The sequence below is a fragment of the Paenibacillus sp. SER-28 genome (genome assembly GCF_052906305.1).
Map to the genome: position 1 here is coordinate 287700 of NZ_JBRECM010000004.1, position 57671 is coordinate 345370.

The 57671-nt window shown below is 46.1% G+C and carries 59 protein-coding genes and 1 tRNA gene (2 of these 60 cut by a window edge); 8 read left to right on the plus strand and 52 right to left on the minus strand.

Features of this window, described 5'->3' with window-relative positions; genetic code table 11:
• A protein-coding gene (locus ACUYLD_RS13830) for an SMI1/KNR4 family protein (RefSeq protein WP_446675308.1) crosses the window boundary here: on the minus strand, nucleotides 1-1294 show its 5' portion. The gene continues 41 nt to the left of window position 1, outside the view; 1294 of the gene's 1335 nt are visible here — the first part of the coding sequence; its start codon is at nucleotides 1292-1294; the stop codon falls past the left edge of the window.
• Nucleotides 1295-1569: 275 nt separating this feature from the next.
• Here ACUYLD_RS13830 and ACUYLD_RS13835 point away from each other — a divergent pair, with 275 nt between their 5' ends.
• Entirely contained in the window at nucleotides 1570-1950 is a 381-nt protein-coding gene (locus ACUYLD_RS13835; protein WP_446675309.1) for a hypothetical protein, read from the plus strand.
• A gap of 67 nt (nucleotides 1951-2017) precedes the next feature.
• Here ACUYLD_RS13835 and ACUYLD_RS13840 read toward each other — a convergent pair whose 3' ends face one another.
• The 8 genes from ACUYLD_RS13840 to ACUYLD_RS13875 all read right to left on the minus strand — a co-directional run bounded on the left by ACUYLD_RS13840 (nucleotide 2018) and on the right by ACUYLD_RS13875 (nucleotide 11061).
• A complete protein-coding gene (locus ACUYLD_RS13840) occupies nucleotides 2018-2545 on the minus strand; it encodes a hypothetical protein (RefSeq protein ID WP_254349793.1) in 528 nt (175 codons plus the stop codon).
• A 141-nt stretch (nucleotides 2546-2686) separates the two neighbouring features.
• Nucleotides 2687-3247 (minus strand): DUF4303 domain-containing protein, encoded by a 561-nt coding sequence (locus ACUYLD_RS13845; protein WP_446675310.1) that lies wholly within the window; start codon nucleotides 3245-3247, stop codon nucleotides 2687-2689.
• A gap of 266 nt (nucleotides 3248-3513) precedes the next feature.
• Nucleotides 3514-5478 (minus strand): GTP-binding protein, encoded by a 1965-nt coding sequence (locus tag ACUYLD_RS13850; RefSeq protein WP_446675311.1) that lies wholly within the window; start codon nucleotides 5476-5478, stop codon nucleotides 3514-3516.
• Nucleotides 5479-6111: 633 nt separating this feature from the next.
• A complete protein-coding gene (locus ACUYLD_RS13855; protein WP_209940708.1) occupies nucleotides 6112-6795 on the minus strand; it encodes an MAE_28990/MAE_18760 family HEPN-like nuclease in 684 nt (227 codons plus the stop codon).
• Nucleotides 6788-7900: a GmrSD restriction endonuclease domain-containing protein gene (locus tag ACUYLD_RS13860; protein WP_209940709.1), complete on the minus strand. Its 1113-nt coding sequence runs from the start codon at nucleotides 7898-7900 to the stop codon at nucleotides 6788-6790. The genes ACUYLD_RS13855 and ACUYLD_RS13860 overlap by 8 nt, the downstream gene beginning before the upstream one ends.
• Before the next feature lie 18 nt (nucleotides 7901-7918).
• Nucleotides 7919-9475 carry an Eco57I restriction-modification methylase domain-containing protein gene (locus ACUYLD_RS13865; protein WP_446675312.1) on the minus strand — a complete coding sequence of 519 codons (1557 nt, stop codon included), beginning with the start codon at nucleotides 9473-9475 and terminating at the stop codon, nucleotides 7919-7921.
• Between the two features lie 95 nt (nucleotides 9476-9570).
• Nucleotides 9571-10050 carry a 23S rRNA (pseudouridine(1915)-N(3))-methyltransferase RlmH gene (gene rlmH, locus ACUYLD_RS13870; RefSeq protein WP_013312768.1) on the minus strand — a complete coding sequence of 160 codons (480 nt, stop codon included), beginning with the start codon at nucleotides 10048-10050 and terminating at the stop codon, nucleotides 9571-9573.
• 177 nt (nucleotides 10051-10227) lie between these two features.
• The gene (locus tag ACUYLD_RS13875; protein ID WP_446675313.1) at nucleotides 10228-11061 is read right to left on the minus strand and encodes a DNA-binding protein; all 834 of its coding nucleotides are present in this window, start codon (nucleotides 11059-11061) and stop codon (nucleotides 10228-10230) included.
• 165 nt (nucleotides 11062-11226) lie between these two features.
• Between ACUYLD_RS13875 and ACUYLD_RS13880 the strand changes: the two genes are divergently transcribed.
• Nucleotides 11227-11571, plus strand: coding sequence for a helix-turn-helix domain-containing protein (locus tag ACUYLD_RS13880; protein ID WP_446675314.1), 345 nt, complete (start codon nucleotides 11227-11229; stop codon nucleotides 11569-11571).
• A gap of 62 nt (nucleotides 11572-11633) precedes the next feature.
• Complete coding sequence (locus ACUYLD_RS13885; protein WP_446675315.1) at nucleotides 11634-11978, plus strand: helix-turn-helix domain-containing protein; 345 nt, start codon at nucleotides 11634-11636, stop codon at nucleotides 11976-11978.
• An 81-nt stretch (nucleotides 11979-12059) separates the two neighbouring features.
• On the opposite strand, the gene ACUYLD_RS13890 is transcribed toward ACUYLD_RS13885, so the two are convergent.
• From ACUYLD_RS13890 to ACUYLD_RS13905, 4 genes are all read right to left on the minus strand, one after another.
• Nucleotides 12060-12548 (minus strand): DinB family protein, encoded by a 489-nt coding sequence (locus tag ACUYLD_RS13890; RefSeq protein WP_446675316.1) that lies wholly within the window; start codon nucleotides 12546-12548, stop codon nucleotides 12060-12062.
• A 28-nt stretch (nucleotides 12549-12576) separates the two neighbouring features.
• A complete protein-coding gene (locus ACUYLD_RS13895) occupies nucleotides 12577-13509 on the minus strand; it encodes a DUF6597 domain-containing transcriptional factor (RefSeq protein ID WP_446675317.1) in 933 nt (310 codons plus the stop codon).
• Nucleotides 13510-13611: 102 nt separating this feature from the next.
• Nucleotides 13612-13779 carry a CxxH/CxxC protein gene (locus ACUYLD_RS13900; RefSeq protein ID WP_013373879.1) on the minus strand — a complete coding sequence of 56 codons (168 nt, stop codon included), beginning with the start codon at nucleotides 13777-13779 and terminating at the stop codon, nucleotides 13612-13614.
• A 105-nt stretch (nucleotides 13780-13884) separates the two neighbouring features.
• On the minus strand, nucleotides 13885-14649 hold the full coding sequence (locus ACUYLD_RS13905; protein ID WP_446675318.1) for a class I SAM-dependent methyltransferase: 765 nt from the start codon (nucleotides 14647-14649) through the stop codon (nucleotides 13885-13887).
• Nucleotides 14650-14864: 215 nt separating this feature from the next.
• Between ACUYLD_RS13905 and ACUYLD_RS13910 the strand changes: the two genes are divergently transcribed.
• Nucleotides 14865-16586, plus strand: coding sequence for a cellulase family glycosylhydrolase (locus tag ACUYLD_RS13910; RefSeq protein WP_446675319.1), 1722 nt, complete (start codon nucleotides 14865-14867; stop codon nucleotides 16584-16586).
• Nucleotides 16587-16673: 87 nt separating this feature from the next.
• Here the strand turns inward: ACUYLD_RS13910 and ACUYLD_RS13915 are convergent, their stop codons facing one another.
• A complete protein-coding gene (locus ACUYLD_RS13915) occupies nucleotides 16674-17909 on the minus strand; it encodes a S1C family serine protease (RefSeq protein ID WP_322159117.1) in 1236 nt (411 codons plus the stop codon).
• A gap of 506 nt (nucleotides 17910-18415) precedes the next feature.
• On the opposite strand from ACUYLD_RS13915, the gene ACUYLD_RS13920 reads away from it, so the two are divergent.
• Entirely contained in the window at nucleotides 18416-18622 is a 207-nt protein-coding gene (locus ACUYLD_RS13920; protein WP_025723164.1) for a hypothetical protein, read from the plus strand.
• Here ACUYLD_RS13920 and ACUYLD_RS13925 read toward each other — a convergent pair.
• The 32 genes from ACUYLD_RS13925 to rpsF all read right to left on the minus strand — a co-directional run bounded on the left by ACUYLD_RS13925 (nucleotide 18591) and on the right by rpsF (nucleotide 51941).
• The gene (locus ACUYLD_RS13925) at nucleotides 18591-19397 is read right to left on the minus strand and encodes an MBL fold metallo-hydrolase (RefSeq protein WP_023991120.1); all 807 of its coding nucleotides are present in this window, start codon (nucleotides 19395-19397) and stop codon (nucleotides 18591-18593) included. The two genes, ACUYLD_RS13920 and ACUYLD_RS13925, sit on opposite strands and share 32 nt — an antisense overlap.
• 6 nt (nucleotides 19398-19403) lie before the next feature.
• Nucleotides 19404-20168, minus strand: a complete 765-nt coding sequence (gene yycI, locus ACUYLD_RS13930) for a two-component system regulatory protein YycI (RefSeq protein WP_028540969.1) — start codon at nucleotides 20166-20168, stop codon at nucleotides 19404-19406.
• 18 nt (nucleotides 20169-20186) lie between these two features.
• The gene (locus tag ACUYLD_RS13935; RefSeq protein ID WP_322159118.1) at nucleotides 20187-21527 is read right to left on the minus strand and encodes a YycH family regulatory protein; all 1341 of its coding nucleotides are present in this window, start codon (nucleotides 21525-21527) and stop codon (nucleotides 20187-20189) included.
• A complete protein-coding gene (gene walK, locus ACUYLD_RS13940) occupies nucleotides 21524-23353 on the minus strand; it encodes a cell wall metabolism sensor histidine kinase WalK (RefSeq protein WP_446675320.1) in 1830 nt (609 codons plus the stop codon). Before walK ends, ACUYLD_RS13935 begins: the two co-directional genes overlap by 4 nt.
• A complete protein-coding gene (yycF, locus tag ACUYLD_RS13945; RefSeq protein ID WP_039272089.1) occupies nucleotides 23350-24081 on the minus strand; it encodes a response regulator YycF in 732 nt (243 codons plus the stop codon). Before yycF ends, walK begins: the two co-directional genes overlap by 4 nt.
• Nucleotides 24082-24314: 233 nt before the next feature.
• Complete coding sequence (locus ACUYLD_RS13950) at nucleotides 24315-25835, minus strand: peptidoglycan DD-metalloendopeptidase family protein (RefSeq protein ID WP_446675321.1); 1521 nt, start codon at nucleotides 25833-25835, stop codon at nucleotides 24315-24317.
• 326 nt (nucleotides 25836-26161) lie between these two features.
• Nucleotides 26162-26821: a hypothetical protein gene (locus tag ACUYLD_RS13955; protein WP_061830429.1), complete on the minus strand. Its 660-nt coding sequence runs from the start codon at nucleotides 26819-26821 to the stop codon at nucleotides 26162-26164.
• A gap of 147 nt (nucleotides 26822-26968) precedes the next feature.
• Nucleotides 26969-27685 carry a GntR family transcriptional regulator gene (locus tag ACUYLD_RS13960; RefSeq protein WP_446675322.1) on the minus strand — a complete coding sequence of 239 codons (717 nt, stop codon included), beginning with the start codon at nucleotides 27683-27685 and terminating at the stop codon, nucleotides 26969-26971.
• A gap of 27 nt (nucleotides 27686-27712) precedes the next feature.
• Nucleotides 27713-28720 (minus strand): CehA/McbA family metallohydrolase, encoded by a 1008-nt coding sequence (locus ACUYLD_RS13965; protein WP_446675323.1) that lies wholly within the window; start codon nucleotides 28718-28720, stop codon nucleotides 27713-27715.
• Nucleotides 28713-29180, minus strand: coding sequence for a hypothetical protein (locus ACUYLD_RS13970; protein WP_446675324.1), 468 nt, complete (start codon nucleotides 29178-29180; stop codon nucleotides 28713-28715). Before ACUYLD_RS13970 ends, ACUYLD_RS13965 begins: the two co-directional genes overlap by 8 nt.
• Nucleotides 29177-30691, minus strand: a complete 1515-nt coding sequence (locus tag ACUYLD_RS13975; protein ID WP_446675325.1) for a hypothetical protein — start codon at nucleotides 30689-30691, stop codon at nucleotides 29177-29179. The genes ACUYLD_RS13970 and ACUYLD_RS13975 overlap by 4 nt, the downstream gene beginning before the upstream one ends.
• A 30-nt stretch (nucleotides 30692-30721) precedes the next feature.
• Complete coding sequence (locus ACUYLD_RS13980) at nucleotides 30722-31564, minus strand: ABC transporter permease (RefSeq protein WP_165178318.1); 843 nt, start codon at nucleotides 31562-31564, stop codon at nucleotides 30722-30724.
• A gap of 2 nt (nucleotides 31565-31566) precedes the next feature.
• On the minus strand, nucleotides 31567-32736 hold the full coding sequence (locus tag ACUYLD_RS13985; protein ID WP_322159124.1) for an extracellular solute-binding protein: 1170 nt from the start codon (nucleotides 32734-32736) through the stop codon (nucleotides 31567-31569).
• A gap of 98 nt (nucleotides 32737-32834) precedes the next feature.
• Entirely contained in the window at nucleotides 32835-33866 is a 1032-nt protein-coding gene (locus ACUYLD_RS13990) for an ABC transporter ATP-binding protein (RefSeq protein WP_254349770.1), read from the minus strand.
• Nucleotides 33867-33919: 53 nt separating this feature from the next.
• A complete protein-coding gene (locus tag ACUYLD_RS13995; protein ID WP_025723149.1) occupies nucleotides 33920-34744 on the minus strand; it encodes an ABC transporter permease in 825 nt (274 codons plus the stop codon).
• Nucleotides 34745-34947: 203 nt separating this feature from the next.
• A complete protein-coding gene (locus ACUYLD_RS14000) occupies nucleotides 34948-36234 on the minus strand; it encodes an adenylosuccinate synthase (protein ID WP_029518946.1) in 1287 nt (428 codons plus the stop codon).
• Nucleotides 36235-36611: 377 nt separating this feature from the next.
• Nucleotides 36612-37970, minus strand: a complete 1359-nt coding sequence (gene dnaB, locus ACUYLD_RS14005) for a replicative DNA helicase (RefSeq protein ID WP_013373892.1) — start codon at nucleotides 37968-37970, stop codon at nucleotides 36612-36614.
• Between the two features lie 2 nt (nucleotides 37971-37972).
• Nucleotides 37973-38416, minus strand: a complete 444-nt coding sequence (gene rplI, locus ACUYLD_RS14010; RefSeq protein ID WP_013312788.1) for a 50S ribosomal protein L9 — start codon at nucleotides 38414-38416, stop codon at nucleotides 37973-37975.
• The gene (locus ACUYLD_RS14015) at nucleotides 38413-40401 is read right to left on the minus strand and encodes a DHH family phosphoesterase (RefSeq protein ID WP_039272108.1); all 1989 of its coding nucleotides are present in this window, start codon (nucleotides 40399-40401) and stop codon (nucleotides 38413-38415) included. The genes rplI and ACUYLD_RS14015 overlap by 4 nt, the downstream gene beginning before the upstream one ends.
• A gap of 11 nt (nucleotides 40402-40412) precedes the next feature.
• Nucleotides 40413-41330: a DUF2232 domain-containing protein gene (locus ACUYLD_RS14020; protein WP_446675326.1), complete on the minus strand. Its 918-nt coding sequence runs from the start codon at nucleotides 41328-41330 to the stop codon at nucleotides 40413-40415.
• Nucleotides 41331-41335: 5 nt separating this feature from the next.
• Complete coding sequence (locus tag ACUYLD_RS14025; protein WP_013312791.1) at nucleotides 41336-41638, minus strand: MazG-like family protein; 303 nt, start codon at nucleotides 41636-41638, stop codon at nucleotides 41336-41338.
• Nucleotides 41639-41759: 121 nt separating this feature from the next.
• Nucleotides 41760-42188 (minus strand): CBS domain-containing protein, encoded by a 429-nt coding sequence (locus ACUYLD_RS14030; RefSeq protein ID WP_013312792.1) that lies wholly within the window; start codon nucleotides 42186-42188, stop codon nucleotides 41760-41762.
• 45 nt (nucleotides 42189-42233) lie between these two features.
• A complete protein-coding gene (locus ACUYLD_RS14035) occupies nucleotides 42234-43292 on the minus strand; it encodes an LCP family protein (protein WP_039272111.1) in 1059 nt (352 codons plus the stop codon).
• Nucleotides 43293-43528: 236 nt separating this feature from the next.
• The gene (locus tag ACUYLD_RS14040; protein WP_061830438.1) at nucleotides 43529-44470 is read right to left on the minus strand and encodes a D-alanyl-D-alanine carboxypeptidase family protein; all 942 of its coding nucleotides are present in this window, start codon (nucleotides 44468-44470) and stop codon (nucleotides 43529-43531) included.
• Between the two features lie 160 nt (nucleotides 44471-44630).
• Entirely contained in the window at nucleotides 44631-45596 is a 966-nt protein-coding gene (locus ACUYLD_RS14045) for an ABC transporter ATP-binding protein (RefSeq protein ID WP_254328001.1), read from the minus strand.
• Nucleotides 45593-46576, minus strand: coding sequence for an ABC transporter ATP-binding protein (locus ACUYLD_RS14050; RefSeq protein ID WP_149034876.1), 984 nt, complete (start codon nucleotides 46574-46576; stop codon nucleotides 45593-45595). The genes ACUYLD_RS14045 and ACUYLD_RS14050 overlap by 4 nt, the downstream gene beginning before the upstream one ends.
• 13 nt (nucleotides 46577-46589) lie before the next feature.
• Nucleotides 46590-47513 (minus strand): oligopeptide ABC transporter permease, encoded by a 924-nt coding sequence (opp4C, locus tag ACUYLD_RS14055; RefSeq protein ID WP_061830439.1) that lies wholly within the window; start codon nucleotides 47511-47513, stop codon nucleotides 46590-46592.
• 11 nt (nucleotides 47514-47524) lie between these two features.
• The gene (locus tag ACUYLD_RS14060; protein WP_061830440.1) at nucleotides 47525-48487 is read right to left on the minus strand and encodes an ABC transporter permease; all 963 of its coding nucleotides are present in this window, start codon (nucleotides 48485-48487) and stop codon (nucleotides 47525-47527) included.
• A gap of 68 nt (nucleotides 48488-48555) precedes the next feature.
• Nucleotides 48556-50295 (minus strand): ABC transporter substrate-binding protein, encoded by a 1740-nt coding sequence (locus ACUYLD_RS14065; protein WP_165178321.1) that lies wholly within the window; start codon nucleotides 50293-50295, stop codon nucleotides 48556-48558.
• Nucleotides 50296-50821: 526 nt separating this feature from the next.
• A complete protein-coding gene (gene rpsR / locus ACUYLD_RS14070) occupies nucleotides 50822-51094 on the minus strand; it encodes a 30S ribosomal protein S18 (RefSeq protein WP_013312800.1) in 273 nt (90 codons plus the stop codon).
• Between the two features lie 21 nt (nucleotides 51095-51115).
• On the minus strand, nucleotides 51116-51607 hold the full coding sequence (gene ssb, locus ACUYLD_RS14075) for a single-stranded DNA-binding protein (RefSeq protein WP_013312801.1): 492 nt from the start codon (nucleotides 51605-51607) through the stop codon (nucleotides 51116-51118).
• A 49-nt stretch (nucleotides 51608-51656) separates the two neighbouring features.
• Nucleotides 51657-51941, minus strand: a complete 285-nt coding sequence (gene rpsF, locus ACUYLD_RS14080; RefSeq protein WP_013312802.1) for a 30S ribosomal protein S6 — start codon at nucleotides 51939-51941, stop codon at nucleotides 51657-51659.
• 318 nt (nucleotides 51942-52259) lie between these two features.
• Here rpsF and ACUYLD_RS14085 point away from each other — a divergent pair, with 318 nt between their 5' ends.
• Nucleotides 52260-52454, plus strand: coding sequence for a YjzC family protein (locus ACUYLD_RS14085; protein WP_013312803.1), 195 nt, complete (start codon nucleotides 52260-52262; stop codon nucleotides 52452-52454).
• Between the two features lie 366 nt (nucleotides 52455-52820).
• The gene (locus tag ACUYLD_RS14090; RefSeq protein ID WP_013312804.1) at nucleotides 52821-53138 is read left to right on the plus strand and encodes a hypothetical protein; all 318 of its coding nucleotides are present in this window, start codon (nucleotides 52821-52823) and stop codon (nucleotides 53136-53138) included.
• A 224-nt stretch (nucleotides 53139-53362) separates the two neighbouring features.
• On the opposite strand, the gene ACUYLD_RS14095 is transcribed toward ACUYLD_RS14090, so the two are convergent.
• From ACUYLD_RS14095 to ACUYLD_RS14105, 3 genes are all read right to left on the minus strand, one after another.
• Nucleotides 53363-53453: transfer RNA gene (locus tag ACUYLD_RS14095), tRNA-Ser, on the minus strand.
• Between the two features lie 77 nt (nucleotides 53454-53530).
• On the minus strand, nucleotides 53531-53755 hold the full coding sequence (locus ACUYLD_RS14100; RefSeq protein ID WP_025723137.1) for a DUF951 domain-containing protein: 225 nt from the start codon (nucleotides 53753-53755) through the stop codon (nucleotides 53531-53533).
• The gene (locus tag ACUYLD_RS14105; protein ID WP_446675327.1) at nucleotides 53745-54695 is read right to left on the minus strand and encodes a mechanosensitive ion channel family protein; all 951 of its coding nucleotides are present in this window, start codon (nucleotides 54693-54695) and stop codon (nucleotides 53745-53747) included. The genes ACUYLD_RS14100 and ACUYLD_RS14105 overlap by 11 nt, the downstream gene beginning before the upstream one ends.
• Nucleotides 54696-54945: 250 nt before the next feature.
• Between ACUYLD_RS14105 and yyaC the strand changes: the two genes are divergently transcribed.
• Nucleotides 54946-55551: a spore protease YyaC gene (gene yyaC, locus ACUYLD_RS14110; protein WP_254327999.1), complete on the plus strand. Its 606-nt coding sequence runs from the start codon at nucleotides 54946-54948 to the stop codon at nucleotides 55549-55551.
• Here yyaC and ACUYLD_RS14115 read toward each other — a convergent pair.
• The 3 genes from ACUYLD_RS14115 to ACUYLD_RS14125 all read right to left on the minus strand — a co-directional run.
• On the minus strand, nucleotides 55505-56026 hold the full coding sequence (locus ACUYLD_RS14115) for a DUF4446 family protein (protein ID WP_061830444.1): 522 nt from the start codon (nucleotides 56024-56026) through the stop codon (nucleotides 55505-55507). The genes yyaC and ACUYLD_RS14115 overlap by 47 nt on opposite strands.
• A gap of 198 nt (nucleotides 56027-56224) precedes the next feature.
• Nucleotides 56225-57067 (minus strand): ParB/RepB/Spo0J family partition protein, encoded by an 843-nt coding sequence (locus ACUYLD_RS14120; RefSeq protein WP_039272130.1) that lies wholly within the window; start codon nucleotides 57065-57067, stop codon nucleotides 56225-56227.
• Nucleotides 57060-57671 carry the 3' portion of a ParA family protein gene (locus tag ACUYLD_RS14125; RefSeq protein ID WP_013312810.1) on the minus strand. It continues 150 nt past the right edge of the window, so only the last 612 of its 762 coding nucleotides appear in the window; the start codon falls outside the window, past its right edge — the gene reads right to left on this strand; its stop codon occupies nucleotides 57060-57062. The genes ACUYLD_RS14120 and ACUYLD_RS14125 overlap by 8 nt, the downstream gene beginning before the upstream one ends.

A 57671-nucleotide genomic window follows, 5' to 3' on the forward strand; every position in this document is an offset into this window, starting at 1 on the left:
GTTCTCGCAAACAACCGATAAATTTTCCTTTGAAATTCGGATTGCTTTTATATTGCGGCCATACCGCCTTATAGTAAGGCAGCAACTTTTCATGTGGAATAATGCCCCAGTATAAAATCGAGTTATTCAGAACCTCTGGGCCGCCCCCCATCAACATCTGTTCAATGATCTCCCAGCTTCCCAGCTTGTTTTCGCAACTGCGCGCGGCATAGATGGCAGTGGTTTGCATTTTCGGGTCAGCGTGACACAAGAAAGACGCAAAGTTCTGGAGAGTAATCGCACCATAATCCTCCAAGATGTATCCTGCATAACGCAACGTTTCCGGGTCGTGAATCCTGTCAAGCCTTTGCAAGATCGCTGGAATAAACTCCGTTAAATCCTCAGTTTTACTGGAAGCGTGCAGAATCTGTAAAGCTTGCAGAAAAACCTCATGCCCATCCGATTGCAACAGCTCCAGAAGATATTTTCTACCCGCGTCAAAAGAAGTTTTGCAGATGAGCCAAATGGCTATGGTCCGATTCTTTGGGCTTTGCTCCGCAATATTCTTCAAAAAACCAAGGGTTGGCTGAGAGACTTTCTTAAACTTGAACATTCCATTAAGCGCTTTGGCTTGGATTTCTTCATTTGGAGCGCTCTGATAAATCTGGATCAGCGCATTCTCATCACCCGGCATTCGACTACCAAACCACCCGATATCATAATCCAGAATAATTTCATCCAGCCAGCGCTCGTACCAGTCCAGAAAGCTGTCTTCATAGACAAAGAAAAAGGGATGATCGGGATGAAAATCGGAGGTGTACACAATTCTCCCCCTGTATTTCCCTTCAAGTACGAGATACATATCGTATTCGCAGCCTTGGGTGCCTATGCACAACATGCCGCCCAGCACCTTATTACAGGTGGCGTCGTATTCCTCATCGGGAATGTCCTCGTCCTTGGTCAGGGGCTCAATCAGATGGTTCCATTCCTCTTTGGTCATCCCGGGATGCAGAACGGATTTTGCAAGGAGTGCCTGGCGCTCGGTGTAGGAAGTTGCCTTTCCAATTGAATAGATTCCATAATAGGGTCCGGCGCCTCCGTTGCCGACTTTCGTTAAAAACAGCGCGTAAGGCTCAGGAAGTGTAACCTGATTGTGGGCTTGCCAGTCCGCCAGCTCTTTTGCTGTAAGCTTCTCTTTAACCCTATATTGATGTGAGGATGCTCCAAACACTGAGAAATCCGCGTCTTTGTGCATAGCTTGACTCAGTTTGTTTTTTATTCGATCCAGTTGCGTTTCTTTCTTCCTAAACCACATATTTGAACCCTCCTGTTGACCATAGCCAGGTTTCCTTTGTTTGCTTATCCAGCAATTTTATTATTCTTTCTATGGGTCGTATCTCTTTAAAATGATATGTATCTAGAGCACCACAGGAAAAATCCATATGATTGGAACCTATATGTGGATTAGACTATAATCACCTTGTTATTCATGTAGTCACTCCTCATTTCATGGAAATTAACGACATAATTATTTAATTAAACTCATTAAATGCAGTTCATTTTAAACAACATATAGTGAGGGAGAAAGTAATGAAAAGCCAATTAAGAAATATTACGGTCGACGGTTATGCCTTCGTTTATTGGTACTCAGGCGGGTCTCGCTTCATCCTAAACCTATCTCCCAAAGAGAATAAAAACATCAAAATCACGCTCATCTTTCAGGCCAATCCTCCTGAAGAAGAACCTCATACTTTTTGGTCCTTTTATGACATTTCAGCCCAAAGTAATGAAATAGAAACTGTCATCCATCTGGGTAAACCCAAGCATATTGCTGAAATCATCTCTTACTTGATGGCAAAACGACAAGAACTTTGGGTCCAGGGGAAGCCTCACGTTCTGGATAATGCCTGGGATTTACTAAAGGAAATGGGCTATTCCGAGTTAAAACCGATTTGGATTAGACAGTGGTAGTGATAATGGTTTGTAGACTAGCCCCCTTTGACCACTCAAAGGGAGCTTAAAGTTCACAAATATACGATTATTCGTTATCCGGCGTGGCCGGACTGGCCGGGGGCATCAAGCCTTTAACGGCGCCGAGAAACGGGCGAATGGACTTGATCATGCCGTAGCCCATCTTCACGACCGGGACAAATTTCTGGATCATGCCGAACAGCCGCAAGCCGCCGCCGAGCATACCGCCAAGCCCTCCTGCGCCTGCAGTAGAGCCGCCAAGGCCGCCTAACAGCGAGCCCATCATCGGCAGGAATGCCGACACCTTGGCGTCCGGCTTGCGGGAGCGCGAACGGCCAGACGGTTTACGTGCGCAGCTTTTCCGGTTGCCGAGACGGACGCCCGGGGCATGCGAACTGGCTCTGCGTTTGAGAGATCGGGAATTTTGCCTCCCGGAAGAAGCGCGTGGAGGAGCTCCAGCACTGGCAAGTATCAACCCGCCGCGATTAACGTCGGTGATGTAGCCGACGTAGGTCTCTCCGCTGTGCAGGGTGACACAGACCGGACGGCCTTGAAATTTCTTAGCCCGTGCACGCATCTCCTTCGATTGTGCCATGGAAGTTCACCTCGCTCACTGATTATAATTCAGTTTACGCCAGGGGCGGGCTGCCTGCTTGTGCGAATAGGACATACGCACGCCAAAAATCGCTTGATGATTAGGCATTTTACAACTCTCCCTCAAGAAACGCGAATGCCCTTACTCCGCTGCTTCCACCAGCCATGCTTGCATAGCCGGAGACTCCGCCCGATTCAAACGTAAAGCGATTTCGGTATTGATCTCATCCGGCGGCATGACCTCGACAAGGACGCATACAGCCTCTCGCGGTTGATTCAAGGCAAACACGCCTTCACCATCGAGCATTTTCATCGCCAGCTCCATGGCCTTCAGCCTCGAATCAAATTCACGATTCCATTCGTCAGCTTCAAGCTCCGCAATAGAAGGACGCCTCATAAACAATTGTTTAACATCATCGAAGTCCTCATCCCTGAAACAACAATAGGGTGAATCGGCATAGGACCATTTGATGAGTTCCGCAATCGTTGACCCCGGCATGTCACCTTCTTCTCCTTGCCTGGCCGCTTCCCTCTCCAAGGCCTCCCATGACCAGGCGGAGATGCTTGGCGCATGTCCCTCTCCAGTAGTAAATAGCGTGCAGTAATAGTAACGTTCGCCATTTTCAAAAAGAGTGCGAAAGGACGTCCTAGCCACATCGGCAATCTCTGCCGCCAGCGCCTCTATTCCTTGCGTCGGTTTCATGACATTCGCCCCTTAGCCCTATAAAATATATATCTTATTTCCATTATAAAAATTGTTTGTCCTAAATCTATCTACTTTTCACCTGAATCCTGGAAATATGCGCGATTCACTCTCTCATGATAAAAGAGGATGTCTCTCCGTTATTTTTCGGCTTTGAGACACCCTCTTTTGAACTATTTTGCATTCACTACAACATTTTTACCGTCACTTGAGGTATGGGTCTTGCTCTCCTACCTGGAGTATCATCCCCATTAGAGCAAGCTCATTCAAGGTTCTAATTCAAGGTGCATCTTGGCCTCCGCCTCATCCCATGGCACCGAGTAACCCGCCCCCTTGGCGCAAAAGATAGAGGAGGAGGTATACAGTGGGTCCGCCCCTTTGCGGTAGCCCATCCGCTCTATGACCTCCTCCGTATTATGGCAGCGATCGTAGCCGCTGAACACGCAGCGGATACTGCCTCGTCCATGCGTAAAGGATGCAAATTCGGCACTGTAGTTCATGAAAGTCGACACGGGCACCCGGCCCGTGACTACCGCTTGCGTTCCGGTTGTTTGCGGCGGATTAAAAATACCTGAAGCACGTTGAATATCAGACAGTACCCTGCCCATTTCATCAATAGCGACCTTGATTTTGAAATCGTAATAGGGCTCCAGCAGCACGTTGTCCGCCTTCTCCAGGCCCTGTCGTAGTGCTCGAAAGGCAGCCTCACGAAAATCGCCACCATGGGTATGTTCTTTATGCGCGCGACCCCTCAGTAGCGTAATGTTCACGTCGGTGACCGGCATGCCGGTCAGCAGTCCGTGATGCTCCCGTTCATAGAGATGATTCCGAATCAGATTCTGATAGCTGACATTCAGATCATCGGCATGACACCTGCTATCGAACAGGATGCCATTGCCCCTTTCTCCCGGTTCAATCAGCAAATGCACTTCCGCATAATGCCTTAGCGGTTCGAAGTGGCCGTACCCTTTCACAGCCGATTGAATCGTTTCCTTATACAAGATTTCCGGCTGTCCAAAAGAGATAGCAAAGCCAAACCGCTCTTTAACAAGCTGCTCCAGCACTTCCAGTTGAATCAATCCCATGACGCGGATAGAAATCTCCTGCAATTTCTCATCCCAAACGACGTTCAGTGACGGCTCCTCCGCCTCCAGCATGCGAAAAGCACCGAGCACCTTCTGTACATGTATCGAATTGTCGAATACTACCTTCGATTGTAACGTCGGTTCCGACTCGTAAGCTAACTTGTCCGATATCGACCCCAGGCCTTGTCCAGCCCCGGCGGCGGACAATCCAGCAACCGCAAATAAATCGCCGGCTTCCACTTGTTCCACCGACTGCGATTTAAGGCCGTTAAACATGAAGAGCCGCGTAACTTTTTCGTCATATTGAACCCCGCCGCTCTCGTAACTAAGCTGTTCTCTCACCTTCAGCCGACCATCCAGCGCCTTAATGAACGTGAGTCTCGCTCCGCCTGCATCGTGCCGAATTTTATAAACCCGCCCCTGGAACGAAGCATTCTCGTCATAAGTGGTTGTCGTCAACAGATGCAGCTGATCCAGAAATTCAATGACGCCTGTATCCTGAAGCGCAGAGCCGCAAGCACAGGGGAAGAGAAGACCCGCCGCTATCATCCTCTGCAAAGCCTCCAGCCAGAAGCCCGAATCCTCTCTCCCCTCCAGGAATGCTTCCAGCAAGGCTTCGTCCCGCTCCGCCATGGCCTCCCGCAGTGGCTCGCCGACTATGCCGTCAGCGAAGCTCTGTGTAATGCAGCATACTTCCCCCGTCAACTGCTGACGGATATCCGCCTCGGTTCTGCCTACATCCGCGCCGATCCGATCCGTCTTGTTGATAAAGAAGAACGTCGGAATCCGATGCTTGCGCAGCAGCTGCCAGACCGTCTCAGTATGGCCCTGAACACCTTCAACTGCGCTTACAATAAGGATGGCATAATCAATGACCTGAATCGCCCGCTCCATCTCCGGGGAGAAATCGACGTGTCCGGGCGTGTCTATTAAATAATAGCTGTCTCCTTTATATTCTATTACCGCCTGATCTGCGAACACCGTAATACCCCTTGCCCGCTCGATGTCGTGGCTGTCCAGAAACGCATCCTGATGATCCACCCGCCCCCGCGACCGGATACTGTGCGTATGGTACAGCAGCTGTTCCGCAAAAGTTGTCTTACCTGCATCCACATGGGCGAACAGGCCAATCGTTAGTCGCTTCATAGAATCCCACTTTCAACGCTTCTTGTTAATACTGCTCATTTTATTAAAGCATAGAAATCGGGAGAGTAGGTAGGAGTTGGTTTGAGCTCACAACTTGCTGGTAAGCCAATATAACTTCAACTTGGTAGTGGCATGCATCATATTAGAGATAGCAAACATAAGGATATCGGAAAGTAAAATAACTTTTCGATTAATATATAAAGCAATTATTGTAATAAATGGGTCTGAAATCCGAATTGGGGTGTTTCTCGGGTACCGCATAGAAACAAATTTCCTTCCCGATCCTCCCGGGCTCCGGGGTTATCCAGAATCATCATAAGCGTGGCCTTCGGATTTCCTTCAACACAGATGACACGATTCCGCTGCTTGGATAGTTCGCAAATTTCACAATGCTCTATACCATTAGGCGCTTGTTCTTCAGGTAAGATTACATAGGGATGATCTATTCCCTTGTCGTGTCGTGCAGCTCCTTCCCTTCACACACAATGAATCTATTATGCCAACCCAAAACAAAAACTTGCCGTCACTTATGATACGGTTCACCGTAACATCTATAGAGAGAAAATAAAGGTCATCCTACTGGGTGACCTTTATTTTAAAAATCTGTATTATTTTTATGATTTAAGTTTGGAACTATTTTAGATATTGTTTCTTAAAAGCTGCATCAAATACTAATTCTTTAAATTTCTCCATAAGTTTTAGAATCTCATGATATAGATTTTCAAATTCTTCTTTTGCCCGTTTTTCTTCATCGGTTTTATCTTTTTTTGGGTCTACGATTAACACATATTCACCATGGGCAATTTTGTTTCGTTCTAATACTAAATTTTCTTTTACAAAATTATCCTTCATCTCAAAATATTCACAATCCAAGCCCAAACTGAATAATATATCTTCTAAAATTTCATAAGTTAAGTTTGAATTAGTATCTACAATAAGTTTATCCATTTCATCAACATTAAATATTTTATCGGACTCATACAGTAACTCACTTATTATTTCTGAATGCGATAAGGATTTATTAGATTGCCTCGAATTTACTATCGTTTTCTTCATTGATAGAGTAATGAAATTATCTTTCATATCAGTACATTTTATATTTTGACAGTTTAAATATTTTAAATATTCTCGAGCAGCTGTTTTAATAAATCCTTCCCAATGACCATACAATAGTGTTATTCCTGCTCTTATTGAAGTTACCAATAAATTTTCCTCTGATCCATCAACATTATTTTTTAGTATAGTGAGCTCACGTTTTCTCCAAGAAATATTTTTATCAAGCTTTGTTTGGAACTTCTCGAGCGAGTACTCAGCCATTCATAAATACTCCCTTGCTTAATGTAGCTAGATCTTTCAATCTTGTGATAGGGCGAGCCCCCCCTCTAGTTGTAACACTTAAATATTGAGGAGATTTATATATGTTCTTAATTGTCTGAATTGTTTCCTCTGGGGGCTTGGTAGTAATTTCATTTATATTCTCACTTACACCTGCAATAATTACTTCAAATGCTGGCATTGAAAATGCACCTTTAAATTTCATCTTTTCATCATCAAACTTTCGAAAAGCATCATCAGAAAGAATTCTATCAAGGTAATCAAAGGTTTTGTGGAATATTGTTGTTTCTTTTTGTAGATCTATTGATTTATTTTCAGCTATACCGATAATTTCCTCCGATATAAACTCTCCAATGTCTTCATTACCTTTAATCTTATTTAAATCTGCATGTCGAATAACTAAATAACGCATCAAAATTTCCATATTGAACTGTTCTAATTGTTGTTTTTCTGAAAGAGGAATACAGTTAATAAATGATTGATGCTTCACTAGTTCTGCTGCCCATAAATAAAAGCTCCTATTCACCATTATTAATAGACAATTTCTAATTTCTTGGTCTGATAATTTTGAACCACCTGTATTAATTCTTTGAAAAAGCTCGTACTTTGCATCTTTATCACTAGTTTTTTTTATTATTTTAATATCAAATTTGGATCTTTTAAAATCAATTCTTAATTCTTGGGTAAAAGAATTTTCTAAATCATCAGGGTTATCCCACATTTTATTTTCTAATGATGGTAAAAACTTTGTACCTAATAATTTACTAGCTGGCTTTAACGTATCCTCTGGAGATTTCAATAAACCCATAAATTCAAATATTGTCGATAATCTCTGTAGACCATCAATAACATCCCATATTCCCTTTTCACCATGTGATACAAATATTGGTGGTATTGGTATTCCCAAAAGTATTGATTCAATTAATTTAGTTTTTTGGGAGTCTGACCATCTAAAAAACCTTTGAAATTCAGGGTTAACTTGTAATTCTCCATCCCTATACATATTTGCCAGTTCTCCAATTGACATTGGATAACCGTCAGCTTGAATTTCTTTTGCCTTATTATCTATCTCTTCTTGTAATGACATGAGCTATTCCTCCAATTATTAATAATTACATTCACCATTTTCGAATAATTCATTTATCATTAAATCAATTTTATATTGTTCAGGCAATTGGCTACCTACTCTTTTACCTAATTCCTCTAATTGTTCTATTCGAGGATATTTAAGATTTCTTAAATCAGTTGCATTTACTTGAGTATGACCATTGAATTGACGAAAATATGAGTCAATTAATGAGGAATTCAAAAATACAGTTAGTCCCTTAGCTATACTCTCAGTTAATCCTTCTCCCTCAATGTGATAGAAATTCACATGATTTTCAAATCCAACTTTTGATAACATCACTTTTTCAGGGTCATAGATAGCTGCAACAACTCTTTTAGGTTCTTCTTTTGAGGAAAAGCGCTTTACTACAACATAAAATCCAGAGGGTAATAAAAGTTTTTCTGTGATATCATTCTGAAGAATAAAATCTGCTTTCTTACTATTGAGTTTAGGCCATTTTACAAATCCATCCTCAAAATGAAAAGGGTAAATTAACGGCACTGTTCCATGTAATGGCTGGTTATACAGGTACTCCTTAAATCTAAAGTCAACTACTCTACCCGTAGATACTGAAATCCCTAGATCTTGTATGGAATTCCCCAACCTATCTATTTTATCTGAGATTTTATATCCTGAATCATTTTTTAATATTCTTATAAACAATTCTTTGTCATTAGGATGTACAAATTGATCATAGCGTATAGTGTATTTAACGATCTCATCTGTATTTGCGAAACTAGACGAAATAATTACATTATAATTATTTTTTAATTTTTCCTTTATTAATTTAAAAATTACGTTTTCCTGTTGTACACCATCGTCACTGAATATGCTCCTTCGCGATTCAAAAGTATGAATTTGGAAAAATGTTGTTTCATTTAACATTTCTTTTCGAAAAGATTTAAAATACGGTCCATTGCAAAAACTTCTAGGTGTAATTGCTACCAACTCACCATTGCTCTTTAAAAGGCGTATTGCTAAGATGACAAAGGCAGAATATAAATTAGAAGTTTCAATTGAGATTCTTCTTAAAAATTTCCGTTCCAAAGAACTACTATGGATCTTACGATAGGGTGGGTTCAAAATTGCGCAATCAAATCGTTCAAATTCCCTCCCTTCCAATTTTTCTTTTTCCAAGAGAGTTATGCTTTCATTAATGAAATCGTGGTTCAATATTTCCCAATTTAATTTTATCCCTAATTGCTTGCAGGTATTATTGCAAATATCTCTGGTTTTAAATAAATACGGTAACAGCACTGGGTCTTTTTCATATGCAACAATTGAAATCTCTTTAGGTCTATCTCCTCTACAACACATTTCTGCGATGAATGCTGCGCTTAAGGAACCCACTCCAGCTCCTGCATCAAGTAATCTAATTTCACTTCTACCATCGTTAAACATAGATGCCATAAGAGATGCGATTTTAGTGTTAGTAAAGTACTGTCCTAGTTCAATTTGTTTACTATTCTCTATTGAAACACTCGACTCTCTACGAATTTTATCAACCAACTCAAGAAATTCATTTTTATCAAAAGTGTTATTTTCCAAATGCATAATTTACAATCTCCTTATAGACAAAACAACCAATTTTATTATACATTAAAAATTTTGAGAATTGTAAATTCAACTTGACAAAATGAAATTCCCTCCTACTTGTGGTACGGTTCCCCTCGATTAATCTTCACCGCCCGATAAATCTGTTCCACCAGCACCAATCGCATCAACTGATGTGGCAAGGTCATCCGTCCGAAGCTCAGCTTCTGCTGGGCGCGGCGGAGGACTTCGTCAGAGAGACCATGACTGCCGCCAATGACGAAGACAACATGGCTTGTACCGTAGGTGCCAAGCTTGTCTAATTCCTCTGCGAGTTCTTCCGAGCTCCACAGTTTGCCGTCGATGGCGAGCACAATAACATGTGCTTCACTTTTCACATGGGCAAGAATACGCTCGCCCTCTCGCTCCTTGACCTGTCGAACCTCCGCCTCGCTCAGTGTATCGGGAGCCTTTTCATCGGCTACTTCGATCATTTGAAACTTGATGTATGGCCCCAGCCGTTTAGCGTATTCCTGAATGCCCATGACCAAATACTTCTCTTTTAACTTGCCAACACCTATAAGCTGAATAAACAAATTTCATACCCCTATCTATGTCGAATGATAATGTAAAATCGCATTTACGAGCCCATACATGAAAGATACTTTTAACATAGTTATTTTAGCACCTGAAACGTTTCTTACCTATCTATTTCCTCTCCACTACGAGCCTATTCCCTGTTCAGATCATAGCGGATCATTCATTTACGCTCTTCACAATGAAATGCTATCCGTTTCGTATTCATCAAGACACTGCATTAGCAGCTGCCGATATTGGCTGATTTGTTCCGCTGTCGCTGACTCCCGCAATGATTCGAACAATGCTGTACATTTCTTGAAATTACGATCGTTACCCGACTGATCAGCTAGTTGCATCGCCTGTAAAGTAAGCCTCACTGCATCCTGTAATTTATTGTACAACCGATAGTACAAAGCCAAATGATAGCAGTAGCTATAATAGTAAGATATGTTCTCTGCGTCTTCATAACTCTCAAATTCATCAATCTGCTCTGCAAACGTATGTAAAGTATCCCCTACATCCAAATGATACATAAGCGCTGCCTGTAATATGGTATTCAGCCCCGGTAATATTTCCTCTAGATTATCCTGCAAAAAGGCTACGTATTCCTCAACAAGCTCTATATTCCCGGACAAAATATCTACTGCATATAAATTAGTTTTGGCTAAAAACCTGAATTCCTCCACAACCTGATTGTCTTCTTCCTTTAAATCCTCCATCCACCCCAGCTCAGCATACTTATAGATGCACTCCCTTGCCTGCTCATATGCACCCTGGTTCTGGTGAGCCATTCCACACATCAGGTGACTGAATCCAAAATAATATACCAACGGACGTTCTAAATTGACATGCGGGATGGATAATTTCATTGCTTTATGATACTGCCGTTCTTCATAGATACGCTGTACACATTGGTACAAAATATCCGCCGTCTCCATCACCTTTTTCCAATTTTCAAAAGCCACAGCCATCTCTAACATTTCAACAATGATGTCCGGTTTGAGTGATTCCAGGATAGAAGTTCTCAAGAGTAGCCCCTCCTTATATTTCCATTTACAACCAATTGTATAGAAAGTAAAAAAGGAGGTCAATATAAAAAGCACTTAAAAGTACAGTTTTATATGTATTTATTTTGTATAAAATGGTCTGTAACGATATTCTCTCCTCTTCTAACCTTAAGTGGAGGTGATTACATGAGTTTACCAGAAAGTGTCGGAAACCGAATACGAGAACTAAGAAAAGCTAAAGGATGGACACAGGAACAACTAGCAGAAGCAGCAGGACTTCATTACAGTTATATTGGTGGAGTAGAACGTGGAGATCGAAATATTTCATTGGAGACGTTGGAAAAAATAATTCTAGCATTAAAAGTTCCACCCTTTGAACTTTTTCAATTCGACGAAAATACGGATCGAAAACAGATCATAAATGAACTTATGGTGCTTATAAATTCAAGAGAAACAACAGAGCTCGAAATTCTTACTACTATAACTAAAAATATTGTTAGTCTAGTTGAGTTACAACAAAAAAATAATTGAACAGTTCTCTTCTACCTGACTTTTACACTTCATCTTCCATAAGCTTGTTATGAGGTGGTTATATGACAAAATTACGGAATTCGGTTGGAGAAAGAATTAGAACGATTCGGAAGGTTAAGGGATTAACACAGCAACAACTTGCGGAACTTTCAGGATTAGATGATGCATATATCGGATCGGTAGAGCGTGGCGAAAGAAACTTTTCGATTGATACCTTGGAGAAAGTGTTAACTGCCTTAAACGTGTCTATCAGTGAGTTAATGTTTTCCAAAGAACATATGACTACAGACGAAACGATTCGGCAAGAGGCGATAGATGAGTTTGTTGCGTTGACCAGCAGATTGAATGAGGAGCAAATCGGCATTCTCAGACGCGTTAGTAAAGAAGTTTCACGTGCGTTCAAGTAAGTCATGCCATCCTATAAAGGCCTTAAATAAAACCAAAAAAGAGCACCGCACAGGTGCCCTCCAAACCTTTTATAAAAATACTCAAGCGTACAACATAAAAAAGCTCACTTCATGTCCCAGTTGCTTCAGATAATTATAAATCTGCGAACGATGATGGAATACGTGGGTCATGGTCTCAATCTGCCATTGAACCTGCAAATGTCCATGCTCCATATAAAAGGCCTTCGTCGAACGATTCAGATAATCTTCCTCGCTAAGCGAAAGAATGTAAGCCTTATAAGCCTCAAAATTCTGTCTGAAAGTCGCAGCCAAGCGCTCGGGATCTTCCACCCCGGACAGGCTGTTTTCAATGCTTCCCACTTCACCCTCAGACTTCTCCTGCATTATCGCAAGATCCGAAGCAGGAATAAGCACAAAGTGATGTACTAACTCCAGCAACGAGCGGAAATTGTCCTGCGGGCGAAAACCCCAATCCTCTGGACGTATTTTACGAATCAAGGCTTCCCCCGTCCGTACTCCGGTCTCCAGCTCATTCAGCAAATGATCGCGAACTTGCAGCGTTCCACTCATATTCACATCTCTCCTTTGCCATTCTTCTTTATATTTTGAGTATAGCCGAAGCCTCTGGGCGTGTATTGTAAAAATCGGACAACTTCCGTAAATCCTTAGCCGCGGTAAGCGGGGAATCTCCATAAAACCTGCGAAAATCACGGATTAGATGCGCTTGATCGAAAAAGCTATGCTTCAATGCCATCTCCGTCCAATCCAGACCCCCGCCTTTTATACTGTGCAGAACGCTCTGGAAGCGGACGACTTCACTGAACTTTTTGGGGCTGATTCCGATCCATTGTCCAAACTTACGATTGATCTGTCTCTCACTGATCGCTTCGTGCTCTGCAAGCTCCTTGACCCCCACACTTCCGCCGCTCACAAAAATGCGATGCAGCAGATTTTTCATCAGGTCACAATCGTTCGTACGTTGGCGCAGCAGAAGCTGGTTAAGATACTCATCCATGATGCGAACCCGCTCATTGAAATCCTGCGCCTCCAAAATACGCTCACCTATGATCGCGACGCTCTCCGGCCAGATATCTTCCAGGCGGAAGTTCCCATCTGTAAACAAATGAATCGGTATGCCGTGAAAAAAATGTGCTCCGCCCGGAAAAAATCGCACAGCAAAGATGCGTGCCTCGGAGCCTGCTTGTCTAGCAGACACGAACGGATGCGTAAATGTCCCGCAGTACGAGATATCCTGACGCTTACTCACCGGGTCGTATTCTAATAGAATATCCGTACAGCCGTCAGGTAATACCCGATCCACTGCTCCTTCCTCTGGCAAGCTTAATGAAGCTGCGTCTTCACGCGAAACTACGAAATCTCCTACTCTCTCTCTAGTAACCGGGCCGGACTCCCAATAACATGCCACGTAAGCTCTTAGCGCAGCAGACGGCTTTTTTTCGATATAATATGTGGAGGAGTCTCTTCCATTAACTTGAATCGGACGAAACAGTGAATGCAGCAAGGGGTCCATTCATCGTTCACTCCTGTCTCAGCGTGCATCTTCTTCTAGATATAGTCACAGTTATATGTATACAAAAAGGACGTTTCTCCCCGAAACGCCCGTGCTTGTTTTTTAGACGACCAAAAACTCTGCTTTCTTCTCACATTCCTTGCACTTCACTGGAGGGTCCCAATCCGAAAATTTCGTTTCCTTGAGATCGACGACATCCGGTGCATCCTCGTATTCATCGACGAACATATCAATTGCCAGTTCCACATGCTCTTTACATACCACGTACATTCCAGTTGCATCCCTTTCCGTTTGAAGCTCTTCCTGTTGTAGGTGTGCCAAAATCGCCTTCTTTTGTTCTACCACACTTGACGCGGAAAGAAAAGGGCTTGCTTTTTACCCCGATCGTCTGGTTGTAAAAATAAGAAAATTACTGACATTCAGGTCCTCGTGAAAATAGGGATATTTCTCCAACATTTCGGCAGACGGCTTGGGTTCGATCATCCCTTCCAACAGTAAACCTGCCTCAATAATGGTCTGTACATAGCTGCCCAGCGTACGGTGAAAGTACAAAAACTTTTCTTCCTGATCATAAGGCATATCTTGCTCCAATGGGCCTTCGTTGAAATATTGATCCACTTTCCAATACAGCTTTTTTCCTGTCTCATCCTTCACCCAACCACTCTGCGGTGTCTGAAAGCATGGATGCAGAATAGAAAAAATAAAGCGGCCCCCTGGAACTAATAACCGCTGCATTTCGGCAATCGCCTGCTCATAAAGGGCCAAGTCCTGGATGACCATATTGGACACGATCAGATCAAAGCTCTGATCTTCGAACATCTCCAGCTCCTCCAGATTGCCGTGATGGTATGTAATTCCCAACGCTGACGGCGTTCGCTCTCTTGCAAGCTTCAGCATCTCTGTCGAGTAATCGACGGCTTCCACCGATGCACCCGCCTTGACCATTTTCCGGCTCAGATAACCTTCGCCACAGCCGGCATCCAGCACTTTTTTGCCCTCTAGGGGTTCCATACAAGCTTGCAATGCCGGATTCAGCAGGACTTCGCGAGACCGATCCCCTTCCTCCGTGTACTTGGCGGTAAAGTTTTCTGCATGCATATCCCAGCGTCGAATGGCCTCTTCCGTGTCCCACTTATTCATATTCATCTCCTTCTTTCTTTTGTAATTGAGGAATTGGTAGGGCCATAGATTCTACACTCATTTCTATATTTTTTCAATAATAACGCTTACAAATTTAAAACATCTAATAAATACATGATTTTTACATGAATTATACAGGTATTCCATATTCAAATAGTATGGTAGTGTTTATTAGAAAGCGCTTTCATAAAAATAACTTTGTAAAGGGGCCTGTTATGTTAAAACGAAGACCCGTTTCATTGCTGTCGTTGACGCTTGCCATCACCCTATTGTTATCTACGTTCGCATCTGTTGCCGCTGCTGCCGAATCTGACGGACAAGCACCGCAAGCTGCGGCTGCGAGCAGCATGCAATCGTATGTGGAAGCCATGCAGCCCGGATGGAATTTAGGAAACTCGCTGGATGCTGTCGGAGCGGATGAGACAGCCTGGGGCAATCCGCGCATTACCCAGGCGTTGATCCAGCAAATTGCTGCCCAAGGTTACAAAAGTATTCGTATTCCCGTCACCTGGAATAAGCACATTGGAGCAGCACCCAACTATACCGTTGAGTCTGCCTACATGAACCGTGTGGAAGAGGTTGTTCGCTGGGCACTGGATGCCAATCTGTACGTCATGATCAATGTGCATCATGATTCATGGACGTGGGTAAGCAGTATGGAGCCCAAACATGATGAAGTGCTGGCTCGCTATAACGCATTATGGACACAAATTGCCCAGCGCTTTAAAGATCAACCTAACAAGCTGATGTTTGAAAGTATTAACGAGCCCCGTTTCTCTGAAGGGGGGACAACGGATGAAGCGAAAATGAATCAGATGCTCCAAGAACTGAATGTATCCTTCCACAAAATCGTCCGCGCCTCTGGCGGTAAAAATGCCACTCGCCCCCTTGTTCTGCCTGGCTTGGATACATCACCTGCTCAGGCTAAAATCAACGAGCTGTACAATACGATAACCCAGCTGAACGATCCCAAGCTGATTGCCACCGTCCACTATTATGGTTATTGGCCTTTCAGTGTAAATATTGCGGGTCATACTACTTTTGATAAAGATACTAAAAACGATATCATCCAAACCTTTGATAACGTCTATAACACCTTTGTAGCCAAGGGGATCCCGGTCATTGTCGGTGAATACGGCCTACTCGGCTTCGATAAAAATACAGGCGTTATTGAACAGGGTGAAAAGCTAAAATTCTTCGAGTTCCTGACCTATTATATGAAGGAGAAGAAAATAACAGGTATGCTCTGGGATAACGGCCAGCACTTGAACCGGACAACGTACAAATGGTCTGATCCTGAACTCTTCAATGTCATTAAGTCCAGCCTAAAAGGACGTTCCTCCAATGCAGCTAGTGACCTCATTCACTTGAAGAAGGGCACTCCTGCTCAGGATGCCAAGGTCATTTTAAACCTGAACGGCAATCAGCTGAAAACACTCAGTGCGGGCAGCAAGCAACTGACACAGGGCACCGATTATGCGCTTAGCGGAGACACATTAACCTTCAAAGCCAGCTTGCTCACTAGCCTGACCACTTCCGGTAAATATGGGGAGAATGCCGTCATTACCGCTAAGTTTAACAAGGGGGCAGACTGGAATTTCAAAGTAGTCGTGTATGATACACCCAAATTAAGTGCTGTCGAAGGGACTACACAAACCTTTACCATTCCAACGGAATTCCGCGGTAGCCAGCTTGCCACGATGGAAGCCGTGTATACGAATGGTGGCAATGCCGGTCCACAGGATTGGACACCTTATAAGGAATTTGGCAATACCTTTGCCCCTGCCTATGATGCCAATGGCATCAAGCTGCTGCCTGAATTTTTTAATAGTGTAAAAGATGGTGACGTCACGCTGAAGTTCCATTTCTGGAGCGGCGATGTGGTGACATACAAGATCACCAAGAGCGGAACCCGTGTGACGGGAACGACATCTTAATCTAAGGCGCAGCAAAAAATCGAAAAAGGCGTTCCCGGGAATGAGTCGGAGAACGCCTTTTTTATAGTTAAGCCTATAAGTTAAACCTTAGCCTTCCGGCTTATCTGTTAATTTTAGCGTCATCGATTCTTCCTTGCCTGCCCGGTAAAAAGTAACTTTCAGCTCATCGCCAATCTTCTTGTTATCGTACAAGTAGCGACGCAAATCAAGCGTAGAGTTAATCGGTTCGCTATCAAACGCAGTAATAACATCGTTCAACTTCAAGCCACCCTCCTTGGCAGGACCATGGGCCTCCAGAACGACTGCCCCATTTTTCACGCTGTCCGGCAACTTAAGCTCCTTGCGCTGAGTTTCATCCAGCGGTGCATATTCATTATTGAGGTCGACCGTGTATACCCCCAGATAAGGGCGAGTGATCTTGCCGTCCTCAACCAGTTCATTCACCGTCTTCATCACCTCATTGGCGGGAATGGCGAAGCCAAGTCCCTCAACACCTGTATCAGCGATTTTCATCGTATTGATGCCAATCACACGTCCGTCCAGATCGACTAGGGCGCCGCCGCTGTTTCCCTCATTAATCGCCGCATCGGTCTGGATAACATGCTGCTCCCAGTCATACACGCCATCCTGGTTAATGGAAATCGGAATGATGCGATTCGTATAACTCACAATACCGGAGGTAAGCGTGTCTCCCAGGCCGAGCGGATTGCCAATAGCAATGACCGTCTCACCCAGACGAAGTTTACTGGAGTCGCCAATATCCGCTACCGTGCTAATGCCTTTATCGTCCACTGCCAGTACAGCGATATCACTAATGCGATCCTTGCCGATCAGCTTTGCCTCTTTTCTGACACCGTCTACCGTTACAATATCCAGATCATCTGATCCTTCGACCACATGGTTATTCGTCATAATGAAGGCTTTGCCCGAACTCACTCGGAAAATGACACCCGATCCAAGCGCGGATTGTTCCGTGCTTTTACCATCTTCCTCTTTTAGATTCACAATGCTGACGACGGCTGGGCGCACCTTGGCTGCCGCCTGCACAATCCGGTCATACGGATCACCCGCTGCTTGCCGCAAGGGATAGTGACTGGCCCCGGTTACCGCTGTAGTGGAGGGCAGACCTGTAATAAAGCTGAACAACAGCACGGCAATCACTGCACTGACTGCACCGCTAATGACAGCAGCTTGCACCGGACTTACTCCACGCTTCCTGTGTGGCCAACGTCCCCGTCCTCCACGGCGCGCCTTAAATGCCATTTTTTTAGCCGCACGTGTGGATACCTTCGTTGAATAAAAATCGTCCTCAAACAAGCCCATGCTAATCCTCTCCCCTTCGTTGTCATGCACCGACACTCACTAAAAAATTAGGGCTATTCGGGCTTGCGCCAACCTATGCTACAGAGAACCTGCTCCGTTGAACATCTCAAATGGATTGAATATCCCTTATCATCGGAATCCAGCAACCAATCGTTCCGGCCTACTTATTAATCACCACAAATGGTGCCTTCCTAAGCAACCGAATCTCATAAATTAGCATACACGCCGAATCTGACTCCGAATAGAGGAAAAAAGAGGAATGATTTCCAAACCAATGGACTACAATAGTAACAAGTCTTCTATTCTATTACAAAATGATCGTCTCATAGAGACGTTCTGGCCTGTTCCCGTCCGCTTAAAGCTGCCTATACTTTCGATGAGAGCCTTCCTTCAGAAAGCTTTCCGTTGTTAGCTTTATTGTATCACAGCACCCAGCAAAACCACAGGCAGAACCAAGCTCATTGCACGCCATTTCTAAAATATTTTTACAGGAGGAATATATGATGATGAATTCACATCGTTCGGCTATGGATGAAGTTCGCATGGCTGCCAAGCTTGCGGATTTGAAAGACGAGCACTACCGCAATACACTGGCGCTAAGTACATTGATTGAACTACTGGTGGACAAAGGCGTAGTGACCCGTGAAGAGGTAGAACGCAAAGCCGCCGAGCTGGACAGCTTTATGGCTCACTTACCTTATCCCAAGGTGTAGGACGATCATAGTACGTATCGCACAACCGAAACTCACTGTCCTTGTAAAAACAGCCGCGGTCTTCCATCGCCCCACGTACAGTCAGCTTCGCAAGTTCCATCATATTGTGGTCGCGGCTCAAATGTGCCAAATACGTTCGCTTCGTACGACCTGTCAGCAGCTCGCTAAGAATCGCACCCGCCATCTCATTGGATAAATGACCGATATCGCTGAGAATACGACGCTTGATGTTCCACGGATAACGACCCATACGCAGCATTTCCACATCATGATTAGACTCCAGCACCAATACATCCGCGTCTGATATCGCCTGTTTCACTTTGTCGCTGACATAGCCGAGATCGGTCGCTACACTGAGCTTCTCTGCCCCATCATAAAAGCTATACCCTACAGGCTCAGCCGCATCATGGGATATGCCAAAAGACTCCACGCGTAATGACTCAAATTCCCGCGTTGCGCCTGTCTCCAATATTCTGCGGTTATCGTCTGCGATTTGCCCAACAGCATTGCTGATGGCAAACCATGTCTTCTCGTTAGCATATATAGGTAAATTATATTTACGCGCCATGGCGCCTAGTCCTTTAACATGATCAGAATGCTCATGCGTGACCAAAATACCATCCAACTCTTCTCCGCTCAGATCGCGTTCTTTCAGCAATTCGTCAATACGCTTCGCGCTGAGACCTGCGTCGATGAGCAATGTCGTGTCTTCGTTCCGCACAACGGTAGCGTTGCCGGTCGAACCGCTCGACAGCACGGTAAATGAAATCCCCATATCTGTTCAAGACCCTTCTGTATGTTCTGTCTTTGGACTAATGACATCTCCGTTCATCTGCACATAATACACACCTTTCCCGTTGTCCAGCATAAACCGCCACACGGGGGCAGCCACCTGGCTATCGGAGTTAAAGGTCTGTCCGTAATAACCGAGCCGGATATCCTTCACAATCGTATCACGCGGCAAATAGCCGTCGATCAGCCTTGCCAGTGCTTTGGACGCAGGCAGCATTTTCTTTGCCTCATCCGAAGGCTGGAGATCGACCTTAATTTTGCGATACCCTGTAATCTTTTGATTGCTGTAAAACAGAGCCAACTTCACATTAAATAGCGGCCATTTGCCCTGAACCAGCGGATGAAGTACAAAAGCATCTGCTTGTCCGGATGCCAATTCCTCCTGAACATCCAGCGGATCATACTGAAAATTATCGATATCCTTGATTTGTGGCTCCAATGCCTCAACGAGCGCGTCATGGGTAAATACCAGTTTGCTGTCCACCGGCTTCACCAGCTGCACACGATCATCCTTTTCTCCACTATGAACATATGTGTAAGAAAGTTTAGGCAGCTGCGGGGTATCGCCGGGAATCGGAGCCAGCACCTGAATGCTTTTCTCTTCCATTAAACGCTGCGTATTTTCATCCAATGAAGTAAAATCCAGATTCGGCCCTGCCGTTTCCTGCGCATCATGCCACAATTGGTAACCCAATACCACATTGAGCAGCAAAAATGTACAAATCAATACGTTCTTGGCGCGGCTCCAATCCATTCCCGTTCCCCCTTCCTGTCACCTCTTTGTCTCCCGGTCTGGCTTCGTTTGTGTTGTGTTGGATGCTGTCGTTACAGGAACAGCATGAATTTCTGCAACAGAACCGTCACTGAGCGTAACGCGCCACTCAGGAGCAAGCTTCAATCCATCATTGGTCAGCTCCGGCTGATATACAGGAGTCAGATCACGAATCGTCTTCCCTTTTGCTACACTCTCCAGTTGCTTCTTCAAGGGCTCGCCACCCAGCAGCATAACCTTCTTCGAGGATTGCTCTCCTCCCTTGAGATACAGTAGCGAACGTTCATAGACAGAAGCCGTTTCCTGCTGGATTTGCAGCGAAATCGTACCAAAGCGGAATGATGGTGTGTCCAGCACCGGATAAGCACCATAATACTGCTGAAACATCACAGTCGTACGATTTTCATCGCTGCTTCTTAATTTCATTTGGTACGAAGCATCCCAACCGCCATGCTGATTCACAAAATCAACTGCGGCCAGTACATCCCTAATTGGACTGCTTCCACTTGCCCCTGGCGCACTGGGATCGGTATAGCTCATCCATCGTTGCTCCTGCTTGATTTGCAGACTACGCTTGCTATCCGTGTAAATTTGTGAGCCGTCCTTCTCCTGAATATTGCGCGTAATCCCCGGATCGAAGAACAAGTTCCGCTGCATTTGCTCCGTCGTAAACAACCCGGCATACACCACAGGCTGCACAGTTTCCAGGTCATTCACGGGAATGTAGTACTGATTATCCACCAGCTCGTACAACGGGGCATTTTCACCGAAATTCACATGCTGCCGAATGTCCTCTACCGTCATATCGAACTGGTTCGCCTCATACACCACATCGCCTCTGGCACTGAAAAAAAGCGCATGCGGCTTGGCATTCTTTTCGTCTATATAGATCCAAATGCGGTTAATCGTCTCTCCCTGAAACACCGAATCCGGCGTCAGACGCATGACCCGCTCCAATAATGAAACCGGGACTCCGCCTGAAAAGGATAATTCGATGCCTTCATTTTCGCTGCGAATCTGCGCCCAGTCCGCCGATTGGATACTTCGACGTTGGAAGTTGTTAAAGCTCCGGCTTTCCAGCCGTGTATAAATTAAATCGTAAAAAGTAACACCCGGATAAAAAACGGTATGCTTCTTCTCACCTTGGTGAATGAGCATTTTATCAGGAAACACAAGGTTCTCAATCTTTTTCTCCTGCCCCATGCTTTCGGTTTTGACATAGTTCGTTTCTGAAGTGAGTACAGAATCACTGCCTGGAAGGCGGTAAATCAAAAAATAAGTCTGTACCAGGCTGGAAGCAACCAGCAAAATAAGCGTCCAGGACTTCAAACGTTCCTTCACTGTGCTTCCCTCCCTTCACTCGACATGGGTAGCGTAAAGGTCGTACAGGTTCCCTGACCGTATTCCGATTCCAGAAAAATCTGGCCCCCATGCGCCTTTACAATTTCCCGGGCAATCGACAGTCCCAGTCCCGTACCACCCATATTGCGCGATCTCGCCTTGTCTACACGATAAAACCGTTCAAAAATCCGGTCGAGATCTTTTTTGGGAATACCAATTCCGGTGTCTTGTACCGAAATGGACAGCATTCCCTCACTGTTGCGGCGAGCTTCAATCCGAATACTCCCGCCATCTGGCGTATATTTCAACGCATTGGACATCAGGTTATCCAGCACCTGCTCAATTTGGTCACGGTCGATCACGACCTTACCGATTCCCTGCTCTACGAACATCCCTGAGCGAATGTGCTTTTGCTTCATTTGAAAAGAAAACCGATCTGCGACCTCGTCCAGCATCTCCATCACATCTGCAGGCTGCATCCGCAAAGGTGCCTCATTGGAATCGAGCCGTGACAGATGCAGCAAATCCGTAACCAACCGGATCATACGCTCTGTCTCGTTGCGGATCACGCCTACAAAACGCTCCGCGAGCTGCGGTTCAGCCATCGCGCCGTCATCCAGCGCCTCAGCATAGCTGCGGATGGTCGTCAACGGAGTACGCAGCTCATGTGATACATTCGCTACGAATTCCCGACGTGTCGTCTCCATCTCCTCCTGCTCCGTCACGTCCTGGAGCACGGCAATCGTTCCCGTAATGCCAATTTCCCGCCGATGAATCGGCGTGAATGTCACACGGATGACGATGGGTTCATCCTGACCGGCTGGCTCCAGCTGCAAGAGCGTGGAGGCCGAAGATTCGCTATACAGGGCCTCGGTTTCCTCCGGGTCGATCCCCAGCAGTACCGCGATATGCCTGCCGGTCATTTCGTTTTCGTTCACGCCCAGCATGGCGCTGGCCCGACGGTTGACCAGAATGACCCGGCCGTTGTCATCAGTAGCGACCACACCGTCGCTCATATTGGTCAAGATGGAGGAGAGCTTCTCCTTCTCCTCTTCATTTTGAGACAGTGCCTCACGCAGACGGCCTGTCATATAGTTAAAGGCCACACTGAGCCTGCCGATCTCATCATCCCCAAACACAGGCATCTGCTGGTCAAATTTCCCTTCGGCAACCTCTGTTGCATGACGTGTCATCACCTTAATCGGGTGCGTAATCGTGTGGGCCAATACCACGCCCAGCACAGCCGTTAGCGCCAGCGCAATGAGCATACCTGAGAGAAACACATTGTTAATGCGTTTCATCGTATCGTAGAGCTCGGTCATCGAAGCGGCGATGTACACCGCGCCGACAATCTTGCCTTGGCTGATGACGGGCTTGGCGACGACCTTCTTGCGGACATTATCCTCGTCCACCATGTATTCCTCGTTATCACGGATACCTTGGAGTGCGCGGCTGACCACTGTCTGCGTATTTTTGCGTCCAACATAATCGGCGTGTGAACCTTGGGAAGTAATTAACACTTTGCCGCTGGCATCCAGCACCTGAATTTCCGCGCCGCTGAAATCAAACAAATTATTTACGCGTGCACGCAGGCTTTCCACGCTGTCTTCTTCCATTTTGCCGTCACTGCCACTCAGATCCTGCTCCGCCAGCACGGACAGCATCTCCGCCCGTGCTTGCAAATCCTGCGTAAAATTACTCGTGAGAGAGTTCTTCATCGAGCTGACAAAATAGACCCCAATCAGCTGCATAGCCACCAAGATAAGCAACACATAGATAATAATCAGCTTTGCATGAATGGTACGAAAGAAAGACAGCCATCTCATGCCCGCAGGCCACCTTTGCCCCCGCTCACGATATATCCAAGACCACGGCGCGTCAGGATGGTCTCCGGCTTGCTCGGGTTCTCCTCAATCTTCTCGCGCAACCTCCGAATGGTCACATCTACTGTCCGCACATCCCCGTAGTATTCGAAGCCCCATACCGCCTGAAGCAAATGCTCCCGCGTCATGACTTTTCCGGCATTCTTCGCCATATAGTGTAATAGCTCATATTCGCGGTGCGTCAGGTCAAGCGGTGTTCCGTTTTTGTAAGCTGTATACATATCTGTATCAAAAAAGAGGTCGCCCACGCGCAGCCCCTGCTTATCCTCCTGCGGTCGGCTTTCCGACTGGCCTGCCCCGCCACGTTGCTGTCTGCGCATCTGTGCCTTCACCCGTGCCAGCAATTCCCGTGTGCTGAACGGCTTTGTTACATAATCGTCCGCGCCCAGCTCCAGCCCCAGCACTTTGTCGATTTCGCCGTCCTTGGCGGTCAGCATAATAATCGGCGTCTGGAGCTGATGCCCGCGCACCTCGCGGCATACATCCATGCCGTCCATGCCCGGCAGCATCAGATCTAGCAGAATCAGGTCAGGCTGTTGCTTGACCGCGATATCCACCGCGCTGATTCCATCGAAGGCGCAAATCACCTGGTAACCCTCTTTTTCTAAATTAAATTTCAAAATATCAGCGATTGGCTGTTCATCATCCACTACCAGAATCGTTCCCTGCATATAGCGTTCACCTCTCTTCACGGATCATAATCTATAATTAACTTTCGTTTGTCAGTACCTATTAAGATGTTTATTCTATTCTATCATACCCGTGCGCCATTCCATTACTTCTCCAGACCCTTTTCTTTACGCAGAAAAAAACCATGCCTGCACCTACTGTTAAGCATGCAGAAAAACATGGCCTTTCCCCTTGATCCACATAGATCATGTAACTCTCGATATAAACATCTAGCCTATCTTAAATACGTCATTGGATTGCGTGGCGTATTATCTTTACGAATTTCAAAATGCAGATGCGTTCCAGTCGAGCGTCCCGTGTTCCCCATGACCCCGATCGATTCGCCCTGCTGAACCACCTGTCCTACATGAACGCCAATGCTGCTCAAATGCCCGTACACGGTTTGGTAGCCGTTGCCATGATCGATCATAATGACATTGCCGTATCCATTCTGCTGACCTGCAAATGATACCACGCCTTCATCTGATGCGTGAATGTCTGCACTACCGACCAAGTCGACACCCTCATGCATACGTCCCCAACGTGCGCCAAAGCTACTCGACATCGATGCGCCGGACACTGGCCAAGCGAACTGCCCTGAGCCTTCTCCCACAACCTTCGTTCCTCTAAGAACCACCTCAGTAATAGACGGCTGCAGCACCTTTTGACCAAGCCATTCCTCTTGCACGACCTCACCGTTCTCCTTGGTCAAACGATAGTCCATCTCTTTAAGACCTGCTTGTCCCGGTCTGACCACTTTGGTGACTCCTGCCTTCAGCTCATCGCTCTGGCGAATCTCAACCTCAGGCTCGATGGCAATCTGTTCGACGACCTTCTCTACTGTTCGCACGGTAACCGGAGCCTTCGGAGCAGTAAGCTTCAATTCGTCTCCAATTTGCAAATATAGCTCACGCGAGCCGGGATTGTTCTGCTTAATCTCCCAAGCGGTCATATTAAATTTAGTTGCAATCGACGACAAAGAATCGCCTTCTTGCACTGTATACGTGATAGGAGCCTCACGCCCCTCAGTCAACATTTTGACTGCTTCTGCCTCTGTCAGCACCTTGTTCGGGTCTGCCTTCACAGGCTCATACGCGATTTTCTCACGGATACTGGCAGACTCCAGCCATGCCTTAGGGGTTTTAGTACTAGCACCCACATGGCTGCTGCCTACGGATGTTTTGCGAACCAGCCCCTTGATGCCTGTAGATGTTCCCTCACCCACAGGTGTGTACTTCTTCTGTACTTGCTTTAAAGCCGCCTGTGCAGTCGCTTTATCCTTTACAATGCCAACCGTCTGACCGTTGACCTTCACTTCTACCCCTTTGGCATACGCTGTCAACATACCATCCAGCTTCTTCAGCGTGGCTGCGCTGTCGATATCCGCTTTATATGCCTTCTCAATATCTGTCGTTACCGCGCTCGTATTGAGCACCATATCGACGCCGGGATACTTATCCTTATACTGTTTGCTCTTCGTTGCGTACAGCTGTTTAAGTTGTTGCTCATTCAAGATATTTCCGACCTCGACGCCTTTTACATACACTTTATAATAAGGAACTGTGTTAGCTCCGACATACTGATTACTCGCAAAAATAAGACTGCCTGCAATCACCACACCGCCTGCTGTCCAGCTCAACCATTTTCTCCGACCGCTCAACCACTTTGCTATTTTCCCCGCTTTCACAGCAGACTTATCTGCAACGTCGGAAGCTGCATTCCTGCTGTCTGGTGAATCCTGCTCCTTCAAATCCAAAATGACTCTCTCCTTTTCAGCATATCTTATCTCTATATAAATGCGTTCGTTATTGGTCTTTCACACTATGGATCTAGCCTGTATTCACAAGCATCTATGATATTAGTCGCTATCTACCATTGCATAGTTGCGTAAAAGGTTTCAAAAATTTAACCTTTTCACAACACTGTTTACTTTAACATAGCCTTTACAAAGAATTCAACTACACTCCAATTCCTTCCTGGAACGCAAAAAAATCCGCGCATGGCGCGGATTCAACAGTCCTATTTTGAGCATACACATTGCCCCTGAATTCATCGTTATTTATTCAGGATTTTGCAAAATACTCATTTAAGCAAATCCATCAGCTTGTTATATTCCTCTTTGGTCAAATACTTCGCTAGCACCTGTTGAATATCCTGAAGCTCCTGCTCGGTGAGACCGCCTTCCATCGCAGCTGATATCTTCTGCATCTCCTCCGGCGGCAGCTTATTCATCAGAATCGCAAAAATCTCCTGCTTCTGTGCCGCCGGTAAATTGTTCTTCTTTTCCGTCAAATGGTCGGGCGTAATAACCAAATCATGGCCTTCAATACTTGTTTCAGGTGTAGCTGTTGTACCTTCTGCCTGCTTCCGAGACTCATTGCCTGATGTTCCCGCCGACGTGGCACCCTCCTGAGATGCCTTGCCATTGGCTGCGCCACCAGCCTCACTTCCGCTTTCTTCTAAGCCCTGTCCCATGACAGGCAACGCATCATCAGGCGGTGTTACACTTCCCGAGTTGCTCCCTGTCGTCTTGTTCTTCCCCGTGTCTGTGCTTTGGTCCGTACCCGCATTGCCCTTTAGCCAACCCAATCCCCATATGGGCTGATGATCAAGCTGAATGTTAAACTGCCGCAGCAGCGATTGAACATAAGCATTAACGACTACACCTGTCACTGCCAGCGTCAGTGCGCTAACCAACACGACTGTCATTCCTTTTTTGAGCAGCCATCCAAGCCACCTCATATCCCGTTACCTCCTTATACGCATCCTGCCATGTGTGTATCATCATGAAGTGCATATAGATCAGTATTGACGAGATATGACGATTTTTAACCCATGGAATATGTAAAACTAGCACAATTCAATAGGAGATGCCACCTTCTGATCGAATCAGCGCGTACGACGCACCCAGAAACGGAAAATGTCACTGCGGACGTAATCCAGAGAATACAGCACCTGCCTGTTCATTTCATCATAGTGAAGCTGCTTCAATAGTAATACCGTAGCCTGCGGATGCTTCAGCAGACGTGTCATATGTGCGTCGTCATAGTTGGGAACGGTGAGCTCAGAATACGCTCCGACAATTCGTACCCCCGCCTTGAACTCAATACTCTGAAAAAGCGAGCCTGAAAAAGAGTCACCTTCCAGAATGGGTCCGGCTAATTTCTCTGGCATCCAGTTGATAGAGTGGGCTACAGCCTCTCCGTTGGCAGTGCGTGTACGCTCTAGAGCAATCATGGGCTCATTCTCGGAAAATCTCATCTGTTCGGCAATATCAGGAGGACAAACCGAGATTCTCTGAATGGATTCTAGCTGCTCGTCTTCCCGTAACCCTGCCGAACGAATCATGTCCCCGATGCTGTACAGGCGGTCCAGCGAGCTTGGAATACTCGGCAGCGGGCAAGTCGCAAACGTGCCACTCCCGTGTTTTACAAGCAGCTTACCTTCCGATTCCAGTTGGCGAATAGCTCCCCGTAGCGTCGTACGCGAGACACGAAACGATTGGGAAAGTGCAGTTTCCGACGGCAGCCGATCCCCCGGACCCATTTCATTAACCTTCATATATTCTTCTATACGCTGCTTTATGTTCTCTTGTTTTGTTGACACCGTCCGAAGCCCAGCCTTTCTATTGTGTTAAGCCATATAAATCGGATTCGTAAAAGCAATCATCATCACGCAGTCTTCCATGCAGCCGTAAAGCTCAGCTCGTATCCAGCCCTTACCTAGCGGATCTTGCAATGATAGCGTATATTCTCCTGTGTGAGCAGGGATCTGAATCTCGGAGCATATTCCGTGACTACTTGTCAGCAGAAGACGAAGATTCTGAGGCTTGAGGTTGTAATGGGCTGCTCTTGCTTCCACATCCAATTGAACCGTCACCGATAGTGAATCTTCTACAGTCAGCTCTATGCATTCGCCGATGTGATAACGATGTTCTCTGCCCTTAATCTGTGCCCACATCGTCAGTAACGGTCCCATCGTAACTGACACTGAACCGTGGCGAATCGCCTCAACTGCCCGGTCTGCTAAGCCTTCTCGCTCTTCTGCTTCATCATGGACCCCCAGATACGTAACAGCCGGAAGCGCATCATCCGGTTTAGATACATGCCAGTCCCGACCGCTTACCGCAGTGATGCGATACCCCTGATTCAACAAATCGGTCCACATGGCAAACGCCCGCTGGCTATCCCGCTTAATAGATGGCATAAGCGTTGACCAGACTTCTATATAATCCACCTCATGCCAATCCTGAATCGTGTATTCCCAAAAACACCCCGTACAGATCGGACTTCCGATCCTGAACGGATGGGCAATCCCTGCAATGCCTCCCTGCTCATGCACCTGCCGAATCCCCTCATGGATGTCATCTGGTCCCAGCACACGCCAGTCGATAAAGCGGTCAACCCCAAGCGTCAGCATATGCCCGTAAAAGGTCGTCCACTCCATCCCTGAAATGATCGGGAGACCAAACTGCCGCTGAACCTGTTCCTGATCCGCGAGTGCCGATTGCGTGTTGTGATCCGTCATAGCGATGCATTCAAGTTCCAGATCCACTGCGCTTTGAACAAGCTCCTCCAGCGTCTGCTTTCCGTCGCTGTGAAGCGTATGGGTGTGAAGCTCAGCTGGAATCCATTTAAGCATATCCTGCCTCCTCCCCCAATACATGAATTTGGTAGGCAAGCGTCTCGGTTACAACGGCATGCAGACTGACCGTAATCCGCCACATGCCCGCCGGATTATCTCCTTCGAGGAATCCCGGCGAAGCCGCAGACGAACCGAGCCAATGCTCCTGCTGCATCTCGGGACGGTGCGCATTTCCACGGTGACGGAGAGAATCATCGACAGAGAGCGTTAATAAATTTTGCAGCGGGATATACTTCTTCCACAGATCGGATGAATGCCCCGGCTCATCGTATCCATATTTGCTCATGCTTTCCTCAATGATTCCTCGTGCTTGCTCTTGATCCTCCAATAACTTGGGCGTGTAAGAGAAGTGAATACGAATCGTTTCAGTCGGCTGTGGAATATGGAAGGAGTACGTAATATGGCTCTGGGTGCAGGTTCTGTCGACCGTTCCTTCCACATACAGCAGTCTGCTCATGACTTCCCATCCTGGCTAGACAGTTCATCCACAACATGCTTTACCATACCATTCACAGGATGTTCTTCATCACCCGACACGTCTTTGTCGGCTGTCCATAAAACACCCACGGGTTGAAGCCGCGTCAGCTCAATTACCCGGTCTGTACGAATACCTGGAAACTGCGGGAGATTATCCTCGTTTAACGTAAAGGCACACAGTCCGGCTACTTCCATGCTGTCAGCACCGCCTTCCAGCAATACGGCTCTGATTTCAGCTATATCCTCAAGCACAGCCTCTCCAGACAGCTTGATCGTGGTGGAAAAATGTGACTCTGCCCCCTCATAAGCGGCTCTAAAATCCCCCAGTCTCAGATCATGATGGCAGGATGAATACCACTGCTCTGAGCCGTGAAGGCGAAGCTGAACATCGACACAGGCATCTTCCTCACACCGATTGAAGCCAGGCTTGAACCCTGGAGACAATTCTCTGTCCGAATCCCGCAAGGGACGTTTTGAAGTCTGGATAAACACATAGCTACGCTGGTGTGCAAGTGTAATGGAAGACGCTTGTGACGGCATTTCCAGCTCCTGCTGACGTTCCATCTCCCACCCAGTGACCTGATAGGCAAAAGGAAAACGGCTCATGACCGCCTCACGTGGCTCTTCCTCTGGTTTCCAATGGAAAGCAGGCGGCAGCATAAAACGATAGCCCGATGTGATGTCATCCTTAAAGTTTCCATTAGTTGTTGCGGATTGGAGAACAGGATGCCCACCCAGATCATAATTGCCATTAAACGCGGTCGTAATATGATGTGCCCCCTGGAAAACAGCTTCCAGAACGTTGCCTTCCGCATCCAGCTCGACGCGGTACATCCATTCGATATCGGTCGTTCTTCCCCATTTGCTCATAAGCAGCGGCGCGGGCGTTCCCTCATCTTCATGGCTGAACATCATCTGATATTCGATGACTGTCTTCTCCTCATTCCCTTCCACGGAATAGAACAAAACAAGCGGTGTATCCGTAAAGCGATTCTCATAGGGATGTGAGAGATTGCGGCCATATAAAAGCGGGGTATGGCGATAAATCAGCGATCTTGGAGAGGAATCAGCCACGCAGCGCAGTTCAACCCCATCGATCCATGCTCGAGATACAAGCGGAGCCGATTCCAGTTCGCGAAATTCGGCATAGACTTCATAATCGCCTTCTTTTAGATGTCCCAACAAACGGGTATACACTCCCTGACTGCTGCCATAGTACAAAATGACATCTTGATTATAGGCTTCATTCAGATAGAGGCGTACGAAGGCAGATTCTCGATCTTTCGCAGCCCAGTCACTGTCTGATCTGGCGAACAGATCAAGCTCCGCGTATCCGTCTTCTGGCATGGAGAACCTAAACCGGAACCCGTTTCCCGGGCTGAGCTCAACCTCCGCCTTGTGTAAGGCAATCCGATAACCGCAATCCAGCAGATCCTTTTCCCACACTCGCCCACTAAACCCGGTAATTTGCACCTCTGCTTGGCTGTTCATCCCTGTAACCTCCTTAGTTATAACGGCGGTCTAGCTAGCATCCGCATCCTTCACCATTGTCCGAATATAAAAGTAGCCCATAAAAGAACACAGTAAAAACATAAACACTGCCATTGCGCTGGCCGTATGCGTCTCCTGATAGCTGGAAAACACCTGCTGCATCGCAACACCCAGCACCTGCGGCGAGTTGGCACCAATCAGGAAGGGAGCCGTAAAGCTACCCATGATTCCCATAAAAATGAAGGTCACCGCAACCCACATCGTTTTGTAGGAAAGGGGTAAAATAAAGCGCCCAAACAGCTGCATCGTGCTGGCTCCGGCATCTCTGGCGCTTTCGACGACAGCGTTTGGAATGCTGGCAAGTGCCGAGCTGAGCAGCATGGTTGCGAACGGAATGTTGAACCACAAATTAGCCAGCACCAGCCCTTTGTAGTCATAAATAATCCTCGGAATCGTCTCAATGCCGAGCGGCAGCAAAAGACGTGCAGCCCAACCGTGATTGCCATACATGGTAATGATCGCATACGTTGCAATTACACCGGGAACAAACATCGGAATAAAATACAAGCGGCCTATCCACTTCACGACAACTCCTTTGCCGAATCTCAGATAAATCGCCAAAGCATAGCTGATGACCAGAGTAAGGGCCGTCGAGACTAACGTGACATTAATCGTATACATGATATTTCTACGCATGGCAGGTTCCGTGAACAGCCGAATATAGTTAGCTAGACCGTAGCCCGTTCCATATTGATCAATCAAGCTTTCCTTCACGGCATAGAGAATCGGAATAATAACGACGACCAGCAAAATGAGAAAAGACGGGATGACCAGAGCAAGCCCCAGCATCCCCCTTTTGGACAATGAACTCATGCTCAACCGCCCGCTACTTCACTTTGCCAGCGTTTGTAGATTTCCTGCTGAAGCTCTCCGCTGTTAAAGCTGCGGTATCCAGAAGATACACTGTTGAATTTCTCTTGCAGTTCCGTTGGCATCAGATTCCACTTAATCCCCGGATAGCCGTACATTTTATTAATAACCACCGTTTGCGCTTCAGGCGTCAGTATATAATTCAAGAATTCCTGGGTTGCTTCTTTTTTGGAGGAAAGTGAAGGAACCATCAGATAAGAGGGGCCACCTGTAAAAGCAGGGTCGATCTGTGTCAGCTTCACCGTGTCTGGAAGCAGCCCTTTAGCCAGTTGTTCGAGCGCCATATCAGACCAGGCTGGAACCATGTCTACCTCTCCACTTGCTAAAATATCAAGCGTACCTTGGTTCTTCTTAGGATAGACTCCTTTTTGGTACATTGAAGGGCCCAGTTCCTTGAGCAGTGAGAAACCTTGATCCCATTTTTTCATATTTGCCGGATCATCACTGTTCATCGCCTCTGGCGGAAGGAAATTATAGATAACCGTGTTCACAAATGAGCTGCCTGATCCACCTGTGGACGGATCATTATAGGCGAACTTGCCCGGATGCTGGCGAATCCACGTGTACAGCTCTTCGGCTGTTTTCGGAGGTGTCGCTACTTTTGCACTGTTATAGGCAAGGACAACCGAAGAAGCACGGTATGGAATGGCCTGATTGTTGACTTGCTTGAGATACGTTTCATCCACATTCTTCAAATTTGGAACCTTGGCAGCGTCCACCGTTTCCCACAGTTTTTCGCCTACCCCTTTGGTGATATCATCCAGACTGCCTTCGTACAGGTCGATATCTGTATCGGTTTGTCCGCTTTTCTTGGCTGCGATCAGACGGTCCAGTGTAGATGCACCTCCGGTTCCTGCTGGCAAATACACCAGTTTGACCTTAACGTGATCATTTTTAGCTTCAAAGTCCTTGATTAACGTTTCCCACAGCTCTTTAACGTTCAGAGACCCTCCAGTGTACAAGGAAATTTCCGTTGTTCCCGTAGCGGCTCCCGCTTTGGTAGACTTGGCTTCCCCTGTAGCCGTGGCGGCATTACCGCCGTTTCCACAGCCAGCCAACAACGATAAACCAAGTACCCCTGCCAAAACCAGACCCATATTCTTTTTCCCAAACACGTTGTTGCCTCCTTTAGATAGTTGCACAAGTTCGCAGCATCACCAGATGATGCGTTCGTGATGGACATTGATGCGATATAGAGGTTGATCGTGAATCTTCACTGTGCTGCTGGAAAAGTAACAATTTTACTGAAGCTGAATCTGATGTGCTCTCCACTGCGTAGCTCGGTCGCTCGTTCACGCGGCACAAACATTTTCAGATGGTGGGTACCGCTATCCAGCGAAACTTCCGCATAATGCCCGAGAATCATCACTTGTCTGATCGTTCCGGCTAGAGAACCTTTTTCTTCCGTCGTCAGAACAATATCCTCTGGCCTTACACCAACCATGGATTTACCCGTGTATTCATGCTCTTGTGCAAACGGTATTCCGCTCACAGAGACACTGCGACCTGTACTCACCCCCTTTAATAAATTGATCCGGCCAATAAAACCTGCTACAAAAAGTGACTGTGGCTTGTCATAGATCTCCTGCGGTGAAGAAAGCTGCTCAATCCGGCCCGCATTCATAACGACGATGCGGTCGGAAATGGACAGCGCCTCCTCCTGATCATGGGTGACGAATACCATCGTCATCCCCGTCTGGGTCTGGATATCGCGCAGCTCCTCTCTCATCTCCATACGCAATTTGGCATCAAGTGCGGAAAAGGGCTCGTCCAGCAGCAATACATCAGGCTTTAGCAGCAGAGCCCGAGCGAGTGCTACCCGCTGCTGCTGACCGCCCGAGAGCTGTCCCGGCGTTTTACGCTCTGCGCTCTCTAGCCGAACCAGCGCTAGCGCTTCCTTCACCTGACGGTCAATCTCTGTCTTCTTCACCTTTCGAATCTTCAAGCCGAAAGCCAGGTTGTCATACACGGTCATATGCGGCCACAAATTATAGCTTTGGAACACCATAGCCGTCGGACGCTTTTCGGGCGGCAGCTTGAGTACGCTTTTACCCTGAATCTGAATGTCGCCACTGTCCGGGTCCAAAAAGCCGCCAATGGAGCGAAGCACGGTTGTTTTACCACAGCCGGAAGGTCCCAGCAGTGTCACCAGCTCTCCCTTCATCACGTCAAGTGAAATGCCTTTGACTCCGTCTCCTGTCTTGAAGCGCTTGGTTAACTCTTGAATGGATAATTGAATGGGCATTAGCTTAGGCTCCTTTTTCAGGATTTTACAAACTCCTCTTTTGACCAATTACGTTATTTCACCTGAAATCCGCCTGCCAGGACATCGGCACTTACAAAACGCTTGGCTGCCAATAGCAGAATGATCGTTGGCAGGGTAAGAATGACCGAGAAAACAGCGCCTGTTGTGCTTGGATAATCAGCAATGATGGAATACATGATGACTGGCATTGTTTTATAGTCCGGCGTTCCGACAAGGAGTGTCCCCTGTGCTTCATCCAGTGAAGCAAGAAAGGTAAAAATGGAGGCGACCACAATGCCGGGCAGCGCCATAGGAAATGTGATTTTCCAGAACACCCGAAATGGTCCGGCTCCAGCATCCCGCGCTGACTCCTCTTGTGCACGATGTACGCTGCGGAAGGCAGAGGATGGAATCCAGGTCATATACATGAGCGTGTTTACCATATGGATAAGCACAATGCCTGCAAAGGTGTTCATCAACCCGAATTGGTAGAATAGTACGGCAATAGACACATACAAACCCATTTTCGGAAAAGCATGCGTAAGTAGGAATGAGAAAAGGAACCACTTACTGAACGGGAAAGAAATTCGTGCAAAGGCATAGGCAGCAGGAATACATACGATAATGGAGCAGACCGTAACGGTAATCGCAATCAGGAAGGATAGAGAAATCGAGCTGAGTACATCATCCTGGGTAAGTACAAACTTCCACCATTCCAGTGACAAGCTCTGCGGGAGCGGTGCAGGATACTGCCATTTTCCCGAAACCGCCAAAAGGAGAAGATTGGTCAGAGGCCCCAGGAAAAAAATGACGAAAATGACAAGCACAATGAATTCCACAATTTTGCGTGTGCCGAGTGAGCGAAGATACCAGTTCATAATTCATCCCTCTCAAGACGTCTAGACGTCCGAATCTCTTTTCTATTTGGATTATAGAGAGGGTTTGTTATCACAAATCGACAAGGAAGATAAGATTATGTAAAGGGGAAGATACCATTTAACACTTCACAGAATAAAAAAAGAGAGAGGCTGCTAACAGCCTCTCTCTTTGAACGTATATCAATAGCTATATTATTCTTGTCCTACAAATAAATCGGAAGCACCTGATTCGTTTGATCGCGATTACGCCCAACCGAGAAAATAGCGATTGGGATACCTGTCAGATCAGACACGCGTTGTACGTAATTGCGTGTAGTCTCAGGCAGTTCCTCCAGCGTTTTCACACCAGTGATGTCTTCGCTCCAACCTGGCATTTCTTCATATACCGCTTCGCACTCCGCCAGCATTTTCAGGCTAGCTGGATAATGCGTAATCACCTCACCGCGGTACTTGTAACCTGTGCAAATTTTCACCGTTTTCAGGCCAGTCAATACGTCCAGTGAGTTCAGGGAAAGACCCGTTAACCCACTGACACGACGGGCATGACGCACAACGACGCTGTCAAACCAGCCCACACGACGAGCACGACCTGTAACCGTACCGTACTCATGACCTGTTTCACGAATGTAATCGCCGACTTCATCGTTCAGCTCAGTTGGGAAGGGGCCATCACCTACACGAGTTGTGTACGATTTAGCTACACCGATGACTTGTTGAATCTTGGATGGTCCCACACCGGAACCAATACATACGCCGCCAGCCGACGGGTTAGAGGACGTAACGTATGGATACGTACCTTGGTCGATATCGAGCATAACGCCTTGGGCACCCTCGAACAGTACCTTTTGATTTGCGTCAATCGCATCATTCAACACGACAGACGTATCGCCTACATAAGGACGGATAAATTCAGCATATTCCAGATACTGTTTCAGTATTGCTTCTACATCCAATGGCTCGCCGCCATATACTTGTTCAATCACTTGATTTTTTTCTTTCGTTTGGTGGCGCAGCTTCTTTTCGAATTCCTCTGCATCCAGCAAATCAGCAATACGAATACCGTTACGTGCAGCTTTATCCATATAAGCAGGGCCAATCCCTTTACGGGTAGTACCAATTTTGTTAGGACCTTTGCGGTCTTCTTCCAGCACATCCAGTGTCATATGGTACGGCATAATCACATGTGCACGGTCACTAATGACCAGATTTTTCGTGGAAAAGCCATTATCATGAATGTAAGTAATTTCTTCAATAAGAGCGGCTGGATTGACTACCATACCGTTGCCAATAACACACTTTTTATCTTCATAAAAAACGCCGGATGGAATCAGGCTCAGCTTGTACTTTTTACCGTCAATGAGAATCGTATGACCAGCATTGTTTCCGCCTTGGTAACGGGCCACCACTTCAGCGCTTTCCGCCAGATAGTCCGTGATTTTACCTTTGCCTTCGTCTCCCCATTGTGTTCCCACAACGACTACAGTTGACATGTTTCATTCCTCCGTGGAGTGCCCACAGACACTCTGATTTTGAGCTGACACACTACGCATATCCGACTTCAACCGCCTGAGCGAGCAGATATGGAGCGTTCTCGGACAGCAGGAAAAAACGTCCGTCGCAGACATTCCGTAGGTTCGGAAAGCCCCGGGCGTAATGATCTCCCCACTGCGTTGAAGCAGCACTATAAGTGTAACAGCACCATTTTTTAAAGTCAAATAAAAAGCGAACATTATATTACATGAAAATAGTATTGTTCGTAATTGAGAGTTTCATTCCTTATATGAAAATACGTGAATTCTATAAAAAAAGACCCTTTCGAGATCGCGAAATCCGCGTCGAAAGAGCCTTTTCTAATGATACTAATATGTTATCCGGCGAACGCATCCGAATGGGCACGCTCGTAATTAGCGAATTTATTATAATTTTTGAGAAAGACCAACTCTACCGTACCGACCGGGCCGTTACGCTGCTTGGCAATGATAATCTCAATAATATTCTTCTTTTCTGTTTCCTGATTATAGTAATCATCCCGGTACAGAAACGCCACGATATCAGCATCCTGCTCGATAGAACCCGATTCCCGCAAGTCACTCATCATCGGCCGCTTGTCTTGACGCTGCTCCACACCCCGACTCAGCTGGGAGAGGGCAATTACAGGCACTTCAAGCTCACGAGCGATTTGTTTCAATGTCCGTGAAATTTCCGATACCTCCTGCTGCCGGTTCTCGCCTGCTTTGCCTCGTCCGTGGATCAGCTGCAAGTAGTCAATTACGATCATACCCAGTCCCTTTTCCGCTTTAAGACGACGGCATTTGGCACGGATATCAGCCACAGTGATGCCGGGTGTATCATCGATATAGATTTCCGCCTCTGACAAGGCTGCAATGCCCATCGTCAGCTTCGCCCAATCGTCGTCACCTTTAAATTCACCTGTCCGCATGACGTTCGCGTCCAGATTGGCCTCGGCGCAAATCATCCGCTGCACGAGCTGAGCGGCCGACATCTCCAGACTGAAGATGGCTACTGTCTCTTTTGCCCGAACTGCAACGTTTTGCGCAATATTCAGAGCGAACGCTGTTTTACCTACGGATGGACGGGCGGCCACAATGATCAAGTCATTGCGCTGGAAACCCGCCGTCATCTTGTCCAAATCAACAAATCCAGACGGAATTCCGGTCGTATTGCCCTTGTTCTGATGCAGCAATTCAACGCGGTCAAACACTTCCATCACGACATCGCGGATGGCAATAAAGCCACTACCTGAGCGTCCGTTGGATATCTCCATAATCTTGCGCTCAGCATCGCTCAGCATACCAGCGACATCCTCGCCACTGCTATAGCCTTCGCTCACAATCTGTGTAGCTGCACGAATCAAGCGACGAAGCATCGCTTTTTCTTCAATGATCTGGGCATAGTAATCCACGTTAGCCGCTGTTGGCACCCCGTGAGCCAGCTTCGCCAGATAACTGACACCGCCGATATCCTCTAGCTGTCCCTTGTCCTGAATTTTCGAGGTCAGCGTAACCAAGTCAATCGGCTGTCCGGATTCACCCAGCTCAATCATTGCTTCGTAAATCATCTGATGAGCCTTATCATAAAAGTCCTCGGTCTGCACCCGCTCCATTGCGGTAATCAGTGCTTCAGACTGGAGCAAAATAGACCCGATAACCGCCTGTTCAGCCTCCAGATTTTGCGGAGGAATCCGATCAAAAAATTCGCCGCCCATAATTATTCTTCAGTCACCTGTACTTTCAGCGTAGCTTTGACCTCAGGATGAAGCTTAACGGTCATTTGAGTCACGCCCAACGTACGAATCGGTTCTTCCAGCTCAATTTTGCGTTTGTCCAGCTTGATGCCAGTTTTAGCTACTGCCTCCGCGATTTGCTTGCTTGTAATCGCGCCGAACAGCCGTCCACCTTCACCAGCCTTCGCCTTGAGCTGAACCGTTGTCTCTTCCAGCTTTTTGCCGAGTGCTTGCGCCTCTTCCTTTTCCTCTTGCTTACGCTTTTCCTCCGCAGCATTCTGATTTTCCAGCGTCTTCATATTTCCTTCTGTCGCTGGACGGGCAACACCACGCGGCAACAGGAAATTCGCTGCATAACCGTCCGAAACTTCCTTAATTTGCCCCTTCTTGCCTTGGCCCTTCATATCTTTAATGAATATCACTTTCATTCAAATAACCCCTCTTCCCCATCAATTTCGGCCAGCACGTCGACCACTCTGCGCTTAGCTTCCTCCAGCGGGCAATCCAGCTGAACCGCTGCATTCGTCAGATGTCCTCCGCCGCCTAGCCGTTCCATGACGACCTGTACGTTCATGCGTCCGAGTGAACGGGCGCTGATCCCCACCAGGCCGTCAGGACGTTCACTGACCACAAAGGAGGCCAGTACATCCGTCATATTGAGTAATGAATCCGCCACCTGAGCAATCAGGAGTTGCGGTATTTTCTGTCCGGGCTCTGTCACCGCAATTGCGATATGCCCATATATCATTTTAGCATGCTTAATAATTTCCGCCTTAGCAATATATTCATCCAGGTCCTCTTTTAACATGCGCTGGATCATAACTGTATCTGCTCCGCTACGCCGTAAAAAGCCGGCTGCCTCAAATGTACGCGAGCCCGTATGCAGGGAAAAATGCTTGGTATCCACCGTAATCCCTGCCAACAGTGATGTTGCCTCCAGCGGTGTCAGTTGGACCTTCTCATGGATATATTGCAGCAGCTCGGTCACCAGCTCACAGGCCGATGACGCATAGGGCTCCAAGTAGATCAGAACCGAATCGTTAATAAATTCCTCACCCCGACGATGATGGTCGACAACCACCACCCGACTGGCCGTCTGCACTAGACGCGGCTCAATCGTCATGGAGGCCTTGTGCGTGTCCACCACGACCAGCAGACTGTGCTCAGTCATCAGCTGGAGCGACTGCTCTGGCGTCAGGAGCGCTTGCGATAACTTCTCATCCTTGTTTACCTGCTCCATCATTCGGTCGATAGACGGATTGGATTTATCCAGCACGATATGTGCCTCTACATTGTAAAGCGCCGCAGCCTTCCACACACCGATGGCCGCTCCCACTGCATCCATGTCCGGTATTTTATGTCCCATGATCAGCACGCGGTCGCTCTCCTGCATCAGATCACGCAATGCATGTGCAATGACTCGGGCACGTACCCTGGTCCGCTTCTCGACAGCATTGGACTTGCCTCCGTAAAAGGACAGGCGTTGTCCCGCCTTCACTGCTGCCTGATCGCCTCCACGTCCAAGTGCCATATCCAGACTGGACTGGGCCAGCTCGCCTAGCTCCTTGATGCTCTCTGCACCGAAGGACAAGCCAATACTCAGTGTCATCGGTACTTTCAAATCCGCCGTCATTTCCCTTACGGTATCCAGAATGACGAATCGACTTTGCTCCAGCTCCTGAAGCGCTTTATGATTTAGCATAATGAGATAACGCTCAGAAGATAATCGACGCAAATAAATATTGTACTGATTAGCCCAGGATGTAATCTCGCTTGACACCTTCGCAATAAGCGCGGTGCGCTGCTGATCGTCCATCCCCTGAGCAGCCTCGTCCATATTATCGAGCATGACGATACCGAGCGCCAACCGCTCGTTTTCATACTGCTTGCGTAGCACCGCCAACTCCGTGACTTCATACAAATATATCAGACGCTCATCGGGCACAATCAGAAACTGATAATGACGCTCATCATGCTGTAGCTCCACCTTCAGCTCACGAGCAGGCTCCTTTGTTTCCTTCTTGGTGCTTAGAGCACCTGCGAGTTGAGGAAACAAATCTTGAAGAGATTCACCAATCAGTGATTGCTCCTCGAACATCTCCCCGGCAAACCGATTGTGCCATTCTACCGTTCGATTTTCACTGTATAAAATGATGCCGAACGGCAATGCACTAATCGCTTCCCCTTCCACCCGCTTGATCCGGAAGGAAAGACCGCTGATATATTGATTCAGTTCCCGACGAAAATCCAATTCCGTCTTCAGCATCAGCCCGCCGAGCAAGAATGACAGCAGCAGTCCTATCACACCCAGTTCCCAGTTGTACATGGAAATACATATGACAAGCACCAGCAGCAGTAAAAACGCCCAGACCGTCTGATAGCCGTGCCAGCGTTTTTGTAGAAATTTAGGCATGACTGTTCACCCTATTTCTTTGATCTTGTAATAGCTTCACGCAGCGGAAAGGCCAAATCAATAATACCTATAATGCGGAGCGGCTGGAACACCAGAACGACGAGCGACAGCAGCAACGCAATCACCGGGCTCATTTTACGGCTATGCGTCCAGAAGTATACAAAACCAATCGTCTGGATAATAAAACATGCATGAATCAGCGGTAGCATACTAATGGAAACCATTTGAATCCAGCTGCTATCGGAAGACCCTGCTATCCATTCAATTACAATTGCCAGCAGATAATACCAGATCAGCGCGCGCGGTAGCCTCCACTCGCGGGCAGGCTTCATTTTGCGTACCGGTACGTCGAGACTGCTCAATGCCGGACGTGCCAAAGCATGCGTAATCACCGCCAATATGAACGAGGTCACGATCAGCACATACGGAATTTTTCCAATCAGCATTGTGCCGAGTTTCTGCGTATCCTCTGCCGTCCAATTCATGTTTGAAAACATCGGATTAGTACTCAAAACCTGCTGTACAATACTTGCCGATATCGCAGCCTGATCACGAAGGTACTGCGAAAGATCAAATCCAAAGGAATACGTAGCGATAAACAGAACAACCAACAACTCGGCTAAAATAATGCCCATTCCGGTCATCAACGCTTGAAAAGCAGGTCCTCCCTTTTTATAAATCCGTCCCATCATGATTGAAGGAATCAGAAAATAAATCGCAGGGAGCAGCGAATACACATCGAGTAGCGCTATAATTAACAGCACCGGTATGACGTGGACCAGAAATCCTTTGAAAGGCAGCGATGAAAACAATACAGCGCCAGGCACAATCAGCAAAAATACGGTAATGATTCTTAATGGTGTCAATAGAGTCAGCAGCAGAAGCAAATAAATGACGCTCCATGCTACAGTTGCCAAGCGGAATTTCAACGTTTTCACCTCTTACGCATATGTTCTTCCAGTGCGGAAATGTCCTGATACCAATCCTCCAGCTGGTGTCCTTCTTTTCTGTGCTTTCTTAGCTTGTCGATGAGTAGATCATCCAATTCACGGTAAGACACTCCAAGGCGCCTCCCCAAAATATAACTGCTCATCACCAAACTCGCCAAACAATCACCGATGCGGGCTGTACTGCCTTCCCACATCGCCTTAAACAGACGGGAGACTTGGTCAAGCACCTCTGTTTTAAGCCATTCAATAACCTTGGCTCGTTTAACTACATCCATTTCTTTAGGCATATGATGAAGAGTCACACCCCTCTGAAAAAGCTTTATTCTCCATTATAGCATATCCTATTCTGAAAATAACTGTTACCCCATAGGATAAATCGTTATTTTCGGACCAGCTTTGCTGCTTATTTTAGCTTGAAGTATTGAGCGATTCCCTGGACACAAATTTTTCACAATACTCAATAATCTGGCTGCGACGTACAATGCCAATAAACCGTTCCATATCATCTACGACGGGTACAAAATTCTGTACCTTCGCCAAATTAATTAAATCCTCCATGTTCGCGTCAATGGATACGGGCTTCATCGTAACCCGCAACGGAACGTCCTTAAGCATGAACTTAGAAGCGTTTTCAAAGGTGATTTTCCCCTCGGACTCTTTCATATGCCACAACAGATCACCTTCTGTAACCGTACCTGTATATCTACCTTCTTTATCCAAAATAGGAACCGCTGTAAAACGGTGATATTCCATCCGTTCCAACGTTTGCCGTAAAGTAGCATCCGCCGTTACACAAGCAACTTCCTGTTTGGGAAGCAAGAAAAAAGCGATATTCATGAGAAACGAATCCCCCTCAAAATCAAATATAAATCCATTGATTATTCACTGAATGTCCTGCTTGTCGGGAAGCCTCAGCGTCTGCGGGGTTGTATCGGAATCTAGCCAGTTGGCAATCATGAGTCTGGCATATTCAAGTTCCTGTTCATTAGCCCGGTCATAATACAGGCCCTTCTTCTTGAACCCTTCCCCCGTAATCGTAAAACTTGAAATTTGTGGATTCCCCTGCGAAATAGCTTGCTTGCCAAGCCCAGTAATAAAAGTAGGTTCCATATCGGTTTTAAAATTGGCTCCCATAATATCGAGCAGCTCCGGGATCTTGGTAATTCCGTTGATATTCAGCAGCTTATCCGCCATAGCGTTCAAAAATATTTGCTGCCGTTTTGTACGGTTGAAGTCACTATCTTCCCGATATCTAACATAATACATGGCTTCTTCACCATTATAAAGCGGCTTGCCCGCCTCAATACGGAACTTGATATGCAGCGGGTTCTTATTCTCAATGGGCTTGTCGATTGGAAGCACAACTCCACCCACTGCATTCACCGCCTCCTGAATACCCTGGAAATTAATCGTAGCATAATAATCGGCCTTATGCTCCATCAACTTCTCTACTGTAGCCATGGACATATCTTCGCCTCCGAACGCATAAGCATGCCCCAACTTATCAAAATCATCCTCGCCATCGCGATTCGGATCATGTCCGGCAATCTGTACGTACGTATCCCTTGGAATGGAAACTAAAAGCACACGCGATTCTGCGGGCCGTACTACCGCATACATAACCGTATCCGAGCGACCACGCGCCTTTTCATTTGGCCTTTGATCTGTACCCAGTAACAGCACCGAAAAGGGTTCCTTACGGTAAGCTACTGTCTCTTGCTGCTGCTGTTCCCCGGATTGTCGCGGCTGATAGGATTTCTCCAGCTTGCTTTCCAACGTCGGTGATACAAACCAATCAAAAGCCACCAGTGTCAGCTGTTTGCGGAACAGGTAGCCTCCCACTGCAATCAAAAATAAAACAATACATGAAATATATAGAGCGGTAAACCTCTTTTTCTTTTTGGGCTTTCCACTGGTCCTTCTCTTATGTCTTCTCTCCATAACAGGTACCTTCCTTCTTTCCGTCACAAATCCCATCTCTTCATTAAACCAAATTGGTCCCACATGAAGCTGAAACTTCCCCTCAAAGCATAAAAGGTCTACTACCTTGTTGTCAAAAGTGTCATGGCGTGGTCAGCTCCTCGAATTCATACCAAAAAAGGCTTCAACCTCACGGTCAAAGCCCCAATTCATGTTTATATTCGTATCCTATGTAGCTTTCAAAATCATTTTTTGCCTTAATGTGGAGCCAGTTTCACCAAATTTTGCAGTCTCACCGGGAAAGAAGTCGACAGGGAAAAACCATAATCGAACAACTTCCGTGTCTGCTCAAAACGCTCTTCCTTGCTCGGTGCACCCAGCACCACAGCAACTAGCCGTCTTCCATGCTGCTCAGCTGTGCCCGTGAAGCAGTATCCAGCATCGCTTGTGTACCCTGCTTTCAGTCCGTCCGTTCCTGCGTAAGAGTACGGTCCAGCCAAAGAAGGCAGCATCCAGTTCGTATTACTAATGTAGATGCCTTTATCCTTCAACTCCATCTGCGTACGACTGGACGTTCTCAAAATCTCCGGGTGTGACGTAATCAAATAGGAGGCCAACTTTGCCGTGTCGCTTGCTGTCATTTTCGTTTCTCCCTGAATATCCTCAGGGTGATTCGGCCCCAGTTCACTCTGACCTGCCCCAGACGCATTGCTAAAGCGACTATCGGATGACAACCCGATTTGGGCAGCTTTCCCATTCATACGCTTCACAAAAGCTGATTCGTTCCCTGCTGAACGCTCCGCTAACGCGACAGCGGCATCATTCGCTGAATACACAACCATACTCTGGAACAATTCGGATACGGTCATCCTTTCACCATACCGGAGGGAGAGATTTACACCGCCCACTGTACTGGCGTAACGGCTAATTCGCACTTCATCATTCCAGCCTAACCGTCCGGCCCGAATATCCTCCAGCACCAATAGCTCAGTCATGAGCTTGGACATATTTGCGGAAGGCATAGGCGTATCACCATTCACATCCATCAGCAATTCCCCAGTATGCATGTCCATCAGCACCGCAGCCTCTGCATCCACATTCGGCTTTCCGATCAACAGGCGGGGCCCAAGCGTAATAAAAATCAATATAATAAGTACCGGGACGACAATAGCCCAACGTAACCAATGTTTTTTCATCATCGTATATAACCTCCATACTTTATTAGACGATGAAAAATCCATTTTGTCTGCAATTTTTCGAAAAAAAGATACAATTTTTTTACCTTTTTTATTCCACGCCAAAATATCCGTCAATTCTGCTTTCAGAATGACGGATATTTTGCTTCCTAATTATTATATTTCAGGCAAAGTGACAGGCTACAAAATGCTGATCGCCCGCATCGCGGTATACCGGAGTCTCTGTTTCACAACGTGCTTCTGCCATAGGACAACGTGTATGAAACTTGCATCCTGAAGGCGGATTAGCCGGAGATGGGATGTCTCCTTTCAACACAATCCGTTGTCTCTTGATCGTGGGATCGGGAATCGGTACAGCCGATAGTAGCGCCTTCGTGTACGGATGAAGCGGGTTACTGAACAGTTCCTCCTTGGAGGAAAGCTCTACCATTGAACCCAGATACATCACACCAATCCGGCTACACAGATGCTCGACTACACTTAGATCATGCGAGATGAACAGATAGGTCAATTGGCGTTCCTGCTGCAAATCACTTAACAAGTTAATGATCTGGGCCTGAATAGACACATCCAGAGCAGATACCGGCTCGTCAGCCACAATAAAATCAGGATTCAAAATCAAAGCCCGTGCAATCCCGATCCGCTGGCGCTGACCGCCAGAGAACTCATGCGGATACCGATCATAATGATACGAGGACAGCCCGCAAATGTTCAGCGTTTCATTGACCTTCTTCCGCAGCTCACTACGATCAATCAACCCGTGATCCAGCAACGCCTCTCCAATGGCTTCACCGACCTTAATTCTCGGATTCAGTGAGCTAAAAGGGTCCTGAAAGACGATTTGCAACTTCGGACGAAGCGCACGGATCTGCTCTTTGTTTAACGCGTGCAAGTCCTCGCCTTTATATCGTACCGATCCCTCTGTCTTATCCATCAATCTGAGAATCGTACGTCCAATCGTACTTTTGCCGCAACCCGATTCTCCTACCAGACCGAAGGATTCACCCTTATGAATGTTAAAGGATACGTCATCGACTGCTTTCACATGTCCGACAGTACGCTGAAAAATTCCGCCTGTGATCGGGAAATACTTTTTCAGCCCTTCCACTTGAATCAAAGGCTCGCTCATATCCGTTGCCCTCCTTCTTTCTCATATAGCCAGCAGGCAACCTTATGACCATTCTCCTTTTCATTCAAGGGAGGAGCCTGATCCTTGCAAATTTGCATACAATGGGCGCACCGATCATGAAAATGACAATTTTCTCCCAGCTCAATCGGGTTTGGAACCTGTCCTGGGATGGAATAGAGTCGATCCATTTTCTGATTAATGACGGGCTTCGCCTTTAATAAGCCTTGAGTATATGGATGTTGCGGATTTTTAAACAGCTCAATGACAGGCGCCTCTTCAATGACGTTTCCAGCATACATAACAACCACATAATCAGCCATTTCTGCCACGACGCCCAAGTCGTGCGTGATGAGCATAATGGACGTTTTAAGCTTATCCTTCAAATCCCGCATTAAATCCAGAATCTGAGCTTGAATCGTAACATCCAGTGCCGTTGTTGGTTCATCCGCAATCAATAGCTTCGGGTTACAGCTTAATGCGATGGCAATCATAATCCGCTGGCGCATACCGCCACTCAATTCATGAGGATAGGAATGAAATATTTCCTCTGAACGTGAAATCCCCACCAAATTAATCAGCTCAATTGCCCGAGCATGTGCTTCTTTTTTACTCATTAATGTGTGCATCAGCAATGGCTCCGTGATCTGTTCCCCAATCGTAAGCACGGGATTCAGAGAAGACATCGGCTCCTGAAAAATAATCGAGATGTCATTGCCGCGAATCTGCTGCATTTGACCTTTATTGAGTTTTAGGAGGTCCTTGCCCTCAAACCAGATTTGTCCGTCTGAGGTGTGGGGAGAATCAATCAACCGCATCATCGTCATCGCTGTTACACTCTTACCGCAGCCTGATTCTCCTACCACACAGAGCGTTTCACCCTCACGAATTTTAAAACTGACGTCATTGACCGCTTTGACAGTTCCGTTAGAGGTATGAAAGTGGGTTTTCAGGTTACGAAATTCAATCAAAGCATTTTCCATAAACGTTCGTCTCCTACTTCTTCATTTTAGGGTCCAGCGCGTCACGCAAACCGTCGCCAATCAGGTTAATCGCTACAACGGTAATGAGAATACACATTCCCGGTGGGACCCATATCCAAGGCCGTTTGCGGAAGTCAATCAGGTTATTCGCAGCTGATATCATGTTTCCCCACGAAGGTGTGGGCGGCACAACGCCAATCCCCAAGTAACTGAGCGCAGATTCTGTAATAATCGCACCCGCTACTCCAAGCGTAGCCGTAACAATAATGGTAGGAATCGTGTTCGGCAGCAAATGTCGGAATATTTTGCGGCGGTCTCTCAAACCTAGCGCTTCCGTCGCCTGCATAAACTCCTGTTCACGCAGCGTAAGAATCTGCCCCCTGACCAGACGGGACAAGCTCGTCCAGCTCAGAATCCCGATAATGAGCATCAGAAAATAAATGCGATTCGACGGATCGACCTTCAAATCCGACAGAACAGCACCTAAAATAATAAGCAGCGGTAATGTAGGGAGTGCCATGAAAATATCCGCAATCCGCATAATAACCGTATCCACGCCTTTACGATAAAACCCTGCCAGCGCACCCAGCGTCGCTCCGATCATAACCGAAATAAACGTGGCGACCAGCCCTACCGTCAAGGAAATACGGCCGGCCAGCATTGTACGCAGCAAAATATCTCTACCAAACTTATCCGTACCGAGCCAGTACTTAGCATTAGGCGATAAATTTTTGTCAGCTAGCTTGTAATCATCTAAATGATAAGGTGAAATCATCGGTCCAAATATACAAATGGTAACCATCAGAATTAATATAACGAGACCAGCCAAAGCCAGACGGTTTTGGTTAAAACGGCGAACGGCGATTCTCCATGGAGACGCTTCAGGACGGATCGCCGCCTTTTGATTCGTTTCAATCGTGACTGTTTCTGCGGACAATAGTATCCCTCCTACTTCAAGCGAATTCTTGGATCTGCCATGCCATACAATACATCAGAGAGCAAATTACCGATAAGCGTAAGTACCGCTAGGAAAATCGTGAAGCCCAACATAAACGGATAATCCCGCATACTGATCGACTCCAAATAGACCTGACCCACACCCGGCCACACAAATACCTTCTCCAGAATCATCGCTCCACCAAATAAGGCCGGAAGCTCGAAGCCGAGTAGTGTGATGGCTGGAATCAGTGCATTGCGCAGTGCGTGCTTGAAAATAACCGTACGTTCCTTCAGGCCTTTGGCGCGTGCGGTACGAATATAATCCTGACGAATGACCTCCAACATGCCTGTACGGAAATACCGAGTCAGACTTCCTGTGCTCAGCATCGTAAGTACGAGTGTCGGCAGGAACATATGCTTGAGGACATCTACCATATAAGCCCATGAACCTGGCTCCATCCCTGCTGTGGTCATGCCCCCAACCGGGAGAATTCCCCACTCCAGGGCAAATATTTTGATGACCAATAGACCAATAAAAAATGAAGGCAGCGACATACATAAGAAAATGAATAATGTGACAAACTTATCGAATAACGAATATTGAAACTTGGCTGAAAATACTCCTGCAATAACCGCAATCAACCAGCTAAATATAAGACTAAAAAAAGCGATAATAAATGAGTTCCATACATAATTGCCAATGACCTTCGTTACCGGCTGCTTATGCTGTAATGAATCACCCATATTCCCCTTTAACATATTACCGGCCCATATAAAATAGCGTTGGTATTCCGGTTTATCCAGCCCGTAGATATGTCGTAGCTGCTGCGCCTTTTCGGCCGTCATATTCGGGTTCTGCTTGGCTGTAATATAATCACCCGGCACCATGGCTGAAATCGCAAATACGATAATGGATATGCCAATAAGTGTGGGGATGAGTTGCAGCAGTCTTCGAATAATGTACTGCTTCATATTCATTCCTCCAGACGAATAAAGTGATATGCCCAGCTCGTGAGAGCTGAGCATACGGTTGGCAACCCTTATTGAGCGATCTGAGCGTTATGCAGAGTGAACTCAAAATCTTTGTATGGTGTAATTTCCAAGCCGGTTACACGTCCATTAACTGGCCACATATCTCTGCGTTGGTACATAAAAATAGTTGGCAGATCCTTGTTCAACTCTTGATAGAGCTGTTTGTAAATCTGTTTGCGTTTCTCTTGATCCAGCTCATGCTTACCAGCAAGCGTTAGTTCATCGACCTTCTTATTGGAATAGCCGATATCATTTTGTGCACCATTCGTAATAAAAGTCGTTGTATCCGGGTCTGGAGTTAAGCCCCAAGCCGCAAAGAACATATCAAACTTGCCTGTGTCCTTTTTATCCATAATGGCGTTAAAATCTAAAGTTTCGGAAGTCAGCTTGATGCCTAGCTCCTTATAGTTATTGGACATGATCGGCAGTAAGGCCTCTACTACTGGATTATCAGCGGTCGCAGAGAAGTTGATGGTCAGCTTTTCTCCATCCTTTTCACGAATTCCGTCAGCACCAACCTTCCAGCCTGCCTCATCCAGCAAAGCCTTCGCCTTAGCTGTATCAAATTCATATTTGTTGATACCTTCATCCGTATAAGACCAAGATTCTGTAGATTGTGGAATGTTAATAACATTCGCATATGGACCATATACACCCTGCACAATCTCCTTGCGGTTTAAGCCAATCGTTAGAGCCTGACGTACTTTAGGGTCCTGAAATTTCTTTTCCTTGTGATTAAACGCTATATATCCATAGCCATTTGTCGGCATAATATTCACGTCCAAGAAGCCTAGAGCCTTTAATTCCTCTACATTGTCTTCCGTAACTGTGATGTTGTCCATGTCCGTTTCGCCCGTTTGCAGCATAGACAGGTTCGTTTCTTCTGTTGTTGTTTTGAAAATAACCGATTTCACCTTAGGTGCGCCTTTAAAGTAGTTTGGATTCGCATCCAATACGACTTGTTGACCTGGGGAGAAGCTCTTCAGTACATACTGACCAGAGCCGATCGGCTTATTATTAAGCGCCTTGATGCTGTCCAGGTTACCCTTTTTGAACCCTTTTCCGTAATAAGCTTCTGGCATAAAGTATTGCTCACCCAGAAAATCCTTCGTATACGCTGTTGCTTCTGTAACGGTGACCTCTACTGTATTATCATCAATGACCTTGATCCCCGAGATATCATTTGCTTTGCCATCGTGATATTCTTTACCGCCTTTAATCTTAAAAGACAATACATCGGTTTCTCCATCATAATTCGGATCATGCAGCACCTTAAGAACAAAAGCATAATCCTTTACGGTTACTGGAGTACCGTCACTATACTTCACACCTGGTTTCAGATGGAATGTGTATTTTAGACCATCCGGCGATACATCAACCTTTTCAGCCAAACTATTTTCATATGTACCATCCGCCTTCACCTGTAAGAAGGAATCAAATACTGTTCTGACTACATATAAATCGTAAGTCGTTTGCCAGAATAGCGGGTTGAATACCCCTTTAGGTGATGTCATACCTACTACAATGTTATCTTTCCGATTAGTCGCTCCCGGAGGGTTTTGCGACAGATCAGTTGCTTTAATAACGCCCTCCGTAACAGGTGCACTTGCTTCATTTCCCTCTGTTTTATTGCCCGCATTGCCTTGCTGTGGCTGTGCCTCATTGGCACCTCCGCTACATCCTGCAAACAGAACACCAACGATCGTAAGCATCATAAGCAAAGAAACCCATTTCTTCGTCTGCATCATCCTGTTAATCCCCCTTAGTCGGTTCTTTATTTAACAGCCTGTCTCATTCCTGCGGTGATTCGTTAAAGCTTGAGGTTTGAAAATGAAGTTTGCACATCCTCCTTACTGTCTTTAATAGCGTAAACACGTGTTTTAGACCTCTGGTCAATTTTGTGCGTTAACAACCATTACATTTTTATTAAGGTTTATCTTAAGTGTAAAATAATATCACGTCAATATCTTTTTTTATGTAATATAAAAATGCAAAATATCTATTTATGTAAACTTTATGAATTTTACTTGTGGAAAATGACAAAAAACAAGATTACATGTAATATAAAATAACATTCCGGAAGGCCGAAATGTTTACTCTGGCGAGTCGAGGAGCTTGCAATTTCACAAGCCATTAAAAGGTATGCTATGGTTTATGGGTAAACATGGATTGTATTATTAGTAAGTTACAATAGATGGCACTTGTTGTCAATATAAAAGATCACAAAAAAAAGACATTCCCGGGATCGGGAACGTCTCTTTTTTCCGCCCACTACTATTCAGTAGTGTAAGGAAGCAATGCGATTTGACGGGAACGTTTAACAGCGATTGTCAACATACGTTGATATTTCGCGCTTGTTCCAGTCACACGACGAGGAAGAATTTTTCCACGTTCGCTGATGAATTTTTTAAGCAGGTCTGTATCTTTATAGTCAATGTGAGTAATTTTGTTCACAGTGAAGAAACATACTTTACGACGTTTGTTGCGACCACCACGACGAGCTGGTCTTTTGTTATCGTCTCCGCCTTCTCTTTGTCTGAAGCCCATTCTTTGTCAGTCCTTTCCCAATTAAAATGGTAAATCATCATCCGAAATATCGATCGGTTTTCCGTCATCGGAAAAAGGATCCTGATTGTTTCGCGAGTTATTATTCCCGCGTCCACTATTGCTGTTACCGCCTCCGAAAGGAGACTCCTCACGCGCAGCTCCACCGCTATTGCCGCCACCGTTACCGCCATCGCGGTTAGATTCCAAGAAACGCACATTATCAGCTACAATTTCAGTCACGTATACACGTTTTCCTTCATTGTTCTCATAATTACGCACCTGGACACGGCCTTCAACAGCCGTTAAACGACCTTTGCGAAGATAGTTAGCGCATGTTTCAGCAAGCTGACGCCAGGTTACGATCGGCAAGAAATCCGCTTCCCGTTCGCCGCCTTGACTCGTAAACGGACGGTCTACAGCCAGGGTGAACTGGGTTACTGCTACACCAGACGGTGTATAGCGCAGCTCTGGATCTTTGGTCAAACGACCGATCAGAATGACACGGTTCAACAATCCAATCCCCTCCTTTGAGCGTTGTTCATTACATAATCACGTACAATAATTAAGCTACGTCGTTCGTAATGAGATAACGAATTACTTCGTCAGAAATTTTCATGATACGCTCAAGCTCAGTAACAACAGCAGGTTCTGCTGTGAAGTTTACCAGAACGAAAGAACCATCACGGAATTTCTTGATCTCATACGCAAGACGGCGTTTAGTTACATCGTGACTCGTAATTTCGCCACCGCCGTTAGAGATGATACCTTGGAATTTATCGACTGTCGCTTGAACAGCTTCTTGTTCAATGTCAGGACGAATAATATACATCGCTTCATATTTGCGCATTCTTTACACCTCCTTATGGACATAAGGCCCTCAATCTCAGTTGAGAGCAAGGAACGAGCCTAAGCTCGCACTAAAACAGTTTACCAAATCGAGCAACTGAATGCAACCTACAAATTCAATACACAAGCCTAAAACGGCTAAATACACTGCATATCATTAGCTTTATACAATTTTATAGAACATTAAAAATTTCGCATATATAAAGGAAATCATTTGATTCACTCACTATCTGTATCCCCCATTTCGCATGTTTCTGTTCAAGACAGCGCACAATAACCGTTGCAGTTCAAATTCATTTATCTAAGGAGGCACCACCGTATGGGTGAAAAGACTGAGTTCGAACCAGGGGATAAGGTCCCAAACGACGGCGTATACATGGAGGTCGGAGAAAAGAGCTTCCATACTGAAATCCAAAACCCACAGCAAGTAACGCTGGAAAGAGGCGATTCTTTTCCCGAGACTGCCAACCATAATCGCAAATGGAAGAAAAAAACGAAAGCTCGTGTCCACTAATGTATATTTCCTCGGAATCCTGGCCATATTATGATTAGGCGATACAACAGAGAGGTGTGGTTCCGTTGGATGACGTAGCCGGACAAACTGTTAGGAGATCCATTCCGGGCATTAGAAGCGTTAGGTTTGTGTAAAAGGACACTGTCTTTTCAACACGGTATTGCTTGTCAGTACACCGAGTTTCATGATGTGATTGGACAGATCGTATCCTGTTAAAAATGTATCGCCTACGATGGAGGACCTTTGTGGTCCTCCTTTGTTGCATTATCGGACTTTTTGCATATCCTGGTAAAATGCAGATTAATTCAGCTCCTTCTGCTAGAATATATCCAAGTACAAAGACCTACTATCTACGGAGGTTTAAAGATGAGCTATTCTCGAATATTAAAGTGGATATCAGGTATATTCGAATTGGTGCTTGCCGTACCGATTGTGGGGGGAGCTATTGTCATGGGGACCGGCTACTCGGCTCTGGGATTTATGCTTGTCCTTCACGCAGTAACACTTATCCTGTCGTTACGCAATCAGGAGGCGATCTACGGCTCCGTATGGGGAGTACTCACTTCTTTGCTGGCCTGGATACCCTTTGTAGGCTGGGCTCTCCATTTGATTGCAGCGATCCTTCTGATGATCTCTGGCTCAAAAAAAACAAAACGCTATCATTACCCGCCTAACCAGCTATAACAAAAGAGTGCTCCTAACGGCAATAATTTCTCTGCTGTCAGGAGCATTTTTTTGCTATAACGCCTTATTCATCCCCCAATAGATTTGTAATCGTTTCTTCCATCTTACCCTCATGGTTTATCTTAGTGCTTTTCACTTTATCACAGTCTGTTGACCTTTTATTCCACAAACAAAAAATCCCCTACGTCACAGACGTAAGAGATTGGTTTATTTAATGAAGTTAGTGGCGGAAAGAGTGGGAGTCGAACCCACGCACGCCTTGCGACGCCTAACTGATTTCGAGTCAGCCCCCTTAGACCTCTTGGGTACCTTTCCGCAGCAAGGATAATTATATCATCATTGCAACTGTGACGCAAGCTGATTCTGGTTCATCACCATTCATCTTTCTTGGCTCAATTTGCTTCTGTGTTTTGCTCGTCGGCATTAGCCTTTGATCGCAGCACTTTCTTCATATTCTTTTCGAACTTGGCACGCGGAATCAGCACACTATGCTGGCAACCGACACATTTGATTCGAATATCCATCCCCATGCGGATAATTTCCATTTCATTCGTTCCACACGGATGAGGCTTCTTCATCTGTACAATGTCCCCTAGTTCAAATGACTTACGCTCCACCCTTCTCTCCCCCTTTTCTTCCTTGTTCATCTTCTTTTTCTAGGGTTATCGCTGTCTCCAAAGCGGCCTGACGATGTTCCTCATCCTCTAGGGCCCTCTTGATGTTATTCTGAATATCACGCTCTACCACGGCCCCTGTATTCGGCATACATTCTGCCACAACACGCACAATATACTCTGAGGTAGTCATGGACTGAACCCCTAACACATCCGGTATATTAAGTATCTGTACATTGGACTCTTCAATACCTTGGATTGCCTGTTTTACCAAACCAACTGCTTCCTCCAGGCTACGCTCGGCCTTCATTGGCACATCCACTACCGCTAACGCGTTGGACATAGAGAAGTTCGTTACCGTTGTAATTGAGCCGTTTGGTAAAATGTACACCTCACCTTTCCAGCTCACCAGTCTGGTTGTACGCAGCCCGATCATTTCCACTGTACCCTTGAAAGTACCTGTCTGAATGACATCTCCTACGGCAAATTGATCTTCAAAAATAATAAAGAATCCGGTAATTACATCCTTAACCAAACTCTGTGCCCCAAAACCAACAGCCAATCCAAGCACTCCAGCTCCAGCAATCAGAGGGCCGAGATTAATACCCATTTGCGATAGCACCAGCATAATCAAAATGAAATTAAATACAATATTGGTTACATTTTTCAGAAGTTCCCCAACAGTCGTTAACCGTCTTGTATTCAATCGGAACCTGCCGTTATCTCCCTTTTGTTGCATCGACTTATCTATAATTTTATTAATAACTCGAATAAAGATACGTGTGATGATAAAAATAATCGCTATTTTCAAAATCACAAACAAAAAGGTCGACCACATCGTACTATCAGTGAGCCATTTCCATACAGCATCCTTCCATTGAATCGCATCTTTCACTACGTCATCCGTACCTACATTACCGGCCAACCAATGTATTAAGGTCATGCTGTACTCCTCCTTAAACAAGGGAACTACTCTTCCTGCTTCCCGAATTCTATTCCTACTATATAAGCTTATCTACTGACTTCAAACATATGGCTATGAATAATCTACTTCCTTCGAGTATAAAAGCACAAGTTTATCCATATACTAGCTACTATCTTGAGCATAAATGTTACCCGCAGGCTAATTGTTATTCTCCAAGGTACAGCGAGCGTAACCCGCACACTCCATTACAGAGCGAAAGGAAGATTCCATGACTCATCCATCTGACTTCATTCCGGGGCAAGAACCCCTAAGCTTAAAAATATCACACACAGACCCCGGGATCCAATCAGCCATCATCCATCGTCTGCTGTTCCATCTGCACCAGGCACCGAGTCTGCAAAATATCGTCATTATTTGCATCGGCACCGACCGTTCTACTGGAGATTGCCTGGGTCCGCTCGTAGGTACGCATTTAGCACGCTACAAAAGCCCTCTGTTTAACCTATACGGTACATTAGAGGAGCCTGTACATGCCATGAACCTGCAAACGACGCTAAACAGTATACAAGACCGGTATGAACAGCCTTATATCATTGGTATAGATGCATGTCTTGGACAAACCTCCAGTGTTGGATGCATTCAGGTTTCAGAAGGCCCTCTCAAGCCAGGAGCAGGTGTGAATAAAGAACTACCGCCGGTCGGCGATATCCATTTGACTGGTATCGTTAACGTCGGCGGCTTCATGGAATACTTCGTGCTACAAAATACAAGACTAAATTTGGTAATGAAATTATCAGATATCATTGCTGGTAGCCTATACTCCGCGATTAAGGAGTGGCATTACCGTTCTGTCCTGCTTGCTGCGCAAGAGTAACGGCTTCTTTTTCTTCAGGTGATAAGGAATAGGTGGATTGTCCCGCTTCTAGAGGCTTGGCATACACATATGAACCATCTCGGTTATAAATGCCGGTTAATACCATACCATCCTGATTGTCGTCTACAATAGCCAGAGAGAAGCTTAAATCACTTCCTCTCTCACCAAAGGCATTATAGCGTTTAATGCCTATATGTCCCTTCAAGCCAGTCAGTTTGCTGCGTAGTGATTTCATACTTGCACGATGGGTTTCCTGCTCATCCTCAATCGAATCCATCTGTACCTTCAAATCAATCAGCAGCGTTTCCAAATTCTCGACACCGCTGCCTGCCATCATGGTTTCATACTTTCGCCGCATCTTCTTCAGCTTTGCACCCTGCACGATAATAACAATCAACAGGATGAGCAAAATAAGCACGATCCCTGCAACGATTCCGGCAAGCTGTTCCATGATTAGTCCATTCAATTCAGCCATATGCTTGCTTCTACTCCTCTACCTCAAAAATCATGTACCTGCATACTTATATTTTATACGTTTGAGAACAGCGAAACAAATAACACAAGGCTATTAGTTTATCCATCAAAACCATTCTAATTCCTGCAATTCCAGACAAAGCAAAGACATATCTCACTTTCCATTTTGCTCAAGGAGACATGTCCATATTTCAACAAACTACTGTAATAGCTCCAGTAATCTTTCCAAATCCTGCTGGCTGTAATAATTCAATTCAATTTTGCCTTTATCCTTATTGTGCTTGATCTTTACAGTTGTTTTAAAGCGTTCACGCAGGGACTCTTCCATATGGTCAATATAGGGGTCCTTTTTTCGTACCTTTGCTTTGGCTTTCGCCTCACCAGGTTTATGATCCAACTGCTGTACAGCTTCCTCCAGTTCGCGAACACTCCACTGCTGTTCAATACATTGCTGTGCTAACTGTTTTACCATGTCTGGATCTTTGAGCCCAACAATAGCTCTAGCGTGTCCCATAGACAATGTTCCACGTGAAACATGATCTTTAACTTCTTCAGGCAATGCGAGCAAACGAAGGAAATTGGCAATATGAGAACGTGATTTTCCCACTTTCATGGACAACTCTTCCTGAGTTAAAGAAAATTGATCCATCAATCCCTGATAAGCCACTGCCACTTCCATTGCATTCAAATTCTCACGCTGCAAATTCTCAATCAGGGCAATCTCCATCACTTGCTGATCCGTAAAATTGCGAACAACTACAGGTATAGTCGGATTCCCACAAAATTGAGACGCCCGAAATCGCCTTTCCCCGGCTATGATTTCATATCCTCGCAATACACTACGTGCAATAATAGGTTGGATAACACCGTGTTGACGAATGGATTCGGCTAATTCTTTAATGGACTCTTCATCAAACGTTTTTCGAGGCTGGTACGGGTTTGCACGCAACTGGCTGAGCGGAATGTCAACAACCTTATCTTCTTCATTGACCATAAGGGAGGGAATGAGTGCATCAAGTCCTTTTCCCAACCGTTTACTCATAAGATACCACTTCCTTTGCCAACTCAATATATACCTCTGCCCCACGGGAACGGGGATCATACGTAATAATGGACTGGCCATGTGATGGTGCTTCGCTGAGTCTCACATTGCGTGGAATAATCGTCTGATAAACCTTGCTTTGAAAATACTTTTTCACTTCTTCAATCACCTGAATACCCAAGTTCGTGCGGGCATCAAACATGGTTAACAACACACCTTCAATTTGCAGTGAGGTGTTCAGGTGTTTTTGCACTAATCGCACGGTATTCAACAACTGACTTAATCCTTCTAATGCGTAATATTCACACTGGATTGGAATAATGACTGAATCGGAAGCCGTCAATGAATTAAGCGTCAAAATACCCAGCGATGGCGGGCAATCAATTAATATATAATCATAATTATGCTTAACGAGTTGAAGCGATCTTTTTAATCTCAATTCGCGAGAAATGGTCGGCACCAGTTCAATTTCCGCGCCTGCTAACTGAATGGTTGCCGGAATAATATCTAATCCCTCAACCTGTGTACTCATAATAGCTTCGCTAGGATCAACCTCGTTAATGAGTACATCATAAATGCAATTTGCCACGTCCGCCTTATTGAT

Bases quoted from the DNA above. Each gene is read 5' to 3' on its own strand.
- rpsF (WP_013312802.1), bottom strand. From the start codon at position 51,941: ATGCGCAAATATGAAGCGATGTATATTATTCGTCCTGACATTGAACAA.
- ACUYLD_RS13900 (WP_013373879.1), bottom strand. From the start codon at position 13,779: ATGTACGTGGTATGTAAAGAGCATGTGGAACTGGCAATTGATATGTTC.
- yycI (WP_028540969.1), bottom strand. From the start codon at position 20,168: ATGGATTGGAGCCGCGCCAAGAACGTATTGATTTGTACATTTTTGCTG.
- ACUYLD_RS13955 (WP_061830429.1), bottom strand. From the start codon at position 26,821: ATGAGGTGGCTTGGATGGCTGCTCAAAAAAGGAATGACAGTCGTGTTG.
- ACUYLD_RS13845 (WP_446675310.1), bottom strand. From the start codon at position 3,247: ATGAAACCGACGCAAGGAATAGAGGCGCTGGCGGCAGAGATTGCCGAT.
- ACUYLD_RS13880 (WP_446675314.1), top strand. From the start codon at position 11,227: ATGAGTTTACCAGAAAGTGTCGGAAACCGAATACGAGAACTAAGAAAA.
- ACUYLD_RS13990 (WP_254349770.1), bottom strand. From the start codon at position 33,866: ATGCCCATTCAATTATCCATTCAAGAGTTAACCAAGCGCTTCAAGACA.
- ACUYLD_RS13980 (WP_165178318.1), bottom strand. From the start codon at position 31,564: ATGAGTTCATTGTCCAAAAGGGGGATGCTGGGGCTTGCTCTGGTCATC.
- ACUYLD_RS13855 (WP_209940708.1), bottom strand. From the start codon at position 6,795: ATGGCTGAGTACTCGCTCGAGAAGTTCCAAACAAAGCTTGATAAAAAT.
- ACUYLD_RS13905 (WP_446675318.1), bottom strand. From the start codon at position 14,649: ATGAATAAGTGGGACACGGAAGAGGCCATTCGACGCTGGGATATGCAT.
- ACUYLD_RS13920 (WP_025723164.1), top strand. From the start codon at position 18,416: ATGAATTCACATCGTTCGGCTATGGATGAAGTTCGCATGGCTGCCAAG.
- ACUYLD_RS14065 (WP_165178321.1), bottom strand. From the start codon at position 50,295: ATGATGCAGACGAAGAAATGGGTTTCTTTGCTTATGATGCTTACGATC.
- dnaB (WP_013373892.1), bottom strand. From the start codon at position 37,970: ATGGGCGGCGAATTTTTTGATCGGATTCCTCCGCAAAATCTGGAGGCT.
- ACUYLD_RS14050 (WP_149034876.1), bottom strand. From the start codon at position 46,576: ATGGAAAATGCTTTGATTGAATTTCGTAACCTGAAAACCCACTTTCAT.
- ACUYLD_RS14045 (WP_254328001.1), bottom strand. From the start codon at position 45,596: ATGAGCGAGCCTTTGATTCAAGTGGAAGGGCTGAAAAAGTATTTCCCG.
- ACUYLD_RS13910 (WP_446675319.1), top strand. From the start codon at position 14,865: ATGTTAAAACGAAGACCCGTTTCATTGCTGTCGTTGACGCTTGCCATC.
- yyaC (WP_254327999.1), top strand. From the start codon at position 54,946: ATGACTCATCCATCTGACTTCATTCCGGGGCAAGAACCCCTAAGCTTA.
- yycF (WP_039272089.1), bottom strand. From the start codon at position 24,081: ATGCAGGGAACGATTCTGGTAGTGGATGATGAACAGCCAATCGCTGAT.
- ACUYLD_RS13970 (WP_446675324.1), bottom strand. From the start codon at position 29,180: ATGAGCAGACTGCTGTATGTGGAAGGAACGGTCGACAGAACCTGCACC.
- ACUYLD_RS13840 (WP_254349793.1), bottom strand. From the start codon at position 2,545: ATGGCACAATCGAAGGAGATGCGTGCACGGGCTAAGAAATTTCAAGGC.
- ACUYLD_RS14060 (WP_061830440.1), bottom strand. From the start codon at position 48,487: ATGAAGCAGTACATTATTCGAAGACTGCTGCAACTCATCCCCACACTT.
- ACUYLD_RS14030 (WP_013312792.1), bottom strand. From the start codon at position 42,188: ATGAATATCGCTTTTTTCTTGCTTCCCAAACAGGAAGTTGCTTGTGTA.
- ACUYLD_RS13890 (WP_446675316.1), bottom strand. From the start codon at position 12,548: ATGAGTGGAACGCTGCAAGTTCGCGATCATTTGCTGAATGAGCTGGAG.
- rplI (WP_013312788.1), bottom strand. From the start codon at position 38,416: ATGAAAGTGATATTCATTAAAGATATGAAGGGCCAAGGCAAGAAGGGG.
- ACUYLD_RS13885 (WP_446675315.1), top strand. From the start codon at position 11,634: ATGACAAAATTACGGAATTCGGTTGGAGAAAGAATTAGAACGATTCGG.
- ACUYLD_RS14040 (WP_061830438.1), bottom strand. From the start codon at position 44,470: ATGATGAAAAAACATTGGTTACGTTGGGCTATTGTCGTCCCGGTACTT.
- walK (WP_446675320.1), bottom strand. From the start codon at position 23,353: ATGAGATGGCTGTCTTTCTTTCGTACCATTCATGCAAAGCTGATTATT.
- ACUYLD_RS13895 (WP_446675317.1), bottom strand. From the start codon at position 13,509: ATGGACCCCTTGCTGCATTCACTGTTTCGTCCGATTCAAGTTAATGGA.
- ACUYLD_RS13835 (WP_446675309.1), top strand. From the start codon at position 1,570: ATGAAAAGCCAATTAAGAAATATTACGGTCGACGGTTATGCCTTCGTT.
- ACUYLD_RS14025 (WP_013312791.1), bottom strand. From the start codon at position 41,638: ATGCCTAAAGAAATGGATGTAGTTAAACGAGCCAAGGTTATTGAATGG.
- ACUYLD_RS13925 (WP_023991120.1), bottom strand. From the start codon at position 19,397: ATGGGGATTTCATTTACCGTGCTGTCGAGCGGTTCGACCGGCAACGCT.
- ACUYLD_RS14115 (WP_061830444.1), bottom strand. From the start codon at position 56,026: ATGGCTGAATTGAATGGACTAATCATGGAACAGCTTGCCGGAATCGTT.
- ACUYLD_RS14085 (WP_013312803.1), top strand. From the start codon at position 52,260: ATGGGTGAAAAGACTGAGTTCGAACCAGGGGATAAGGTCCCAAACGAC.
- ACUYLD_RS14000 (WP_029518946.1), bottom strand. From the start codon at position 36,234: ATGTCAACTGTAGTCGTTGTGGGAACACAATGGGGAGACGAAGGCAAA.
- ACUYLD_RS14090 (WP_013312804.1), top strand. From the start codon at position 52,821: ATGAGCTATTCTCGAATATTAAAGTGGATATCAGGTATATTCGAATTG.
- ACUYLD_RS14105 (WP_446675327.1), bottom strand. From the start codon at position 54,695: ATGACCTTAATACATTGGTTGGCCGGTAATGTAGGTACGGATGACGTA.
- ACUYLD_RS13915 (WP_322159117.1), bottom strand. From the start codon at position 17,909: ATGGGCTTGTTTGAGGACGATTTTTATTCAACGAAGGTATCCACACGT.
- ACUYLD_RS13995 (WP_025723149.1), bottom strand. From the start codon at position 34,744: ATGAACTGGTATCTTCGCTCACTCGGCACACGCAAAATTGTGGAATTC.
- ACUYLD_RS14035 (WP_039272111.1), bottom strand. From the start codon at position 43,292: ATGGAGAGAAGACATAAGAGAAGGACCAGTGGAAAGCCCAAAAAGAAA.
- ACUYLD_RS13860 (WP_209940709.1), bottom strand. From the start codon at position 7,900: ATGTCATTACAAGAAGAGATAGATAATAAGGCAAAAGAAATTCAAGCT.
- ACUYLD_RS14015 (WP_039272108.1), bottom strand. From the start codon at position 40,401: ATGCCTAAATTTCTACAAAAACGCTGGCACGGCTATCAGACGGTCTGG.
- ACUYLD_RS13965 (WP_446675323.1), bottom strand. From the start codon at position 28,720: ATGCTTAAATGGATTCCAGCTGAGCTTCACACCCATACGCTTCACAGC.
- ACUYLD_RS13850 (WP_446675311.1), bottom strand. From the start codon at position 5,478: ATGAAGCGACTAACGATTGGCCTGTTCGCCCATGTGGATGCAGGTAAG.
- ACUYLD_RS14120 (WP_039272130.1), bottom strand. From the start codon at position 57,067: ATGAGTAAACGGTTGGGAAAAGGACTTGATGCACTCATTCCCTCCCTT.
- rpsR (WP_013312800.1), bottom strand. From the start codon at position 51,094: ATGGGCTTCAGACAAAGAGAAGGCGGAGACGATAACAAAAGACCAGCT.
- ACUYLD_RS13975 (WP_446675325.1), bottom strand. From the start codon at position 30,691: ATGAACAGCCAAGCAGAGGTGCAAATTACCGGGTTTAGTGGGCGAGTG.
- ACUYLD_RS13865 (WP_446675312.1), bottom strand. From the start codon at position 9,475: ATGCATTTGGAAAATAACACTTTTGATAAAAATGAATTTCTTGAGTTG.